The sequence below is a fragment of the Pseudomonas sp. GW821-FHT05H12 genome (assembly GCF_059419385.1).
Genome location: NZ_JBWKRS010000002.1, coordinates 142762 through 198840, shown reverse-complemented (window position 1 = coordinate 198840; position 56079 = coordinate 142762). Strand labels below are relative to the sequence as shown.

Genomic DNA, 56079 nt, shown 5'->3' with positions numbered 1-56079 from the left:
ACCGGAAAAACCCGGGTAACCAGGAACAGAAGTAGGCGCACGAAGCGTCGCATTTTTCGGCTTCGGCCAATGCCGCACTCGCGGCGGGGAGAGTTCATGAGCACCAATCACGGCGGCGGTTACAAGTGTCTATGCCCGGCCTGCGGCAGCCGGATGCGTATCCGCAATTCGGAAGAGCAGACGCCTATCTTCAAGACCATGTATGGCGAGTGCACCAACCTGGGATGCGGCGCCACCTATGGCGGCTCCCTGTCGTGGGAGTACGAGCTAACCACCTCGGGTCTGGACCGGCCCCGGGTCCGCCTCCCGTTGGCCCCCTCGGTAAAACGTAGGCAAGCCATCCGCGACAGCGCTGAGAAAACTAACCAACTCGACATGCTCGCGATCCTGGAGGCCTAAGCCATGGAACTCGCCCAGTCCACAGCCCCACAGCTAAACGACTACCGCACCGGCATGCAGCGCAACGCCGCTGCCTTCATCGAGCGCCACCAGCAGGAACACCTTCACGACGACAGCCTGTTCGACCGCACTGTCAACCACCTGGTCGACGTATGGGATGTGCCCGTGTTTATGGCCGACCGCCTCGTCCACCTGGCTATGACTGAGCGTTTTCCCAAGGGCAGCCGCTGGTTCGGCATAGACATGGCCAGCGGCCGAGACCTGTGCGTTTTCCACGACTGCCGCACCCACGAGATCGTGCCGGCACAGCGCTCGGAAAGGCTGCATAGCTTCCTGCAAGAACTGGCCAACCCGACCCCACGCTAACCCACAAAAGCCCAGCCCCACTCCCGTGGGTTTGGGGAAGTTGCACCCGCAATCCGAGGAGGCGCCATGCAAAACGCCGTTGCGATCCAGCTGGACCTGCCCAAGCCCTGGGCTGAAGCGCTGCTCAGCAGCCTGCGCGCCGAGCTGCGCCGGAGCATGACCGAGCACTGGTATGACGACCGCTACCGAACCGTCCCGGCTGGCCTGCGCAGCAACCGCATCCTCGACGACTACCCGGCCCTTGCCGGCCACAAACGCACCATCGGCGCGCTGCAAGCCGCCCTTGCCGCCAATCAGTAAGGCAACTCCATGACGATGCAAGAGAAACTCAGGGGCGAGGTGCTCCGCCGGATTGAGTCCGACTTTGGTCTCAAGCACATGACCGGCACCAACTACATGCGTAAGGGCAGATGCCCCGCGCATAAGTGCGGCAAGAACACCCTGTACACCTTCCACGACTCGCCCTGGATGCTGATCTGCGGCCGGCCGGAGGCGTGCAACCACCGCGTCCACGTCAAGGACCTCTACAGCGACCTGTTCAACGACTGGAGCGAGCAAGCGCCGGCCACTGCCGAAGAACCAACCGCCACCGCACGCGCCTACCTTCAGTTTGCCCGGGGATTCCGCCTCGAGCTCATTGACGGCTGGTTCACTCAGGAAAACTACTGGAGCCGCGATATCGGCGCCGGCAGCGCCACCGTGCGCTTCCCTCTGGACAAGGGCGGCTACTGGGAAAGACTGATCGACCGCCCCGAGCGCTTCGGCAAACAGAAGGCCCGCTTCAAACCGGGCGAGAGCTATAAAGGCGTCTGGTGGTGCCCGCCTTCCCTCACGATGGTGGACGTCGACGAGCTGTACATTGTCGAGGGCATCTTCGACGCCATAGCCCTGCTGCACCACGACACCCCTGCCGTCTCCATGATGAGCAGCGCCCCCTTCCCCGAGGAGTCGCTCCGCGCCCTCAAGAAGGCATGCCAGGAAGCGGACAAGCGCCTACCACGCCTGGTCTGGGCGCTGGATAACGAGCCAGTGGCCAAGACCAACATGCGCCGCTGGGCCAAGGAGGCCCGCGCACTGGGCTTCAAGTGCGACGCTGCTGTCATCCCGCAGCGCGGCGCCAAGAAGGTCGACTGGAATGACCTGCATCAGCGCTGGGCCTTCATCGAGGGCGACGACGAGCGCGCCAAGCGCATCGAGCAAGACCTCGACGAGGCCCGCCACCAGGGCGCCCTGCTGCTGGCCGACTCGGCCGAGGAAAAGGGCCTGCTCATGTACGAGTGGGACGAGCGCAAGGAATTCCACTTTACGTACCGCTCCCGCCTGTACTGGTTCAACCTGGACCTGGAGAAGTACGAGCGGGCCTCCCGCGAACTGGAAGGCTCCGAGCGCCAAGAAGATCAGTTGCTCAGCGACAAGCAGCGCCGGGATAAGGCCCTGCGTCAGAGCGCTTCAGTGGTGCGCATCGCCAACTGCTACTTCGACGCCCTGTATTACATGCGCAACGAGGTGACCGACGAGGCCTGGTACTACTTCCGCGTCGAGCGCCCCGAAGCGCCCACCATCAAGAGCACCTTCACCGCGGCGCAAATTGCGTCCGCCCCGGAGTTCAAAAAGCGCCTGCTCAACGTCTGTAACGGCGCCATGTTCACCGGCACTCCGCAGCAGCTGGAGCGCATGCTCGGCTTCCAGCTCGACAGCCTCAAGACCGTCAACACTATCGACTGGATCGGCTACACCCGCGAGCACGGCGTCTACGTGTTCAACGACCTAGCCATCGCCGGCGGAAAGGTACACAAGCTCAACGTGGAGGACTTCTTCGACGTAGGGTCACTGAGCATCAAATCGCAAAGCCTGTCCCCGATCCTGCACATCAATGCCGACCTGGCCGACTACGACGAAGAGTGGTTCGAGCTATTCTGGCGGTGCTTTGGAGTGCGCGGCGTGATCGTACTGACCTGGTGGTTGGGCGCCTTGTATGCCGAGCAAATCCGCCAGTTGCACAAGTCCTACCTGTTCCTGGAGCTGATCGGCGAAGCCGGCTCCGGCAAGACCACGCTGGTGGAGCTGCTCTGGAAGCTCACCGGCCGCATCGAATACGAGGGCTTCGACCCGTCCAAGGCCACCCCAGCGAGCCGCGCGCGGAACTTCGCCCAGGTCGGCAACCTGCCAGTCGTGCTCATTGAGTCCGAGCGCGAACAGAAGGAAGGCGCCCCGGTGAAGCACTTCGACTGGGACGAGCTCAAGACCGCCTACAACGGCCGCAGCGTGCGCTCCACCGGTGTGAAGAACAATGGTAACGACACCCGCGAACCACCGTTCCGGGGCGCTCTGCTGATCGCGCAGAACAACGCCGTCAACGCCTCCGAGCCGATCCTCCAGCGCCTGGGCCATGTGCATCTGACTCGCGAGCACCAGACCCCGGAAACCAAACTCTTCGCCGAGCGCTTGGAGCGCATGCCGGTTGAGCAGCTCAGCGGCTTCATCATCAAGGCGCTGCAGCCCGAGGCTAAGGTTCTCAAACTGCTGGACGAGCGCACCTCGGGGTACGAGCAACAGCTCCTAGCGCTGCCGGGCATCCGCACTGTGCGTATCGCCAAGAACCACGCCCAACTGCGCAGCCTGGTGGACGCCCTGCAGCTCGTCGTACCGCTGAGCGACGAGCGTGCCGCCCTGGTGCATGCCGAGGTAGAGCGTATGGCCCAGGAACGTCAGGAGGCCATCAACGCCGACCACCCACTAGTGCGTGAGTTCTGGGACATGGTCGAGTTCCTCAACGGCCCTCTGGGCGCCCCCGGCGGCAAGCTGAACCACTCCCGCAAGTCGGCCTTCTTCGCCGTCAACCTCAACGAGTTCATCGAGACAGCGGCCAACAAGCGCCAGCAGCTGCCGAACCTGAGCGAGCTTAAGCGCGTGCTCAAGACCAGCAAGTCGCCGAAGTTCCTGGAAACCAACAAGCCCATCAACTCAGCCATTGCCGTCGACACCCACGGTTCCGCAAGGACAGTGCGCTGCTGGCTGTTCCAGCTCGTTTAACCCAACCCCCGGCGCGGCAACGCCGGCATCAACCCCAAGGAGAAGCACCATGCACGACGACAACGACCACTTCTACCAGAGCAACCGCATCGACACGCTGGTCACCCTGACCGTCAGCGGCCTGACCCTGCTGGCAATCGCGCTGGCTGGCTACTACGCCCCGTCTCTTCTGGCCGTGGCACTGCACTAAACCCACCGCCCGGACGCGGCAACGTCCGGGCAACCAACTCAAGGAGAAGCACCATGCACCACTTAGAACACCACCACCGCTGGCCGTTACTGGCCATGGTCGCCGCACTGGCGAGCGTGACCGCCACGTCGGTGGCTCTGGCCATCGCCGCGCTGATCGACAACACCCTGCTCGCCGTTCTCTTCGCCTCGGCCGCGGTGGTCCTGGACCTGTTCAAGTATGTCGCCTGGCCGCTGGCCCTCGGCCTGCTGGTCGTGCGCCGAACCCTGTGCGCGCTGCTGATGATGGCCTGCGCGCTGACCCTGGGTTCCGTCTCCGGCTGGGCCACTTACGACCGGCTCATGTCCTCGATCATCAACAGCCGCGCCGAGCACCAGGCCCGCCAGGAACAACGCCAGATCGACCTGGTGGAGCAGCGCGACGCAGACGCCGCCCGCATCGGGCAACTCGACAGCGATGCGGCAGCCGTCCACCAGCAGGCCAACGCGCTGCGCGAGCGAGGCATGGTCACCCGTGCCCTGGAGCTGGAGACAGCCGCCATGGCACGCATCGACGCCGAACGGGAGCGCACCCATGTGCGTCGGGACCAGTCGTCGCAAGAGCTCACCGCCCTGCTGGCCCTGCCAGCCAAGGCCGCGGGCCTGCCACTTGAACTGGCCACCCTGCTCTGCCTCGGCTTCGCCGCTGCGCTGGAGATTGTGCCGGCCTTGATCCTTTCCGCCCTACGTCCAACACCCGCGCAGGAAAGCGCCCCGGTACCAGCAGCGGAACAGGAACGAGCCAAGGAACAGCAACAGGAACGCCAGGAAACGGAGCAGGCGCCAGCAGTCGGCGACGGCTTACCGGGCGATCTGCTGCAGCTCATAGCCAGCACGGAAAGAGGAACGAAGGTGGCAGTGCGTCAGGTCGCCAAGATTCTGCGGATAGGCAGTGACAGGGCCACCAAGCTGATGCAGAAGGCCGCCGAAGCCGGCCTGCTAAGCAAGACCGCCGCCGGTTACGTGGCGGCATAAAAGATGGCCCCGGAGGGCGGCAACCCTCCGAGACCGACCAACCCCAAGGAGAAGCACCATGCAAGTGAACCCCCAAGAAGTCAGCGCCGATAAGGCTACCACCGAACGCACCCGGCCGACGATGGCTAGCCACCGCCTGGACCTGCCCAGCATCTGCGATATCTGCGGGAAAGCACGTTCGACGCGCAAACATGAAAAATGCAGCCGTCAGCGCCAACAGCGCAAGTCCACCGAATGGGCTGCACTCCTAGCGGACAAAGCGGCGGCGAAGCAAGCAAGGGGGCGTCGTTGTGCTTAAGCGTATCCATACCAGAAGTACGCCCAGTGATTCCCGTGCATTCCGCAACGCCCTGGCCATGCTGGCCCGGGCCGACCGGGTGGAGGTGAGCCTTGTCTGACCAGGACGAACGCCAGCACATGCTGGAATGCGAGGCCAGGTACTGGCTCCGGCGAGGGAACACCACGCCGGAGAAAGTGGCCGAGCTGAAAGAAATCCACCTCAATAAGCGCGGCAAGCAGGCCGTCACCCGGCTGATCGAGGAAATGCGCAAGCAGTGGCGTCGCCGCCATGAATGGCTAGGGAGGGAGAATGGGTAACGACGTGCGGCGAGAAGGCCAGAGCTGCGATTCTCGGCGGTGGCCAAAGGCCGTCGGCAGTAAACTGGAGACCCAGCGATGAGCGAAGTCTCCCGCGTGCTGACATTCGACGACCTCAAGCGCATTACCGGATATGCCCGACGGGCAGACGTGGAGCGGACCCTGCACGAGCAGGGCATCCGCATTTTCCGGGGCCGCACCGGCCCCTGGACCACCGTGGAGCTAATCAACCAAGCCGGCGGACTGAAAGCCGGCACCCAGGAGCAGTACGGCGTCGAGATTCTATGAGGCGATCCAGGAAGAACAACCCCAACATCCCCCCGCACATCGACCAGGCCGCTATCCCAGCGGCCGTTTTCTTTGACCACAGAGGCAAGGGAACTTGGTACACCCTGCACCGCGATGAGGCCGGCCGGCAGCGACGGCAGAACATCGCCAGCTGTTCGGCCACGCTAGCCGAGCTTCACAAAATCATGGAAGTCCGCAACGGCATCGACCGCGAGAGCCTGAACCACCTTTGCGAGCAGTACCATGACAGCGCCAGGTTCAAGAGGCTCGCGCCGAAAACCCAGGACAGCTACACCTGGTCACGCGACGTGCTGGCTAAAATCCCCACCAAACTGGGCAAACCTCTCGGCGAACTAGCCGTGCGGAAGTTCACCCCTGCGCTGATCCAGCGGATCATTGACCGGATCGCCGACGAGGGCACGCCGTCGAAGGCTGCCCATGCGCTACGGTACCTACGCCTGGTGATGCAATGGGGCCGCAACCGCGGCTATCTGGACAGCAATCCGGCCATGGGCATCGAGGCGCCTGTAGAGCGCAAGCAGCGTCGGCTGCCGTCGCATGACGTAATGCAACGCCTGATCGACCGCGCCCGCGAGCTGGGCCAACTGAAACGCGGGCAGAAGGGCGCGGTACCTCCGCACCTGAGCTACGTCATGGAACTGGCCTACCTCTGCCGGCTGCGCGGCATTGAAGTCGTCACCCTGACCGACGCCAACGAGTTGGCAGACGGCGTGCTCACCAACCGTCGCAAGGGCAGCCGTGACAATGTGGTCACCTGGACGCCGCGCTTGCGAGCCGCCTGGGACGCTGCAAAGGCCCGCCGCTCCCAGGTATGGAAAGCCCGGGGCACGGCCGTGCCGGTCAATGCCGAGAAACGCTTCATCATCACCGCCGACCACGGCGGCCCGCTGGGCAAGTCCGGCCTGGACACCGCCTGGAACCGCTTCATGCGTAATGCCATCGTGGCGGGCGTCATCACCGCCGAGCAACGCTTCGGCCTGCACGACCTCAAGCGTCGCGGCATCACTGACACCCCTGGCACCAGGGCAGACAAGCAGGAAGCAAGCGGCCACCGCGACGAGTCCATGCTCGACATCTACGATCTGAGCGTCCCGAAGGTCGCCCCCTCAGCTCTCTGATCCCACCAAAACCTGCGTAACAAGCGCGCCGGACTCCGCATGGAATCCGGCCGCCAGCGTTTCCATTACGTAACAAGCCGCGACCTAAGTGACTGACCAGCATGCCGAAAATGGTTTTCTTGTAATCAGTAGGTCCCGGGTTCGACTCCTGGTGCCGGCACCATATAAGACGAAGCCCCTGCAGAAATGCAGGGGCTTTGTTGTTTCTGGGGTTTGGGTGAACGTCCACAAAACGTCCACGCGTAAGGGCGTAATTGATTATGGGGTGAAGGTATTGGAGTCGCCTGAAACGTCCATGTAATAGGTTGTTGATGCAGTGACTGAGCCGCCACCATCGCGGGCAAGCCCGGCTCCCACAAAAAAGCGCCCCAGCCTGTGAAGGCTGGGGCGCTTTTTGCTGTCAGGCAAACCGCCCACCTCGCCTACGCAGGTAAACCATCTGCGCAGCCACCCCAACCACCAGCGCCAACGCAATCCCCCCCTGCGCCCCAATCAACACCGGCGACTGCAAATCCGTCACAAACGGATGCCCATCCGGCACTCTGCGCAACGTCTCGGAGACCGTCGGCACCATCAGGAAAAACGCGGTCAGGCTCAGGAAGATCGTTTCCAGATACGCCCGCGCCCTACCCAACCAGCTGACATATCCCACGCCATACCCCGCCAGCAGCAGCGCAATCGTGATGACGCCAATCGCGTTGCTGACCGGTTGCTTCGCGACCAGGAACACGGTGAAACCACCGATCAGCATGGATGCCAGGTAGAGCACACCTGGCGTCGAGCGAGGGACGATGCGGCCGTGGCGGATGAACATATAGGCGGCCAGTGGAATGGCCGGCAGGCTGCCGAGGGTGTGCAGCCAGCCGAGGGCGGAGATTCCGAACATGGTGGGGTTCTCGTTTGATTGGACGATAGGCATAAACGGCTGATGTGTGGCGGTTGCGTTCTGCTTGGCCCAGCGCGCTATGATCTTGGGCTCAGCTTAGTGAAGACGTGGTCGGACCAACATGACGAATCCCCTCGAAAACTTGATCATTCATCCGGAAATGCAGTTGGAGGGGCTGGCCAAAGGGGATCTGCTGTCCCAAGTGCTGGCGCAGATCCGTCTGACGGGCGATCGGGTGTATTCCGCGGCACTGGTGGAAGCGCAATGCCTTGAACTGGATGAGAAGAGCGCGCACATCGGCGTGCTTCAGCAAGGTCGGTTGCTTCTGGAGGGCGCCGGTCAGCCCACCACGATGCTTGAGCAGGGCGATATCATTCTGCTGCCCCATGACCCCACGGGCATCACGATCACGGCGGTCGACGGGCCGGCGACGGTGGTGATCTGTCGGTTCTGGTTCGACGCGAGCAGTTTCCAGGCGATGCTGTTCGCCCTGCCCCGGCTGATCCTTCTTCGTCACGCCGACGCCGCGCCGTGGTCGGAAGGGATTTTGCATTTCATGTTGCTCGAAGCCCATGACACGCAGCCGGGCGGTGCGTTGATGATTTCGCGTCTGATCGACCTGGTGGTGATCCGCATCTTGCGCACCTGGGTGCATCAGGGTGCCGCGTCGGGATGGCTGGGTGGGTTGTCGGATGCGCGTATCGCCCGGGCGCTGAGGGCCATTCATGCGACACCGGGGCAGCAGTGGCGCATTGATGCGCTGGCTGATCTGGCAGGCATGTCGCGCTCCAATTTCTGTGAGCGCTTCAGTTCATTGATCGGGCGTTCGCCGTTGCGCTATCAGAATGAGTGGCGGCTGACCCTGGCGAAAACCCTGTTGTCGCAGCACGACAGTCGAATCGGTGAGGTGGGTTTCGCGGTGGGTTATGAATCGGAGGCGGCTTTCAGTCGTGCCTACAAGGCCTTCTTTGGCCGCTCGCCACGGGAGGACAACGCCCGGCCGGGTTAGGCCGGGCGTGTGGATCAATGACCGGCGCTTTGCCCGCCGTCCACGTGGAGAATCTCGCCGGTGACGAACGCGGCGGTCTCCAGGTAGATGATCGCCTGGGCGATATCACTCACCTCCCCCATATGCCCCACCGGGTGCAGTTGCCCCAGCGCGGCGTGGGTTTCCTCGCCATGCATGGGCGTCTTGATGATGCCCGGGCTTACGGCGTTCACGCGGATGCCGCGCTTGGCGTATTCAATCGCCAGTGATTTGGTTGCCGAGTTCAACCCGCCTTTGGTGAGGTTGGCGAGCACCGAGGGCACGCCGTCGATGGCGTGGTCGGCGAGGCTGGTGGTGACGTTGACCACATGGCCGGCGCGGTTCTTTTCCATCTCGGCGATGGCGAGCTGGGTGATATAGAAGAAGCCGTTGAGGTTCACCGCGAGGACGTTGGCGTAGTCCTCCGGGGTGTAGGCGGTGAACGGTTTGGCGATGAAGATGCCCGCGTTGTTGATCAGGCTGTCGATACGCCCGAAGGTGGCCAGGGCTTCACGGACCACGCGCTGGGCGGTGGCGGGGTCAGCGATGTCGCCGGCCACGGTAAGAATGTTCGGGTTGGTGGACGGCTGGATCGAACGCGAGGTGGCGACCACGCGGTAATCGAGGGCGCGATAGGCCTGGACCACAGCGGCGCCGATACCTTGGGAGGCGCCGGTAATGATGACGACTTTGCTCATGATGCTTCTCCAGAAGAGGCTTGGGATTTGCGGTATTCGGTGGTGGTGATGCCGGCGTAGCCCCAGTTATCGGTGTCGACTTCTTCGATGACGATGTGGGTCAGGTCCGGGCGTTTGTGCAGGACGCGTTCGAGGGTTTCGGTGAACTCGGCGATCACCTGGGCTTTTTGCTCCGGGGTGACGCCATCACGGGTAATGCGCAGGCTGACAAAGGGCATGGCAGAGGCTCCAGTGGCCGGGCATCGGGATGATGGGCCGGCAGTGGAGCCAATTTAGGCGTGCGCCATTGAGGGATAAAGGTGGCGCGGAGTACTTCATTAGTGATGCGGTGTAACAAGTGTTCACGCCAGTTCCACAAGATTTCACACCCGCCCGCGATACTGGCTAAGTAGCATCGCCTGGTGTTCCCCTCAAACCCTCAACGCGCATCCTGACGATGCAAGGAGCTCCAATGTCGTGCGTTCCTCCTTCCTGCGGCGGCGGCAGCAAGCCACCGGCCACCAGCGGGACCGGCAGCACCAACAATGCCGATTCGGCGATTGCCAAGATGGAAGCCACGTTCAACATGGCGATCGAGAAGTCGGCAAAGATCACCGAAATCAGCACGGCCAAAAAGGCCGAGCTGGACGCCACCAAACAGCGTCCGCAAAACTGATGTGAAGGGCCGGCAGCGCTTGGGCGCTGCTTGCTTCGCACACACATTCCCGCTTTTTTCGCGCCCTCGCCTGGCTGTTTTCCTGTGCAAAAGCCAGGCATAAAAAAACCCCGAACCAGTCGGGGTTTTTATCGCCTTGGATCAGGCGCTACATGCGATCAATCAGAACACGTTGATCGGGTAGTCAGCGAACAGACGCAGTTCGTTACCACCTACGTTGTAGTTGCTGGCGTTGTTGGAGACGCGCAACCACGAGGCTCGAGCACGCAGGCTCAGGTCTTTGGCCGGGCCGCTCTGAACGACGTATTTGAACTGGTTGAAGATTTCACGCTCGGTGCCACTGCCGCGGTTGGAACCGTCATCAATGTTGGTGCCACGCACGTAGGCGATGTTGTAGGTCAGGCCAGGCACGCCGAAGGCGCTGAAGTCCAGGCCGTAGCCGGCTTGCCAGGAGCGCTCGTCCTTGCCGTTGAAGTCAGACCAGTAGGAGTTGGCCAGCAGGATGGTGTTGCCACCGTCGCCGATGCCGCTGTCCTTGGTGTTGTTGCGGTAGCCGCCGTACAGGTAACCGGTGTCACCGGTGCTGCGCTGGTGGGCCACGGTGAAGCTGTGCGGGCCGACAGCCCAGGTAGCGCCCAGGCTCCAGATCTTGTTGTCGCGGGCGTCAGCGTCACCTTGGGTCAGCTGGGCGAAGCTCTTGTCCAGCTTGGTTTTGTAGCCGTTGAAATCAAAGGTCAGCGATTGCTTCTCTGGCAGGGCCAGCACGTAGTTGACGTTGACGTATTGCTTCTTCAGCACGTCTTCCATGTCGGAAGCGTACAGGGCAGCCGACAGGCTTTCGGTGAATTTGTAGCTACCACCGATGTAGTCGATGCTTTTCAGGCGGCCGCTGTCGGTGCCTTCAGCCGCTTTCTGGGCTTCCTTGGTGAAGTGACCGGCGTCCAGTTGCAGACCGGCGATCTCTTTGGAAACGATCGAAGTACCGGTGTAGGTCTCGGACAGCAGGCGGGAGTTGTCGTATTCCAGCACCGGTACGGCCGGGAACTGATCACCGTACTTGAGCACAGTGTTGGAGACGCGGAACTTCACGGCAGCGCCGCCTTTGGACAGGTCACGGGCTGCTTCGCCGCTGTCGCCCTGCTTGAAGAAGTTGATGCCGCCCGCGCCGCTGCGACCTTTACCACCGTCCAGGCGGATAGCGTATTGGCCGATGGCGTCCACACCCACACCGACGGTGCCTTGGGTGAAGCCGGACTCGAACTTGCCGATGAAACCCTGGCCCCATTCGGCTTTGTCTTGCTTGCCGTTTTTGTAGTCACGGCTGATGTAGGCATTGCGTGCTGCGATGTTCAGGTGGCTGTCTTCAACAAAACCCTTGGATTGCTCCTGGTCGTTGGCCATTGCCTGAGTGGCGCTCAAAATCCCCAGAGCGATCAGACCCATCCGTTGCTTCAACATTTTCTTGTATTCCTTATTACTGGTTGAGTACGCGCTGTGACACCAGGCTCCGTGTTGCTTTTCTGGTGTCGACTTTTTCCAGAAAAAAGAAGGCCCGCGGACGACTGAACTGCCGCGGGCCTTTTTTTATTGGATGAGTCATGGCGGTTAGCCACAGGCGTTGGGCGCAATCCTATGCGCGCGTTGAACTATGTGTCAATTTCGTGAATCGTCTGTATTTAGGCGAAATAATTCTAAGCAACGTCCTACGGCAGTTCGCGAAAAGTCCGTAATCCTTCCAAATACCCCCAAAAAACACATGCGGTAACACATTTCCAGGCGACATCTTTGGTAATGGATAACGCGCGCAAATGCAAAGCATTACCATTCGCGCGCATTTTTCCCTCCCAAACTTTCTGGATACATGCCTTCATGCCTGCCTATCGCCTGACGCCCATCACCCTTGGGTTTTCTGTTTTGCTGTCTGCCGGTTTTGCCTGTGCGGCCACGGTTTTGCCTGAAACCTCAGTCAGCGCAGAAGCTGACGAAGACGACCCACGCGTCAGGGAAACCAACACCGCCACCCGCACCGCCACCTCGGTGCGTTATGTGCCCCAGGCGATCGATTCGGTGAAAACCGAAACCCTGCGTTCCTACGGCACCAATGACCTGGGCCAGGCCTTGAGCGGCATCCCCAACGTGAGCAGCGGCGCCGACACGCGTTTCGACAGCCTGCGCATCCGCGGTTTTGACGCCAGCAATGACTTCTACCTCGACGGCATTCGAGACGACAGCCAATACGTGCGCGACCTGCACAACATCGAGCGCATCGAAGTGCTCAAGGGGCCAGCGGCAGTGCTTTACGGGCGAGGCGGCCAGGGAGGGATCGTCAACCGTGTGAGCAAGCTGCCCCAAGCCGGGCACAAATCGAGCATCGAAGCCCAGGGCGGCAGCGATGATTTGCGCAGCCTGTACGCCGACCTCAGCACCGACCCCACCGAAAACATCAGCCTGCGCCTGAACATGGGCAACCAGGACAACAACAGCTTCCGCGATGGCGTCAGTGGCAACCGCCAGTTGTTCGCGCCGTCCATGAGTTGGCAGCTCACGCCCGACCTGAACTGGCTGGTGCAATACGAATACAGCCGCTACAACCGCACGCCCGACCGAGGCATCCCTGGGGTCAACGGCCGGCCGGCGGATGTGAGCCGTAGCACCACCTACTTCGATAACCACGACTACATCGACGACAAATCCCAGTCCCTGCGTTCCAAACTCGCCTACGAGCTGAACAACAACTGGCAACTGCGCCATACCCTGGGCGTGTTCAAGCTCAACAGCGATTTCGATAACACCTACCAGACCGGCTACTCCGCCGCGACCAACCAGGTCACGCGCCAACACTGGCAGCAGGACCTGAACACCCGCAACGTGTTCAACAACCTTGAACTGGAAGGCGGCTTCGACACTTACGGCCTGGAGCATCGCCTGCTCACCGGCCTTGAGCTGGGCAGCCAGCGCCGTGACCCAAAACTCTACACCGCGGCTACCAGCGGCCCCGGTCGGCAGGCCGTGCCGAGCCTGGACCTCAACCACCCCAACCGCAACCTGCGCCATACCGGACGCATGAGCGTCTCCAGCAACAACCACACCGAAGTCGAAAGCCGCGCGCTGTATGTGCAGGACCAGCTGCGCCTCAATGACCAGTGGCAATTGCTGGGTGGCTTGCGTTACGACCACTTCGAAGTGGACACCACCAACAAGATTCTCAACACCCAGCAAGCCGTCGAGAGCCACAGCACCAGCCCGCGTGTCGGCGTGGTATGGACGCCGGTGGAGCATCACTCGTTCTATGCCTCGTGGAGCAAGACCTTCTCGCCAGCAGGCGGCGGCTTGATCGGTATCACTCCAAACGCGGCGGGCAGCGTCAACGACCTGAGCCCCGAGCTGACCAAACAAAAGGAAATCGGGGTCAAGAGCGACTGGCTCGACGATCGCCTGAGTACCACCCTGGCCGTGTACGAATTGGAACTCTACAACCGACGCACCGCCGACCCGCTGAACCGCACCATCACCCTGCTCACCGGCCTGCAGCGCTCACGCGGCGTGGAGCTGACGGCCACAGGCAAGATCGTCGGCAACTGGTATGTGCGCGGCGGCATCGGCCTGCAAGATGCCAAGGTCGAGAAGGACAACAACGGCTTTGAAGGCAAGCGCGTCAGCGATGTGGCCAAGCGCAATGGCAGCCTGTTCCTCACCTGGAAACCGGAAATGGGCTGGTACGCCGAAACCGGCCTGACCCTGGTGGGCGATCGTTATGCCGACAACCTCAACACCGTGGTGTTGCCGGGTTATGGCCGATGGGATGCGTTGGTCGGCTTGCGCCAGAAGGAATGGGATGTGCGCGCGGCGCTGAACAACATCGCCGACAAAAACTACTACGCCTCGGCGACCAGCGTGGCGCAGATCCAACCGGGTGAACCGCGCAGCCTCGTCGTAACGGGCACCTACAGCTTCTAAACCACACCACTCCCTCGTAGGAGCCGGCTTGCCGGCGATGGCGGCCTGAAGCCTTGCAGTGATTTAACTGCCAACATCGCCAGCAAGCCGGCTCCTACAAAGGCGCCATCAATTCGCACAAGGCGTGCACTTCATCTTCGCTGAACAACCCCACCGGGTAACGTTCGCTCATCACACTGCGCAGGTCAGGCTGTTGCCTGATCTGCCGCGAGCCATTTGCCTTCAACCAGAGCGCCAGCGCGTGGATTGCGTCACCGTTGACCCGCAGGGGGTGGAACGTGCGCGTGTACATCAGGTTGATATCGGCATTCATTTCAGCGCTCTCTCCTACTGCGTGAGCGGCTAACTTACTCAAGGTTTGTGACAGAACTGCGCAGTCATCACCTTGGGTCACTGTCGCAACACCGATACAAGAGCTATGCCAATGTCCCGTGTTTATGGGCATTCGGACACAAAAAAGCCCGCGACCTTGCTAGGCCGCGGGCTTGCTGTGGGCGCTGAAACCGAGTAGCACCCGATCGCCGGTCAGGCGTTGTTACAACTGCACTCAGTTTTTGTGCGGGGCTGGCTGTTGTTGGGTCAGGCAATGGATATTGCCGCCACCCAGTAACAGTTCACGGCCCGGCACCATCACCACCTCGTGCTGCGGGAACAGGTTCTGCAGGATTTCCTTGGCCTGGCTGTCCAGCGGGTCGTCGAAGCTCGGGGCGATGATGCCGCCGTTGACGATCAGGAAGTTGACGTAGGAACCGGCCAGGCGCACGGTCGGGTTACGCTCCTGGCTGCCGTCCACCGGGTCCACGCCCGCGCATTCTTCTTCGGTGGCATACAGCGGCCCCGGAATCGGCATCTTGTGCACTGTGAACGAGCGGCCCTTGGCGTCAGTGCTGCTTTGCAGCACGTCCATCGCGGCGTGGCACCGAGCGTAGTTCGGGTCCAGTGGGTCATCGGTCCAGGCCAGCAGCACTTCGCCGGGGCGCACGTAGCAGCAGAAGTTATCCACATGGCCGTCGGTTTCGTCGTTGAACAGGCCATCCGGCAGCCAGATGACCTTATCCACCGCCAGGTTGGCGCTGAGCACCGCCTCGATTTCCCCACGGTTCAGGTGCGGGTTGCGGTTATGGTTCAGCAGGCACTCTTCGGTGGTGATCACCGTGCCTTCGCCGTCGACGTGGATCGAGCCGCCTTCCAGCACGAAGCCTTCGGTGCGGTAACGCGGTGCGCGCTCGATCTCGAGAATCTTGCCGCCTACCTGGGAGTCACGGTTCCACGGTGCATACAAGCCACCCTCAAAACCGCCCCAGGCGTTGAAATCCCAGTTCACGCCACGCACTTCGCCACTGTTGTTGATGACGAATGTGGGGCCGGTATCGCGCACCCAAGCGTCATCATTGGACATTTCCACCACACGGATATTGGGCACATCCAGGCGTGCGCGAGCGTTTTCGTACTGGCCAGCAGAGACCGCCACGGTCACCGGCTCAAAACGCGCAATCGCCTTGGCCACCGCGACATGCGCCGCCTGCGCCGGCTTGCCGCCCAGGCGCCAGTTGTCCGGGCGCTCGGGCCAGATCATCCAGGTTTGGGTCTGTGGCGCCCACTCGGCAGGCATATGAAAGCCATCGGCGCGGGGCGTGCTGTGCAGGGTGGTCATGGCGTTCAGGACTCCAAATGGGGTAAATGCCGACTTTATAACGGATATAAATCGGCTTTAGAAGCGACAAAAAATAATAAAGGCGAAATATGACATTAAATAGCCGATAACAATCGACTATCTACAACTGCTCATCCAGCACCTTCGACAGCATGTCGACAAAGAAATCCACGCTGCGTTGGGTCGTGACCATCGGCGGCTTGATCTTGAGGATGTTCAGGTAGTCACCCGTCGGCTGCATGAAGATCCCCAGCTCGCGCAGGCGATCGCACAACTGCGCGGTTTCTTCAGTCGCCGGTTCCAGGGTTTGTCGATTACGCACCAGTTCCAGGCCCAAGTAGAAGCCGGAACCGTGAACAGCGCCCACCAAGGGGTGACGATCGATCAGTGCTTCCAGGCGCGCCTTGAAATGCCCACCGACCACTTGGGCGTTTTCCCACAGTTTTTCTTCTTCCATGACATCCAGCACCGCCATGCCAATCCGGCAACTGACTGGACTACCGCCTGACGACGAGAAGAAATACCCTTCGGCCTCCAGCGCCTCGGCGATTTCGCGCCGGGTAATCACCGCGCCCAACGGCTGGCCGTTGCCCATGCCTTTGGCCATGGTGATGATGTCGGGCACCACGCCCTGCTCCTCGAAGCCCCAGAAAAAGTGCCCCATGCGGCCGTAACCCACCTGCACCTCATCGGCAATGCACACACCGCCCTTAGCGCGCACCAACCCGTACACCTGCTGCAAGTAACCGGGTGGCAAGGAGATGCCACCGGCATTGCCATACACCGGCTCACAGATGAAACCGGCCAATTGGCGTTTGCTCGCGGCGATTTTCGCCAGGTTGTGTTCCACGCTTCGCACGTAATCCGGGGCGCTGTCCTGCCCACGGAACTCACCACGATAGGTATTCGGCGCCGTCACAGGGTGCACCCACTCCGGGCGGCTGCTCAGGGCCTGGGGGTTGTCGGCAATCGAGGTGGACACCGCATCCGCCGCCACCGACCAGCCGTGATACGCCTCCAGCACGCTGAGCATGTCGCGACCGCCGCTGTAGGCCCAGGCCAGGCGGATCGCCAGATCGTTGGCCTCGGTGCCGCTGTTGACCAGGAACACTCGGTCCATGCCCTCCGGCGCCAGCGCCAGCAAGCGTTCGGAAAACTCGGCAATCGCCGCATAGTGAAAACGCGAGTTGGTATTGAGCAGCGACCATTGCCGCGCCGCCACTGCCGCCATGCGCGGATGGCCATGCCCCAGCACCGCCACGTTGTTGAGCATGTCCAGATAGGACCGGCCCTGCATGTCGATCAAGTGATTGCGCCAACCGCGCTCGATACGCGGCGGGTCGACGTAATAGTGTTTCTGCGAACGGGCGAAGCTGGCGTCACGACGTGCCAACAGGGCCTCGGGGTCGAGTTCGGGCTCGGCATCACAGGCCAACCCCAGCAGCTCGGCCGGCGAGGGGCACAGAGCCTGCCAGGCCGCGGCCCGGGACGGTGTGCAGAACAAGGGCGGCTCAAGGTCGCCAAGGCACAACTGGACGATCAGCGGAGCCTGGACCTCACCCAGTACCTGCCCCTTCACCAATGTCGAGCCTTGAGCCAGCGTGGTTTTTCCTCCCCACAGGCGCAGGCTCGCCTGGGCGCCGTGCAAGCACAGCAAACCTTCAGCCCCCAGGTGGAGCGTCCCGGCGAACGGGGCTTCCAACACGGTGCCGTGGGGAAGATGCAGTTCCACGTGCAAAGGCAATGTCTGCGGCTCAACGGCACTGTCCGGGCAAGTGCGCGACAAGCGGTATTGCCCATAACGGCTGGCCGCAAGCCCGTGCACCCTCGCGGCTTCATCCAATAAATGCCGGTCGATGCCCGGTTGTTCCCAATTACCCGCCTCAAAATGCGGGCTGAGCACGCCCAGGTCGATCAACGCAAACTCACGCCCGACCAGGCCTGGCAGCAACGGTGCGAAATCCTGGTTGGCTATCGTTGGCAACGTCTCGCCAACGCAACGCAGGATTGCCGCCTCCATCAGTTCAAACGGCACCGACGTCGCAACGTGGAAGATTTCCCACTCGTGCTCGGCGTTTTTCAGTAGATACGTGTTGTCCGGGTCCAGCCGTTGCTGTTGCTCGCTGCTCAACACCAGCACCGCCGCGCGGGCGACAATCAACGGCCACAGCGCTTGCAACTCTTCGCGCAGCAACGGCGTGACCGCGTGACAGGCCTGGATCGCCGGCAAAATGGCAAACGGATCGCCCTCGGCATGGTGCAGCAGCGCCGCGCAGGTCACCGACAGGTCGGCAATACGCCAGGTGTGCACCAGGTCGCCAAAATCAATCACGCCCTGGACCTGCCAACGCCGCTGGGCGTCGCGCTGCCACACCACATTGTCGTCGGTGATATCCATGTGCACCGCTTGCCAGGGCAGGCGCGGGGCCAACGGCCGGATGGCGGCGTCCACGTGTTCGGCCACCTGTTCCAGCGCGGCACGATGGGGCAAGTCTTGCAGGGTCGCCAGCAGGTGGGTGATCAGTTCCAGGGCGTGGCGCGGGTCCCATTGCAGGGTACGTTCCAGGCCGGGGTGCGTGAAATCGGCCAACGCCAGGCTCATCCGCCCGCACAGTTCGCCAAAGCCTGCGATCACATCGCGGCCCAGGTGCGGGAGGTGGGTCAATGGCTCGCCATCGATATAGTCGAGCAGCCGCAAGTGAACGGTTTGGCCGCCAATGCTCTCGGTCAGTAACGCTTCACCTGTCTTAGCCGCAATCACCTTTGGGACACGCAATTGGCCCTGCAGGTATTCAAGGGCCGCATGCTGGGCCTCAAGCTCCACGGCGGCATAGTCGCCCCGGCAGATTTTCAGAACAAATCGACCACGGGTGCTGTCGATCTTGTAATTGAGGTCCTGCTGGCTGCCCAAGGACTGCAACGTGCCAGCGAGGTCGTAATGCTGCAACAGCAGCTGGGCTGCCTGATCAGGGCCCACTTGCGGGCAAGGCAAACTGGCGCGATGGATCAACGTGGCGAGCAGCATTGTGACGACCTCTGTTTTTTTAGGCGTCTATATCGCCACTGTTATGGGGGGTTAAGCAACCCCTCCCCGTATATCGCGCTTGCACCGGCCCGATTCACAACTCAAGCTATGCTTCATTCGCCAAGTGTCCGTCTAAGGAAAAGGCCCTCGACATGCGCATTCTCATCACCGGTGGCGCCGGCTTCATCGGCTCCGCCCTGATCCGTCACCTGATCCAACACACCGAGCACGAAGTGCTCAACCTGGACAAGCTCACCTACGCTGGCAACCTCGAGTCGCTGACCAGCATCGCGTCCAACAGCCGCTACGAATTTGTGCAGGCCGACATCATCGACCAGGCCACCGTCAGCGCCGTACTGGCGCGCTTTGAGCCCCACGCGATCATGCACCTGGCGGCCGAGTCCCATGTGGACCGTTCCATTGACGGCCCATCGGACTTCATCCAGACCAACATCGTCGGTACCTACAGCCTGCTGGAAGCCACCCGTGCCTATTGGCAGAAACTCGACGAGCCCGCCAGACGTGCGTTCCGCTTCCACCATGTTTCCACCGACGAAGTGTATGGCGACCTGCATGGCGTGGACGACCTGTTCACCGAAACCACGCCCTACGCCCCAAGCTCGCCATACTCAGCCAGCAAGGCAGCGTCCGACCACCTGGTCCGCGCCTGGCAGCGCACTTACGGCTTGCCGGTGCTGTTGACCAATTGCTCGAACAACTACGGGCCGTTCCATTTCCCCGAGAAGCTGATCCCGCTGGTGATCCTCAACGCCCTCGCGGGTAAGCCGCTGCCGGTGTACGGCGACGGTCTGCAGGTGCGCGACTGGCTGTTCGTCGAAGACCACGCCCGCGCGCTGCTCAAGGTCGTCACCGACGGTGTGGTAGGCGAGACCTACAACATCGGCGGGCATAACGAGCAAAAGAACATCGACGTGGTACGCGGCATCTGTGGCTTGCTCGAAGAACTGGCGCCCCAGCGCCCGGCCGGCGTGGAAAAATTCACCGACCTGATCACCTTCGTCAAGGACCGCCCGGGCCACGACCAGCGTTATGCGATCGACGCCAGCAAGATCGAGCGCGAGCTGGGCTGGGTCCCGCAAGAAACCTTCGACACCGGGCTGCGCAAGACCGTGCAGTGGTACCTCGATAACCTGGAATGGTGTCGCAGGGTCCAGGACGGCAGTTATCAAGGCGAACGATTGGGCAACACCGACATGAAGGATCTGATTGCATGATGAAAGGAATCGTATTGGCGGGTGGCTCCGGCACCCGCTTGCACCCCATTACCCTGGGCGTGTCCAAGCAACTGTTGCCGGTGTACGACAAACCGATGATCTATTACCCGATCTCGGTCCTGATGCTGGCCGGCATCAAGGACATTCTGGTGATTTCCACCCCGCTGGACTTGCCCCAGTACCGCAACCTGCTGGGCGATGGCAGCCAGTTCGGCGTGCGCTTCACCTACGCCGAGCAGCCGACGCCGGATGGCTTGGCCCAGGCCTTCCTGATCGGCGAGGAATTCATTGGCGATGACCCGGTATGCCTGATCCTCGGTGACAACATCTTCCACGGCCAGCACTTCGGCGACCAGTTGCGTACCGCCGCCGAACGCCCGTCCGGCGCTACCGTGTTCGGCTACTGGGTCAAGGACCCGGAACGCTTCGGCGTGATCGACTTCGACAAGGAAGGCCGCGCCCTGTCCATCGAAGAGAAACCGGCCAAGCCCAAGTCGCCGTATGCCGTGACCGGCCTGTACTTCTACGACAACGATGTGATCAAGATCGCCAAGGCAGTCAAGCCTTCGCCCCGTGGCGAGTTGGAGATCACCGACGTCAACAACGCCTACCTCAAGCGTGGCGATCTGCACGTAGAACGCTTCGGCCGTGGCTTTGCCTGGCTCGACACCGGCACCCACGACAGCCTGCTCGAAGCATCGACCTATGTGCAGACCATCGAGCATCGCCAGGGCCTGAAAGTCGCCTGTCTCGAAGAAATCGCCTACGAAAATGGCTGGATCGACCGTGACCACCTGCTGGAGCGTGCCAAGTACTTTGGCAAAACCGGCTATGGTCAATACCTGTTCACACTCGCAGGGGAAACCATATGAATGTGACCGCCACTGAGTTGCCCGGTGTATTGATCATCGAGCCGAAGGTTTTTGGCGATGAACGCGGCTTTTTCTACGAGAGTTTTAACGCCCGGGCGTTCGCCCAAGCCACAGGGCTGCAGCAGCAATTCGTGCAGGACAACCATTCACGCTCACAAAAGGGTGTGCTGCGTGGCCTGCACTACCAGGTTGAACACGCCCAGGGGAAACTGGTGCGTGTAACAGCGGGTGAAGTTTTGGACGTAGCAGTGGATATTCGCCGCAGTTCACCTCACTTTGGCCAATGGGCCAGCGTGCGGTTGTCTGCCGAGAACAATCGGCAACTGTGGATTCCACCGGGGTTTGCCCATGGCTTTGTGGTGCTTAGCGACTACGCTGAATTCCTCTACAAAACCACCGACTACTACACCCCGACGGCCGAACGCTGCATTCGTTGGGACGACCCCGACCTCAATATCGATTGGCAACTGAACGGCACACCGACCTTGTCCGCCAAGGACCAGAACGGTAAAAGCCTGAAAGACGCCGACCTGTTCCCATGAGAATTCTCATCACCGGCCAGCACGGCCAAGTTTCCCGCGAGCTGCAACAGCGGCTCCAGGGCCTCGGTGAACTCATCGTGCTGGGGCGCGACCAGTTGGACCTGGCAGACGCCGAGCAGATCCGCCAGCACGTACGCGCCCAACGCCCTGGCCTGATCATCAACGCGGCAGCACACACCGCCGTGGACCTGGCCGAGAGCGAACCAGATGCCGCGTTCGCCATCAACGCCATCGCGCCGTGTGTTTTGGCCGAAGAGGCCAAGGCCCTGGGCATTCCGTTGATCCACTACTCCACCGACTACGTGTTCGACGGCAGCAAACCGGCGCCCTACACCGAAGCCGACACGCCCAACCCCTTGGGTGTCTACGGCCAGAGCAAGCTGGCGGGCGAGCAGGCGATTGCTGCGGTGGGCGGCGAATACCTGATCCTGCGCACCAGCTGGGTGTACTCCAGCCACGGCAAGAACTTCCTGCTGACCATGCAACGTCTGCTGCAAGAGAAACCGCAGATGCGCATCGTGGCTGACCAGATCGGTGCGCCGACCTGGGCCGGGAGTATCGCCGACAGCACCCGCGCGTTGATCGAGCGCTGGCAGGCCGGCCAACCCGGCGACTGGGGCATCTACCATTTGACGGCCCAGGGTGAGACCTCCTGGTTTGGCTTTGCCCAAGCCATCGGCGAGCATCTGAAAGCCCAAGGCAAAGCCTGCGCCGAACTGGAAGCCATTCCGTCCAGCGCCTACCCGACGCCGGCCAAGCGCCCGCTAAACTCACGCCTCGATTGCAGCCGCCTGCAACAGCAGTGGCAGGTCAGCCAACCGCAGTGGCAAGACGCATTACGCGAGTGTCTTGCACAGCAGCACTAGGCATAATGCGCCTGTACCCACAGGCGCATGACTCATGACTCCATCCCTTCCACGTAGACCCCGCTGGCGCAGCCTCGCCCTGTTGGCGCTGTGCCTGGCGCCGCTGCTGTGGCCGCTGGAGCACCTGGCCGAGCGGTATTACCGCAACGAACTGGCCGGGCAAAATCGTCAAACACTCGACCTGTACGTCGCCAACCTGCTCGGCACCTTGCACCGCTATGAAGTGCTGCCCCAGATCCTCGGCGACCTGCCCGCCCTGCGCACCGCGCTGGACGCGCCCCAGGTGAGCACCAACCTGGTCAACGCCAACCTGCTGCTCAAGAACGTCGCCGCCCAGGCCGGCGTGGAAGTGATGTACCTGATGGACACCACCGGCAAGACCCTTGCCGCCTCCAACTGGGACAAACAGGACAGCTTTGTCGGGCGCAACTTCTCGTTCCGGCCCTACTTCAGCGAAGCCATGGCCGGCCGCCTGGGGCGGTTTTTCGGCCTGGGTACCACCTCGGCCAAGCGCGGTTACTTCTTCGCCGCCGCCGTGCGCGACGGCGACACGATCATCGGCGTGCTGGTGGTCAAGGTTGACCTGGATCACACCGAAAGCCTGTGGGGCAATACGCCGGAACAACTGCTGGTGACCGACCACAACGGCGTGGTGATCCTCACGTCGCGCCCTCAATGGCGATTCCGCGCCACCCGGCCGCTGACCACCGAAGAGCGCCAGGCCATCATCGCGATCCAGCCCTACCCTACCCGTGATCCGCAACCACTGGCCCTGAGCAACACCGCCTGGTTGCGCCAGTCCACGGCCATCGCGGAAACCGGCTGGAACGTCGAAATCCTCGCCCCTCGTTCGCTGATCAGCCGGCCGGTGCGCACGGTGGTTGCCGTCGGCGGCGCCACCCTGCTGGTGCTGATGTTGCTGCTGGGCTTGATGATGCAGCGCCGTCGGCACTACCTGGAACGCATCGCCTTTGAAGCCAAGGCGCGCCGCGAGCTGGAAATGCGTGTGGTCGAGCGTACCAGCGACTTGGAGGGCCTCAACCGGCGCCTCAAACAGGAAGTGCTGGAGCGCGAACACGCCCAGCAGGAACTGGTGCGCGCCCAGGACGACCTGGTGCAGGCCGGCAAGCTGTCGGCGCTGGGCACCATGTCGGCGAGTATCAGCCATGAGCTCAACCAGCCCCTGGCGGCGATCCGCAGCTATGCGGAAAACGCCGAAATCCTGCTCGACCACGAACGCACCAGCGATGCCCGAGGCAATCTCAAACTGATCAGCGAACTGACCGGGCGTATGGCCTCGATCATCGCCCACCTGCGCGCCTTCGCCCGCCGTGACCGCCATGCGCCCGAGAGTGTGGCGCTGCAACCGGCGCTGGACGACGCGCTGGCACTGCTGGCCAAGCGGCGGCGGTCGATGGAAGTCGAGCTGATCCGTGACCTGCCGGAAGCAACCCTGTGGGTACAGGCCGGTGAAACCCGTTTGCGCCAGGTACTGGGTAACCTGCTGGCCAACGCCCTCGACGCCCTCACCGAAAAAGGCCCGCCGCGTAAACTCTGGTTGAGTGCCCAAACCACCGAACAGGGCGTCAACCTGTACATTCGCGACAATGGCCCGGGCTTTTGCATGGAAGCCTTGGGGCGTGCCAGCGAGCCGTTCTACACCACCAAGACCCGCACCCAGGGCCTGGGGTTGGGCCTGGCGATCTGTGACACGCTGATGCGCGCCTTCGGCGGCGAGCTGTTGTTCGCCAACCACAAGGAAGGCGGCGCGCTGTTAACCTTGAAATTGCGTGCCGGTTCGCCGGGCGTCAGTCTGCAACCGTCCGAGGACCGCAGTGTATGAGTATCGATAACGGGATCCAGGTGGTGTTGATCGACGACGATCCACACCTGCGTCAGGCCCTGTGCCAGACCCTGGACCTGGCTGGGCTGAAAGTCCTGACCCTGGGCGAAGCCAGCGGCCTCACCGCGCGCCTGTCCCGCGATTGGCCGGGCGTGGTGGTCAGCGACATCCGTATGCCCGGCATGGACGGCCTGGAGCTGCTGGCCGAACTGCACGGCCAGGACCCGGAGCTGCCGGTGCTGCTGATTACCGGCCACGGTGATGTGCCGCTGGCGGTACAGGCCATGCGCGCCGGCGCGTATGACTTCCTGGAAAAACCGTTTGCCAGCGATGCCTTGCTCGACAGCGTGCGCCGCGCCCTCGCCCTGCGCCGCCTAGTGCTGGACAACCGCAGCCTGCGCCTGGCCCTTAGCGATCGCCAGCAACTAAGCACGCGCCTGGTGGGGCATTCTCCGCAGATGCTGCGCCTGCGCGAGCAGATCGGCGCGCTGGCGGCGACCAAGGCCGATGTACTGATCCTTGGCGAAACCGGCGCAGGCAAAGAGGTAGTGGCGCGTGCACTGCACGACCTGTCGAGCCGGCGCAGCGGGCCGTTTGTGGCGATCAACGCCGGTGCCCTGGCCGAGTCCGTGGTGGAAAGCGAGCTGTTCGGTCACGAGCCTGGCGCCTTTACCGGTGCGCAAAAGCGCCGTATCGGCAAGTTCGAGTTTGCCAACGGCGGCACGTTGTTTCTCGATGAAATCGAAAGCATGAGCCTGGATGTGCAGGTCAAGTTGCTGCGCCTGTTGCAGGAACGCGTAGTGGAGCGCCTGGGCGGCAACCAGCTGATCCCGCTGGATATCCGCATCATCGCCGCCACCAAGGAAGACCTGCGCCAGTCTGCCGACCAGGGGCGCTTTCGGGCCGACTTGTATTACCGTCTCAACGTTGCGCCGCTGCGCATTCCGCCGCTGCGCGAGCGGGGCGAAGATGCGTTGATGCTGTTCCAGCACTTTGCCGACGAAGCCAGCAGCCGCCACGGCCTGCCGCTGCACGAGTTGCAGCCGGGCCAGCGTGCACTGCTGCTGCGCCACAGCTGGCCGGGTAATGTGCGGGAACTGCAAAACGCCGCCGAACGGTTTGCCCTCGGCCTGGAGCTGGCCTTGGATGCGACACCGGACAACCCGTCTGCCGGCGTGTTGACCTCCACCAAGGGTGGCCTGAGCGAGCAAGTCGAGCAGTTCGAAAAAAGCCTGATCGCTGCCGAATTGACCCGCCCCCACAGCTCCATGCGCAGCCTTGCCGAGGCGTTGGGCATGCCGCGCAAGACCCTGCACGACAAACTGCGCAAGCACGGCCTTAATTTCGCCGACAGTGCCAACCATGGCGCCGACGACGAATGACCCACCCCACTCGCCACGAGGCCCCCATGAGCCGCGACAGCCGTTACCTGGAATCCATCCTTCACCACGACATTCCCCTTACCCGGGAAATGGGCCTCAAGGTGCTCGACTGGCAACACGGCCAATTGCAGCTGCACCTGCCCTTGCAAGCCAACATCAACCACAAGAGCACCATGTTTGGCGGCAGCCTCTATTGCGGTGCCGTGCTGGCGGGGTGGGGTTGGTTGCACCTGCAATTGCGGGAGGAAGGGGTTGAAGACGGGCATATCGTGATTCAGGAAGGGCAGATCAGCTATCCGCTGCCCGTGACCCGGGACGCGACGGTGGTGTGCCAGGCGCCAGAGGAGAAGGTGTGGAAACGCTTTGTGGCGACCTACAAGCGCTATGGCCGTGCACGGCTGACGCTGGAGACGTGGATTGTGAATGAGGGCAGCGAGGAGCATGCCGTAGCGTTTACCGGCCAGTACGTCCTGCACCGCTAAGCGCCACAACACAATCCATTGTAGGAGCCGGCTTGCCGGCGATGAGGCATTCAAGTCATGCAGCGATCTTGCCGGCGCCATCGCCGGCAAGCCGGGCTCCTACAGGGGTCTACGAACGGGCCAGGGTCAGCAACCGCTCCCGCCAAGCCGCCTTCGCCGGCAATGCCAAAAAGAACGGGTTCAACAACGACTCCCGCGCCGGGTAGCTGAATGGCTCGCCACTCAACTCCAGCACTTCGCCGCCCGCCCCTTCCAGCACGCCCTGGGCTGCTGCGGTGTCCCACTGCGACGTTGGCGCCAACCGTGGGTAGCAATCGGCACTGCCTTCGGCCAGCAAGCAGAATTTCAGCGAGCTGCCGATATTCGCCAGTTTCAGCTCACCCAGGCCTTCGCTCAAACCATCCAGCAAACGCTCCTGCTCAGGGCTGGTGTGCCGACGACTGGCAACCACGGTAAATGCCTCTCCGGCGGCTGGCGTCTGGCGCACCTGAATCTGCTTGGGCGCCTCATTTACATCGGAACGCCATGCCCCAAGGCCCGCACCGCCAAAGTAGCAGCGGCCGCTGGTGGGCATCGACACCACGCCAAATACCACGCGGCCTTGCTCGATCAGGGCGACGTTGACGGTGAACTCTTCGCTGCCGGAAATGAATTCCTTGGTGCCATCCAGCGGGTCCACCAACCACCAGCGCTGCCAACCGGCGCGCACGCTTTGGTCGATATCGGCGTCTTCTTCAGACAGTACGGGAATGCTCGGGTCCAGCGCGGTGAGCCCAGCGAGGATCAAGTGGTGAGCGGCCAGGTCTGCTGCCGTCACCGGCGAGTCATCAGACTTGGACGTGACGGCCACGTCGGCCCGCCAATAGGGCAGGATCGCTTCACCCGCCTGACGCGCCAGCTCGATCACAGGGGCAATAAAAGGGTGGCCTAAAAACAGTTCGCTCATGCGATAAACGCTCCACGCTGGGTCAACAGGTCTCGTACCAGGTACAGCGCGGCCAGGGCGCGGCCTTCGCTGAATTGCTCGTTTTGCGCCAGTTGCGACAGCTCCCGCAGGTTGACGCGGTCGACCCGCATCGGCTCGGGCTCGTCACCTTCAAGGCGTTCTTCATAGAGGTCGGTGGCCAGCACCACCTGGATTTTCTGGCTCATGTAGCCAGGTGACAGCGAAAGCTCGGTGAGGTGTTCCAGCTGACGTGCGCCGTAGCCTGCCTCTTCCTTGAGCTCACGGTTCGCCGCCGCCAGCACATCCTCGCCGGGCTCAATCAGGCCCTTGGGCAGGGACAACTCATATTCATCCGTACCGCCGCAGTATTCTTCCACCAGCAACGCGTGATCGGCGTCGATCATTGCCACGATCATCACTGCGCCATAACCGGCACCGCGGCCCACCAGGCGTTCGTAGGTTCGTTCAACGCCATTGGAAAAGCGCAATTGCACTTCCTCCACGCGGAACAAACGGCTACTGGCGACTATTTCGCGGGCGAGGACGGTGGGTTTCTGGCGCATAAGCGGCTCCTTGGCGTGATCGGGTTACTATACCGTGGCTTTTCCGATTGTCTGTGTCGGATATCTTTACTTACATGAGAACCGCCCATGCCCTCTCTGCCCTGGCACGCCATCGACACCGTCCTGCTGGACATGGACGGCACCCTGCTCGACCTGCACTTCGACAACCACTTCTGGATGGAACACCTGCCACAACGGTACGCCGAGTTGCATGGCGTGAGCCGCGCCATGGCCGAGCTGGAGTTGCAACCTCTGTTCGAGCATAACGCGGGACAGTTGCAATGGTATTGCCTGGATTTCTGGACCACCGAACTGAAGATCCCGGTGCGCGAACTCAAGCTGGAAACCGCCCACCTGATCGCCCTGCGCCCAGACGCCGACACCTTTCTGGCGGCGATCAAACAGGCCGGCAAGCGGGTGATCCTGATCACCAACGCTCATCGCGATTCGCTGTCATTGAAGTTGGAACGCATCGAATTGGCGCCGTATTTCGAAAGGTTGATCAGCTCCCACGATTACGGTTTCGCCAAGGAAAACCCGCAGTTCTGGGATGCTCTGCAAGCCGACATCGGCTTCGACCCGGCGCGCAGCCTGTTTATTGATGACACCTTGCCGATCCTGCGCAGTGCCCAGGTGTTTGGCGTGGGGCATCTGCTGGCGGTGAAAGAGCCGGACAGCAAGAAAGGGCCAAAGGACACGGCGGAGTTTGCAGCCGTCGAGGACTACCGAGACCTCATTGCCGGCCTCTGAATCAAATGTGGGAGAAGACCTCTGTGGGAGCCGGGCTTGCCCGCGATGCAGACGCCTCGGTGTATCAGTGACACCGCAGCGATGCTATCGCGGGCAAGCCCGGCTCCCACAGAAAGCAACTCCCACATTTCGTAGCGTGTATTACTCAGGAATACGCAACGTCTGCCCTGGGTAAATCTTGTCCGGATGCGACAACAACGGCTTGTTAGCCTCGAAGATCTTGTTGTACTGGTTGGCGTTGCCATACACCGCCAGCGAAATTGCGCTCAGGGTGTCGCCCTTTTTCACCACGACGAAACGGGCGGCGGCAACCGCCGGGCCGGATACGGTGATCTGGTCCTCGACACTGGCCACCCCGGCAATATTGCCTGCCGCCAGGATGATTTTTTCTTTCTCTTCCTGGCTGGCCACTACACCGCTGATCGTCACCTTGTCACCGTCGACGGTGGCATGCACGTTCGGGTTGCCCAGCCCCACATCCTCAATGTGCTTTTTAAGGTCTTCGCTTGCATCGGCGTTGCCTGGCGTCAACAGCTTGACCAGCTTTTCGCCAGCCTCTTTCACAAAGCTGAAAATACTCATGTTTGCTCTCCTTGGGGTTTAGGTTCCAGATGCCAAAGACTAGACCAGTCCTACAGAACCTGGTTCCAGCCCGACCAATGACCAGACGACTCCTACACGCGTTAGAATCCCCTCGCTATTGGAGCAAGCCCACGGAGCGAAGATGGACATCAAACAGCTGAAATTCCTCATCGCCCTCGACGAAACCCGTCACTTCGGCCAGGCGGCAGCGCGTTGCCATATCACCCAGCCGACGCTGTCGATGCGCTTGCGCAACCTGGAAGAGGAACTGGACCTTCCTCTGGTCAACCGGGGCCAGCGCTTCGAAGGGTTTACCGCGCCGGGCGAGCGGGTGCTGGCGTGGGCCCGCACGGTGCTGGCGGCCTATGACGGTTTGCAGGCCGAAGCCGCAGCCTGCCGTGGCAACCTGGTGGGCACATTGCGATTAGGGGTGGTGCCGCTGTCGAGCTTCGACCCCCTGGCCTTGATGCAGCAGTTGCACAAGGAACACCCCAGCCTGCGTTTCGAGCTGTCGGCACTGAGCTCCGAGCAAATCCTTGAACAACTGGCCAGCAATCGACTGGACCTGGGCGTGTCCTACCTGGAACGCTTGGACAATGAACGTTTCGACTCGCTGGCGTTGGGCGAAACCCGCATGGGCCTGCTGTATGACCAGCGCTTCTTCAGCTTCGGTGACACGCCGTTGAGCTGGGAGGCGCTGATCGAGCTGCCGCTGGGCATGCTCACCAGCGGCATGCACTTTCGCCAGTCCATCGACCACAACTTCCACAGCCGGGGGCTCAACCCACAACCGCTGCTGCAAACCGATGCCGTCCATCAGTTGTTACAGGCTGTGCACGGCGGGCTGTGTTGCGCAGTGATGCCACTGGAGGGAGGCCTGGATGCACTCACCGAACACTTGCGCCTGCAACCGATTGAAGACGCCCACACCCTGGCCCGCCTGGGATTGATCATGCGCCGCAGCGCCCCTCGATCAGCACTGGCCGAAGCCTGTTTTGCGCTGTTTCAGAAATCGCAAAACGAGTCTTGATCGACGTCATCTATCGACAGATCAGTACTGGCAATTGGACGCGACGCTTTGTCGCGCCTAGTCTAAACACTGATCAATCCGTCGGTGGTACTGCCCCATGAACGCCAAGCGCCCCGTCTGCGCGGCGCCTGCCTCTGAAACGCCCGCGCCTGCTGCCAGCCAGAGCTATCAGTATTGCAATCTCGAGCACACAGAAGTCGCCAGCACTGCATTGGCGGAAGAAGTGGCCTTGGCGATTGCCTACAACGACATCAGCCAGGCCGTGATGCTGGTCACCCCGACCGACCTTGAAGACTTCATCGTCGGCTTCAGCATTGGCAGCGGCATTATCGCCGACGTTAACGACATTTATGACCTTAAACTCAGCGGCTCCGGCTCTGCCCAACACGCTCAGGTACAGATTTCCAGCCGTGCCTTCTGGAACCTCAAGCAACAGCGCCGACAACTGGCAGGCACCAGCGGCTGTGGTCTGTGCGGCGTGGAAGCAGTTGAACAGGCCCTACCGGACCTTCAGGTGCTACCTGGCGCGCCCTTGCCGCCCGCCGAATGGCTCGACGGCCTGCGCCAGCGCATCAGCGCCTTTCAACCCTTGGGCCAATACAGCGGCGCGGTACACGCAGCGGTGTTCATGAACGGCCACGGCGAATTGCTGCTGGGCCGTGAAGACATCGGCCGGCACAACGCCCTGGATAAATTGATCGGCGCACTGATCCGCCAGAAGATTCCGACCGAAGGTGGCCTGGCAATCGTCACCAGCCGTTGCAGCCTGGAGTTGATCCAGAAAGTCCTGCGCGCGGGCATCCAGACCCTGGTCAGCCTGTCATCGCCTACCGGCCTGGCCCTGCAATGGGCCCGCCGGCACAACCTCAACCTCATCCACCTGCCGCAGAAAAGCGCGCCGCGGGTCTATAGCCCAGCGATGGAGTACCAACCATGAGCATGCATCACCAAGCCGACCAAACCCCAACCCCGCGCTACAAGCCCTATAAAGGCCCAGCCGGTGGCTGGGGCGCACTGATCAGCGTGGCGCAGGCCTGGTTGACCAGCGACAACGCGCTGAAAAACCTGCGCATGATGCTCAAGACCAACCAGAACGGCGGTTTCGACTGCCCGGGCTGTGCGTGGGGCGACTCGCCGGAAAGCGGCATGGTCAAGTTCTGCGAGAACGGCGCCAAGGCCGTGAACTGGGAAGCCACCAAACGTCGCGTCGACGCGGCATTCTTCGCCAAGCACAGCGTCACCGCGCTGCTGGAGCAAAGCGACTACTGGCTGGAATACCAGGGCCGCCTGACCGAGCCGATGCGCTACGACGCCGAAACCGACCGCTACCAGCCCATCAGCTGGGAAGCCGCGTTCGACCTGGTAGGCAAGCACCTCAACGCCCTGCCCAGCCCGGACATGGCCGAGTTCTACACCTCGGGCCGCGCCAGCAACGAGGCGGCGTACCTGTATCAGCTGTTCGTGCGCGCGTATGGCACCAACAACTTCCCGGATTGCTCGAACATGTGCCACGAAGCCAGCGGTGTGGCCCTGGCGCAAAGCGTGGGCGTCGGCAAAGGCACCGTGACCTTTGATGACTTCGAACATGCCGATGCGATCTTCGTGTGGGGCCAGAACCCCGGCACCAACCACCCGCGCATGCTCGAACCGCTGCGCGAAGCAGTGAAGCGTGGCGCCCAGGTAGTGTGCATCAACCCGCTGAAAGAACGCGGCCTGGAACGCTTCCAGCACCCGCAGCACCCGCTGGAAATGCTCACCAACGGCGACAAGCCGACCAACACCGCCTACTTCCGCCCGGCACTCGGCGGCGACATGGCCATCCTGCGCGGCATGGCCAAGTTCCTGCTGCTGTGGGAGCGCCAGGCCCAGGCCGAAGGCAAGGAAGCCGTGTTCGACCACGACTTCCTCAACGAACACACCGCCAACGTGCTGGATTACCTGGGCAAGATCGACGACACCTCCTGGGATGAAATCGTCGAGCAGTCCGGCCTGACGCTGGTGGAGATCGAGCAAGCGGCGCGCATGTACGCCAAAGGCAAGAACGTGATCATGTGCTGGGCCATGGGCATCACTCAGCATCGCCACTCGGTGCCGACCATCCAGGAAATCGCCAACCTGATGCTGCTGCGCGGCAACATCGGCCGCCCCGGCGCGGGCCTGTGCCCGGTGCGTGGCCACAGCAACGTGCAGGGCGACCGCACCATGGGCATCAACGAGCGCCCGCCGGTGGCGTTCCTCGATTCTCTGGAGCGTCGCTTCCAGTTCCAGGTACCCCGTGAAAATGGGCACAACGTGGTCGAAGCGATCCACGCCATGCTCGAAGGCCGCTCCAAAGTGTTCATCGGCCTGGGCGGCAACTTCGCCCAAGCCACGCCCGACAGCCCGCGCACCTTCCAGGCCCTGCGCAATTGCGACCTGACCGTGCAGATCAGCACCAAGCTCAACCGCAGCCACCTGATGCACGGCAAAGACGCGCTGATTCTGCCATGCCTGGGCCGTACCGACATCGACATCCAGGCCGACGGCCCGCAAGCGGTGACGGTAGAGGACTCGTTCAGCATGGTTCACGGCTCCAACGGCCAACTGCAGCCGCTGTCGAAATTCATGAAGTCGGAGCCTGCCATCCTGGCTGGCATCGCGGCGGCGACCTTGGGCAGCAAGCCCGTGGATTGGAATTGGCTGGTGGCCGACTACGGGCGTATTCGCGACCTGATAGCCGACACCATCCCAGGCTTCAAGGACTTCAACGAGAAGATCAAAAACCCGGGCGGCTTCTACCTGGGCAACGCAGCTGGCGCCCGCCGCTGGAACACGCCGTCGGGCCGCGCCAACTTCCGCCCGAATATCCTGCCCAAGGACTTGATCCACGAGCGCACTCACGCCACTGGCCGTGTGCCGGACCTGATCATGCAGTCGATGCGCTCCCACGATCAGTACAACACCACCATCTATGGCTTGGACGACCGCTACCGTGGCGTGAAAGGCCAGCGTGACGTGCTGTTCGTCAACGAAGCCGACATCATCCGCCTGGGCTTCAAGCCGGGGCAGAAGGCCGACATCGTCTCGTTGTGGGAGGACGGCCGCGAGCGTCGTGTGAAGGGCTTTACCTTGCTTGCGTTTGATATTCCTGCGGGGCAGGCGGCGGCTTATTACCCGGAAGTGAACCCTCTGGTGCCCCTGGAAAGCACGGGCGATGGCAGCCACACGCCAACATCGAAGTTCGTGGCGATTCGCCTGGAAGCGGCAAGCGATAACGGCTTGATCATGGCCCGCTCGGCCTGACAACCCCGCCCTCTGTAGGAGCCGGCTTGCCGGCGATGCGGCCCTTAAGCCTTGCGCTGATTGTGCCGACGCCATCGCCGGCAAGCCGGCTCCTACAGTGAGTGTTCCCATGCAGGCAGCGGGGACGATGCCGGGCCAAATTCCGGGCACAAAAAAGGCCGCTTTTGCATAAAAGCGGCCGTTCCGAAGTAGTTAAAGACCTGTAAAAATCACTTAAGTTCCCCATACAAAACAGCAACTTAGCAAATTGTATACAACTGCTGCCACCGGTCGGATTTCGATTGTCAGCGTCTCGATACAACCTCAGGATCGCGCCGTCATCCTCTTGAGGTCTCTCTATGAAGTTCTCCTCGATTCTCTTGTTGTCCCTTGGCCTGGTCAGTGGCGCAGCCATGGCCGGTGGCATCACCGAAGCCGGTGTGGGCGGCGCATTGGGCGGGGTTTTAGGTTCCGTTGTCGGCCAGCAGATCGGCGGCAATACAGGTTCGGCCATCGGCGCAGCCCTGGGTGGCGCGGGCGGCAGTGCGGTCGGCGCTGACAAGCGCAGCCGTGGTGAAGCGGCCATTGGTGGTGCGCTGGGCGCAGCCGGTGGCAACGTGGTTGGCCGCAGCATGGGCGGCAACACTGGCAGCCTGATCGGCGCAGCCGCTGGCGGCGGTGCAGGTGGCGCGCTGGGTAACTACATGGGCAACAAGAGCGATGACGACGACCGTCGCTACCGTGGGCGCGACAACCGCCGCTATGACCGCGACGATCACCGTGGCCGCGGGCATGCCTATGGCCATCGCAAGAACAAGCATCACTACCGTCACCGGTAAGAGCTGAAGAACACGATCAATCCCTTGTAGGAGCCGGCTTGCCGGCGATGGCAGAGTGTCAGGCAATACTTATTGACCTGACCCATCGCGATCGCTGGCAAGCCAGCTCCTACAGTGGGTATTTGTGTTCAAAGAATCACCAAGCGCTGCAACGCCTCGCGCAACATTCCCGGAATCGTCACCGGCTGGTTCGTCCCCCGATCCACGAACACGTGCACAAAGCGCCCCGCCGCACAGGCCTCGTCCTCACCTTGTTTGAACACCGCCAATTCGTACTGCACTGAGCTGTTGCCCAACTTGCTCACCCGCAGGCCGATTTCGATGCGCTCGGGAAAGGCAATCGACGCGAAGTAATCGCACGCTGAACTCACCACAAACCCCACCACTTCACCGTCATGAATATCCAACCCACCCTGTTCGATCAGGTAGGTGTTCACCGCCGTGTCGAAGAAGCTGTAGTAGGTCACGTTATTCACATGGCCATACACATCGTTGTCGTGCCAGCGCGTGATGATCGGCTGGAAGTGAGGGTAATCGGCACGTTGGGGTACGGAGTCAGGCATGGGCGCATCTCGTGAAGGTGGGTTCAAAGGTCATTCAAATGGGCTTCGGCCCACTCGCGCACCTCGGCGTAGGGGTAGTCCTCAAGTGCGGCAAAACCCGGAATGCCCCGCGCTTTCAGCTTGGTGAAAAGCGGCACGCTGATACCGCCAAGGAACCGCGTCAAACGTTCCGCACCCGGCAATTGCCCCGTGTGCTCATGATGCCTGTGGATAAAATCACCGCACAGCCCCATGAAGTTTTTATCCACAAGCGGCGGCAAACCGGGCGGTGGCGGCAGGTGTGCAACATGGCCGTGGCACACAGAGCAATGCCCACAACGCTGGGGCGCATTTTCATCGCCAAAATACTGAGCCAGGCGTTTCCCCAGGCAATGTTCGGTGGCGAACAGATCGAGCATGGCGTGAATCCGCGCCACCTCGCCCACCTCATGTTGCTTGAAGCCTGTGTATAACTCGGCGCTCAACACCTCTGGATCAAAATCGGTATCCAGCAGGCTGTAGACCTCGGTCATCTGCTTGCTTTCCAGCTCGATCAGGCCCTGCTCCTGGAAGTAATCCAGGGCTTTCACCACCCGGCCACGCTCGGCGTTGTGCTGTTGGTACAGCGCGTCGAAATCCACTGTAGCCCAGGTTTTCGCCCGCTTGCACACCTGGATAATCGCTGCGACAAACTGCTGTCGCTCGCCGGAAAACCGCGCCAGCAGGGCGTCGGGCTCGATCAGGTACTTGAAGCGGTATTCGGCGTAGAACGCGTAGCGTGGTGCGATCACCCCCTTGAGCTCCAACTGCACCAGCAGTGTCTTCAACGGCAGCTCGCGGATGTTGCTGTGATCCGACAAGGACCTGAGCAGAAATTCCCATTGCCCCTCGCTCCGTGCAGCCTGAAGCTCATCCAATACCCGCCGGATCCCCTCCTGCTCTGGCGTGTCGCCGTACACGAAGTTTTCCAGCACGTTGAGGCTGTCGCGGTTGGCCAGCACCAGGCAGTCGGACGGCTGCCCATCACGCCCGGCACGGCCGATCTCCTGGCTGTAGTTCTCGATGGATTTAGGCAGGTCGAAGTGCACCACATTGCGGATGTCACTTTTGTCGATGCCCATGCCAAACGCGATGGTGGCGACAATGCAATTGGAACGTCCGCCCATGAAGCGCTGCTGGATACCCTCGCGTTTATCGTGGGGCAAGCCGGCGTGATACGCCTCGGCCTGGATGCCGTTGCGGTTCAGGTGCTCGGCAATCTGCTCGGCGGTTTTTTGCAAGGTGACATAGACGATGCTTGGCTGGTCAGCGCGCTCACTCATCCACTGCACCAAGCGACGACGCTTGTCCGCGCCGCTGACCGGCTCCACCAACAGGTTGAGGTTGGGCCGGTAGAAGCCCGTAGTGACCACATCGCCCGGTGCAATGGCGAACTTCGCCTGCATGTCGGCAATCACCTTAGGCGTGGCCGTAGCCGTCAGCAGCAGGGCTTGTGGGATATTGAACTGGCGCTGGTAGTCCGGCAGCTTCAAATAGTCCGGCCGGAAGTTGTGGCCCCACTCGGAAATACAGTGCGCCTCGTCCACCACCAGTAACGAGATCTGCACGCTTTGCAGGAAGTTACGGAAGCGCTCGTTCTTCAAGCGTTCTACGGAAATCATCAGGATTTTCAGCTCGCCTGAACGCGCACGGGCCATCACGTCATTGGCCTCATCGCGGCTCTGGGCCGAATCAATACTGCCCGCCGAAATGCCGTGGCGCTGCAAGAAACCAAGCTGGTCCTGCATCAACGCCAACAGGGGTGAAACCACCAATGTCAGGTGTGGCAGCAACACCGCCGACAGCTGGTAACACAAAGATTTACCTGACCCGGTTGGGAAAATCGCAGCTGCCGAACGACCGGCCAGTACCGCGCTGACGGTTTCTTCCTGGCCCAAACGAAACTGTGGATAACCAAAGACCTGCTGGAGGGTGTCGTGCATAGGCTGTCACTCCATTGACCGCTGAGTTGGCTCAAAAACATAGCCCGGGAATCTCAGCGAATCGAGAAAGGTCGCATGGAAAAAAGAGACAGGATGATACACAGGGTGAGGGGTGGCCTAGGGCCGAAGTGGGAATAATCCGAGGTAGGAGCAGAAAAGATACAAATCCAAATGTGGGAGGGGGCTTGCCCCCGATTGCAGTGTGTCAGCCAATAAATCTTGGCCTGACAGATCGCTATCGGGGGCAAGCCCCCTCCCACATTTTTATTTTTGTATCAGGGCTGAATCATCGGTTTTTCACGCGCTCAATCGCCGTGTCATACACCGGGTTGGCCTTCTGCTCTTTAGCCAGCTGGTAGTGACGCAACGCATCCTGGAACTGCCCCGCAGCCTCATAGATCCGCGCAATGTTGTAGTAAGACCCTGCACGCACGGTCGCGGCATTCGCACCGGTCGCCAGGGCAATGGCCTTGCGGTTGGCCCAGATCGACTCGGCAGTGTTGCCAGCCTTCTGGTACGCCAGGCCCAGATTGCCGTAGGCCTTGCCGAAGCCATTGTCCAGGTCGATGGCCTGGCGGAACAAGTCGATGGCCTGGTCGAGGTTACCCGCTTGGTAGGCCGCTTCACCTTGTACGTTCAGACGTTTCGCATCGGTTTGTGCAGAAGAGCTGACGGCTACGGCCGTGACCGCGACGCTGTCATCCAGCAACGGTTTCACTTCGTTGAGTACGTCCTTGGCATCCACTGTCACACCGCTGAAGGTGTTGATGTCTTGGAAGTCACCGCTGCCGGTCATGCGGAACACGGTCCACAGGTTGCCGCTACGGTTCTGCGGTACATAGTAGGTACGCACCAGCGACTGGCCCATGTACACGAACACTTTGGCTTCACTATTGGAGAGCTGACGCGAGCTTGGATTACCACCGTTGGTGTAGTCATGCACGGCGTACACGTAGCTTTCGCCATAGTGTTTTTTCTGCAGGGTGATGGTTTCCGGGCCGTAGCTGTCGGTGTCATCCACATCCAGTTCGGCATCGGTGCCGTTTTTGTTTTCGAAGTAGATGTTGTTGCCCGGGAAGATCATGTGGGAGTCGAGGTCTTCCGGGGTCTTGCCCCAGGTCAGTACCACGCGCAGGCCGTCGAGGTTCTCCATCACCGGGCTGATGGCGTAAGTCATGCCCTTGCAGGGGCATTTCACCACCAGGTTGGAGTAGCCGGGCTTCTTGATGATCAGCAGGTTGGTGGAGTCGTCAGCGGCTTCGCTGGTCAATGTGACCTGGCCCTGGGCGTTGGTGCGCCCCACCACGTTCTGCGCACCGTTGCGTTGCAGCAGCACTTCGGCATCGGCGATTTTCTGGTCCTTGACCACCGCACTCAGGACCTCAATCGGCAACTGTTCGGCCTGGATGGAAAACGCCACTGCGCACAATGACATCGCCGAGGCGACACGAAGCAAACCCATGCTTAACTCCCTTTAAGTAGTGGGCGGAATCGCCCTACAAGATTTTGCGGTGAAACATACGCTGAAATCAGGCCTCTGGCGGATTTTTTGTACAAAGTGTGACGTAGTTTTTATCACCTCCAACAGCAACTTCTGGCTCCTCAGGTTCTGAGTAAAAACGACCACTCGCCCCCAAAGAACCTCCGTCATAACCAAAAATCGGAAGCATCCGTAAGAAACCACTCAGTACTGCGCCGTACGTTTCCCAAACTGCTTAAAACGCCCTGCACGCCCTCTACAAAACTCACCTTCGCCTGACCGAAACTAGCGGCCTTTCAACAACGCCGACAAGAATCTGTGAACATCGAAAGGACGCAACCTATCAGCCACAACGGCGTCACCTTCACAGAGCGGCGCCTGATCATCTTGCTTAGCAATCCACATGCATTGGCAAATCTTGGGTGGCTGATGCGATGACCGAATCCATCTACTGGATCGGCCTGATACTGCTCTTGGCCGTTGCCGCGTCGATCGAAAAAACAATCAAACGGCCTCCACTCAGAAAATGGTTTGGGCTGGTCCTTGTGGTAACCGGTCCGACACTCTTATTCTGCGACACCCTATGGTTAAAGGGATCGGCGATGGACAGCTTGCCTGCCATTGCTCTTGTAACGGGTATCGTGTTGCTAGCCAGCCAAAACAAATATCGCCGCCACCGCAACCATCCCCCTCACCCACTCCTGCGTGCCCCCACCATGAACCTCGCGCCTAACTTCCCCGAAGACGCCGCCATGCAGCAACTCCTGCAACTGCTGCACGAAGAAATCGGCCTGCCAAAACACAAGACCATCAGCCTGCAAACCTCGATCAACGTCGACCTGGGTTGTGATGGCAGTGAGGCCAAGCAATTGATGGATACGCTGGAGCAGGAATTTGTACTCGACCTGGGCGACTTCGACACTTATCGTTACTTCAACCCGCCGGTGTTTGATGTGTTTCTCAAACGTCGGGCCAAAGGGCGCGGCGAAAAAGTGCCGCTGACCATCGGCATGCTCTACCTGGCCATCAAGACCCACAGCTGGGACACGCAAACTCTCGAAAACCTGAGTTAACGGTGGGAGCCGGCTTGCCGGCGATGGCGGTCCCGAGGGCCTCATCGCCGGCAAGCCGGGCTCCTACAGGACATTGCGCCTTCGGAAAGGACCTTACATGGACGTAACAATGGGCCTGCTGGCCGCCCTGCTCTGGGGCGGTACGGATTTTCTCGTGGGCCTCAATGCCCGCGCTGTCGGCGTAAAACGCGCGGTGTATTTCGGCCAAGCCTTGGGCTTTCTGATCATGACCCTGCTGCTGGCCATTCTCCCGACCTTCCTGCTCAAATCCCTCGACGCGCCGCTGAGCGTCTGGCTTCTGGGCATCGCCGCCGCCCTGCTCACCGTTTCCGGCGCCCTCGCGTTATCCAAAGCTTTTGCACTCGGCAAAGCCGCCATCGTCGCACCGCTAGTGACCTCCTACGGCGTGGTCACCACCCTGCTGTCCTGGGCCAGCGGCGAGCACATCAGCCTGACGCAGCTGGGTTGCATCGCCGTGTGCGTGATCGGCGTGTTCCTCTCCAGCATCCACAAGGACAACGGCGTTCCCCACAACAACCCCCGCCTGTCCATCGCTTACGCCATGCTTGCCGCTGTGCTGTATGGCACCAGTTTCTGGCTGCAAGGCCGCTACACACTGCCGGCGCTGGGGCCGATTACCATGCTGTGGCTCGGGTATTTGGTGGGGTTATGCGTATTGGTGTTGATGGTACTGAAGATCAAGGACGGGTTGAAAATCCCGCCGCTGAAAAACTGCGCAACACTGACCGGGGCGAGCGTGATGAACCTCGGCGGCTTCTCGGCGTTTTCCTGGGGGGCGATGGCAGGGTCGGTGTCGGTGGTGACGGTGATCAGTACGTTGTCGGGCGGGATTGCGGCGATTCTGGGGTTCGTGTTTTTCAAGGAGCGGTTGTCGGCTGTACAGGTGCTAGGCGTTGCACTGGTACTGGTCGGTGCCGTTGTTTTGCACAGGGTCGACTGACCTATCGCGCACAAAAAAGCCGCCCCTGAGGGCGGCTTTTTCACAACGCTCGAATCTTACAACTTAGGACCCGCAGCCTTGATCGCATCGCTTACTTCAAACTTCTTGAAGTTCTCGATGAACAAGCCAGCCAGTGCCTTCGCCGCTTCGTCGTAGGCAGCCTTGTCAGCCCAGGTGTTACGTGGGTTCAACAGGCCAGTCTCAACGCCCGGTACGGCCAATGGCACGTCGAGGTTGATGGTGTCGAGGTGTTCGGTTTCAGCACCCACCAACGCGCCGCTCTGGATCGCTGCGATCACGCCGCGAGTGGTCGGGATGTTGAAGCGCTTGCCGACGCCGTAGCCGCCGCCGGTCCAGCCGGTGTTGACCAGGTAGACTTTGGAGCCGAAGCCACGGATGCGCTTGATCAGCAGCTCAGCGTATTCGCCAGCCGGGCGCGGGAAAAACGGTGCGCCGAAGCAGGTGGAGAAGGTCGACTTGATGCCGCCGCCGGAACCCATTTCGGTCGAGCCCACCAGCGCGGTGTAGCCGGACAGGAAGTGGTAGGCCGCTTGTTCTTCGCTGAGGATGGACACCGGTGGCAGTACGCCAGTCAGGTCGCAAGTCAGGAAGATCACCGCGTTTGGCTCGCCGCCCAGGTTCTTCTCGGAACGCTTGGCCACGTGCTCCAGCGGGTAGGCGGCGCGGCTGTTCTGGGTCAGGCTGACGTTGGTGTAGTCGGCGTGCTTGGCATCGTCGATCACCACGTTTTCCAGCACGGCGCCGTGCTTGATGGCTTTCCAGATCACCGGCTCGTTCTTCTCGGACAGGTCGATGCACTTGGCATAGCAACCGCCTTCGATGTTGAACACTACGCCTTCGCCCCAGCCGTGTTCGTCGTCACCGATCAGGTAACGGCTTTCGTCGGCCGACAGGGTGGTTTTACCGGTGCCCGACAGACCGAAGAACAGGGTCACGTCGCCTGCTTCGCCGATGTTGGCGGCGCAGTGCATTGGCAGCACGTCGGAAGCCGGCAGCAGGAAGTTCTGCACCGAGAACATGGCTTTTTTCATCTCACCGGCGTAACGCATGCCGGCGATCAGCACTTTCTTCTGTGCGAAGTTGAGGATCACGCAACCGTCGGAGTTGGTGCCGTCACGCTCTGGCACGCACTCGAAGTTGGCCACGTTGAGCACTTGCCACTCTTCACGACCGGCCGGGTTGTACTGGGCCGGGTTGATGAACAGGCAACGACCGAACAGGTTCTGCCAGGCAGTCTGGGTGGTCATTTTCACGGCCAGGTAGTGGTCGTGCGCAGCACCAACGTGAACGTGGGAAACGAAATGCTCTTGCGCGTTGTTGAAGGCCTCGACGCGAGCCCACAGGGCATCGAACTTGTCGGCCGGGAACTTGCGGTTGATCGGGCCCCAGGCGATAGCGTCCTGGGTAGTAGGCTCTTCAACGATGAAACGGTCGACTGGCGAACGACCGGTACGGTGACCGGTTTCTACGACCAGCGCGCCAGTATCGGCAAGCACGCCTTCACCGCGCTGCAGGGCTTCTTTGACCAGATCGTCAACACTCAGATCGGTGTATACGGCGTTATTGGCTTGCGTCATGAGGTTCCCCGTCGGCCTATGGCCGAGTGCTCCAAACGTTTTGTAGTAGAAAGTTGCGCACTACTACCGCGAAAAAAGTGGGCCGGATTATGCCAGAAAAGCCCAAAAAGAGTAGGGCCCTCCCGTCAGAACTGCGCTAATCCGGCGTTTGTCAGGTGATTTACCTGTGCTTAAACGTTTTAGTGGCGGGTGTCGGAAGGGGTGTCGATGCCGGCTCCGGCGAACAATTGGGCTACATCAGCCGCATCGAACAGGTAGCGCTGGTTGCAGAACTGGCAGTCGATCTCGATATTGCCACCGTGTTCCACCACCAGATTCTGCGCATCTTCCAGGCCCAGGCTCACCAGGGCATTGGCCGAACGCTCGCGGGAGCAGCTGCAATGGAAGCGCAAGCTCTGTGCGTCAAACAGTCGCACAGCCTCTTCGTGGTACAGGCGATGCAGGATGGTTTCGTTGTCCAGGCCCAACAGCTCTTCAGCGGTCAGGGTGCCGGCCAGGGCAGTCAGCTTGCGCCAGCTGTCGGTGCGCTCGTCGTCATCCTTGATGCGGTCTGCAGGCAATTGCTGCAACAGCAGGCCACGCGCACGCTTGCCGTCGGCGTTGAGCCAGAACTTGGTGCCGACCTGCTGGGACATCACGAAATAGTTGGTGAAGCAGTCTGACAGGGTTTCACCGTCCAGGTCGACGATGCCCTGGTAGCGCTGGCCTTCGGTCGGGTCGACGGTGATCGCCAGCACGCCGTTGGCCATCAGGTCCGACAGGGTGGCGTCCGGGGCAATCTGATCAGCTTCGTAACGGGCGAGGCCGCGGATTTCGCGCTCGCTGGAGCACTCGATCATCAGCATCGGCACCGGGCCTTCGGAGCGTGCCTGCAGGATCAGCAAACCATCGAATTTCATGGTGCCCACCAGCAGCGCCGCTGCCGCCATCAGCTCACCGAGCAGTTGCGCGACCGGCTCCGGATAGGGGTGCTTGGCGAGGACTTCGGCATAGCTGCGCTCCAGCGACACCAGCTCGCCACGGGCGTCGGTCTCGTCGAAGATGAAGCGTTGGGTGAAGTCGGTATCCGGTAGATCAGTCATAGGTCTGGGTATCTGAGTTGAATAATAGTGACGCGAAGATGACGCAGTTTATGAACAATCCGGGTTTGTTCCAAGCCAAGTGACGCGCCAGGCGATTGCCGGCGCCCTCAATCGTCGTTGCCGCTGCCACGGAACTTGAACAGATCGCGGCGTTGTTTCTTGCTCGGCTTGCCGTCGGTGCTCAAGCCCATGGCGCCGGCCTTGCGCATAGCCGCCGCATTCTCGCGCTTGGCAATGCTGGCTTCGGTCTCGGCATACAAGGCCTGCGCTTCAGGCGCGCCACGCCGGACGATGGAAAGCGCTTGAACCACGATGGTCTTTTCATCAAAACCGGTACGAATCTGGAACTCGTCGCCGACGCGCGGCTCCTTGCCCGGCTTGCAGCGCTCGCCACGATGGTGCACCTTGCCGCTCTCGATGGCGGCCTTGGCGAGGGCACGGGTCTTATAGAAGCGCGCTGCCCACAACCACTTGTCCAGCCGGACCTTTTCTTCCTCTTCCTGCTTTTGAGCCACTTGAATTCCTCGCTCTGAAAAATGTCGCAACTTTACCGTTGGAACCCTTCGACGCATAAACCTCAAGGCTCACCTAAGATACGCCAAGGAACGCGATTTTTGCGTGCCTTTCCCTAACAGCTACTGATTACTGCAGCCTGAGAGATATCTGTCGCCATTTGCCGAATATTCTGCGTGAATACCGCGAAATCGGCGCCAAACCCTCGATAAGGTTTGGGGATTGTCACAATCCATGCGCAGTTGGACGTTACTGTCCTCGACGACTACGAAACATTTCTGAATTGCCGGTTACCCATATTGAAGACATTTGACCATTTGACCGTTGTGGGTCTGCGTGAGTGGGTGGCACTCCCCGATTTGGGAGTGGCGGGCCTGCGCGCGAAGATCGACACAGGCGCCAGCACTTCCAGCCTGCATGCCACCGACATCGAGCCGTTTGAGCGCGACGGTGAAAAGTGGGTGCGCTTTACCGCGCACCTGGGCAGCGTGGTGCAACTGCGTCACCGCCGCTGCGAAGCGCCGCTGGTGACGATGAAAACCATCAAGAGCTCCAACGGTCACGCGCAGGTGCGCTACGTGATCAGCACCACCCTGGCGTTGGGCGATCGGGTCTGGCGGGTGGAGTTCACCCTGGCCTGCCGCAAGGCCATGCGTTACCGCCTGTTGCTGGGCTCCAAGGCGTTGATTGACGGCCAGTTGGTGGTCAACCCCGGCGTCAAGTACGTTCAAGACAAGCCGGTGTTCCCGGTCTCTACACTTTCTGCCCCAGGTGCTGCATGAAGATTGCTGTGCTGTCGCGAAACCCGCGTCTGTATTCCACCCGCCGCCTGGTTGAGGCCGGCACCGAACGTGGCCACGAAATGGTGGTGATCGACACGTTGCGTGCCTATATGAACATTGCCAGCCACAAGCCGCAGATCCACTACCGGGGCAAACCGCTGGAAGGCTTCGATGCGGTGATCCCGCGCATCGGCGCATCGGTGACGTTCTACGGCTGCGCGGTGCTGCGCCAGTTTGAAATGATGGGGGTGTTCCCCCTCAATGAATCGGTGGCCATTGCGCGCTCGCGGGACAAGCTGCGTTCGCTGCAACTGCTGTCACGCCGGGGTATCGGCCTGCCGGTCACCGGCTTTGCCCACTCCCCGGACGATATTCCCGACCTGATCGAAATGGTCAACGGCGCGCCGCTGGTTATCAAGGTGCTGGAAGGCACCCAGGGTATCGGCGTGGTGCTCTGCGAAACCGCCACCGCCGCAGAGTCGGTGATCGAGGCCTTCATGGGCCTCAAGCAGAACATCATGGTGCAGGAATACATAAAAGAGGCCGGTGGTGCCGACATTCGCTGCTTCGTGGTGGGTGACAAGGTCATTGCTGCGATGAAGCGCCAGGCCAAACCCGGTGAGTTCCGCTCCAACCTGCATCGAGGCGGCAGCGCCAGCCTGATCAAGATCACCCCGGAAGAGCGCATGACCGCATTGCGTGCGGCCAAGGTGATGGGGCTGAGCGTGGCGGGTGTGGATATCTTGCGTTCCAACCATGGGCCGCTGGTGATGGAAGTGAACTCATCACCAGGCCTGGAAGGGATCGAGACCACCACCGGCAAGGATGTGGCGGGGATCATCATTCAGCATCTTGAGAAGAATGGTGGGCCGAACATGACCCGGACCAAAGGCAAGGGCTGATAAAACACAGCGTTTGAAACACTGCAAAACCAATGTGGGAGCCGGCTTGTGTGGGAGCCGGGCTTGCCCGCGATGCAGACACCTCGGTGTGTCAGGCACACCTCGGTGATGCCATCGCAGGCAAGCCAGCTCCCATACAAGCTCGTTCCCACATTCGGATTATGTTGTTGCCTAGACCGCGTCGCGGGGCAACATCAGCCCTAGCGGCAAGCGCACCCGCGCCTCCAGGCCGCCCTCTTCACGGTTGCGCAGCTCAACGTTGCCACCGTGCATCGAAGCAATTCGCCGCACAATCGCCAACCCCAAGCCGGTGCCCTTGCCACCCCGGGCACGATCACCACGGGTGAACGGGTTGAAGATGCCCTCCAGCTCAGCCGGGTCGATACCCGCGCCACGGTCCATCACGCTGAGCACCACGTAAGGTGCCGTACTGTCGCCGGACACGTAGGCCGCCACCTCCACGTCCGAACCGGCATGATGCAGGGCGTTACCGATCAGGTTGTTCAGCAGACGCTTCATCGATACACGGCGCAAGGCGAACGGCTGGATAGGCTCCAGGCGCATACGCACCTGCTCGCCATTCTGGTTGTAAGGCGCGACCACCTCGCGCACCAGGTCCGTCAGGTCGACTTCCTCGACTACCTCGTCACGGCCATCACGGATAAACGCCAGGAATTGGTCGAGAATCGCGTCCATGTCCTCGATATCACGCACCATGTCATCCGTCAGGTCGTTGTGGTTGCCCATCAGCTCAAGTGAAAGCCGCAGACGCGTCAGCGGCGTGCGCAGGTCATGGGACACCCCCGCAAGCATCAGCTCGCGCTCACGCCCGGCCTGTTCGACGTCCTCCGCCATCTGGTTGAAGGCGCTGTACACCTCGGTCATCTCGCTGGGCGTATCGCTGACCGGCAATCGCACGCTTCGCCCCTGCCCCAACTGGCGGGCGGCAAACACCAGGCGCTTGAGTGGCTGGTTGAGCTGACGCACGAAAATCCACGCGGATGCGGTTGAAAGCAACCCGATCGCCAGGAACCAGCCCAACACGTTCCAGATCTTCTGCCCCCGCAGCGGATGCGGGTACAACGGTACTTTCAACCAATCCTGGCCCAGGCTCGGCGCCCGAACCCACAGGGCCGGGGACACGTGCATGCGCAGCCGCACCTCGGTGTCCTCACCCAGTTCGGCCTGCATCTGACGCTGGTAGATCTCACTGTAGGGCCAGTGCTGCTCGCCCTCCGGCACGCCAGCGCCCGCCACGCGCACGAGCGTGGCGGCCTTGGCGATCTTCTCGCGGTTCTCGGGGTCGGCGGCCCAGTAGGCGCGCAGGGTCAGGGCCACACCGTGGCTGTATTGTCGGTCCACCAGCACGTCTTCGTTCATCAACAGATAAACCAGCGTCAGTGCCTTGGAAAACAGAACGACGATCAGCACCAGCCAAAGGGTGCGCGAGAAGAAACTTTGTGGGAACCACAACGGGGTTTTCATAGGAGACAGCTAGACACCTTGCAGGAACGAGCGGCGCTCGCAGAATTGCGGAGGCCGGGCACCCTGTCGATATTCAAGAAACTGAACACCGGGATGCCTGCCGCCGCAAATCATGGGTCACTTGGTCGCAGTGCCATCCGGCACAAACACATAACCCACGCCCCACACCGTCTGGATATACCGCGGTTTGGACGGGTCCGGCTCGATCATCCGGCGCAGACGGGAGATCTGCACGTCGATGGAGCGTTCCAGCGCGTCCCACTCACGGCCACGGGCCAGGTTCATCAGCTTGTCACGGGTCAGCGGCTGGCGAGCGTTCATCACCAGTGCCTTGAGCACCGCGAATTCGCCGGTGGTCAGCATGTGCACTTCATCGCCACGCTTGAGCTCACGGGTGGCCAGCGACAGTTCGTAGTCGCCAAAGGTGACGCTCTCGTCTTCGCTGCCCGGTGCGCCTGGTACAGGCGGAGCCTGGCGACGCAATACCGCCTTGACCCGTGCCATCAACTCGTCAGGGTTGAACGGCTTGGCCAGGTAGTCATCGGCGCCCAGTTCGAGGCCCTTGATGCGGCTCAGCTCATCGCCCTTGGCGGTGAGCATGATGATCGGAATCTGGTTGTTCGCGCCACGTAAGCGTTTGCAGGCGGTAAGGCCGTCTTCGCCGGGCAGCATCAGGTCGAGCACGACCAGGTTGAACACCTCACGGCCCAACAGGCGGTCCATCTGCTCGGTGTTCGGCACCGCGCGGGCACGGTAGCCCTTGGAGTTGAAGAAACGCTCCAGCAGGCTGCTCAGCCCCGGATCGTCATCAACGATGAGAATTTTTTCGCCTTCAGCAGTTTGTGCAGTGCTGCTCATTAGATGCTCCTCTTATCTCGGCGCGCATTATGGCGTAGCTGCCGTTATACGCACCGTGTGCATTGTTAGCAGATTTTTCCTCCACCGCCAGCGAACCCGCGCCCTACAACCTCTGGCGCAGTACCCCCCAAGAGCAGAACGCTGGTTATAATGCGGCGCCTTCGTGCAGGGCAACGTCAGATCGTTACCGTTTACTGCCGGGCTTTTTTTCACCCGCTTGTCGTGATTTTTTCGATTTCGAGGGTCAATAGGCTGCCTCTTGACCCAGGCAGCGGCGCCAGTCGGGCCGCTCAACCAGCCTCCCAAGGCCTTGTTTTCCGGGCCTGCGAGCTGCTTTTCAGAATTTCAGGTGGTTTTATGGACAGCATCAACAGCCGCATCGCCGAGGAACTCGGTGTACGCCCACAACAGGTCGAAGCGGCCGTCGCTCTACTGGATGAAGGCTCCACGGTGCCTTTCATCGCCCGTTACCGTAAAGAAGTGACCGGCAGCCTCGACGACACCCAACTGCGTCACCTGGAAGAGCGCCTGCGCTACCTGCGAGAACTCGACGAACGGCGCATCAGCATCCTCGCCAGCATCGAGGAACAGGGCAAGTTGACCCCACAACTTGAGCGCGACATCAAGCTCGCCGACACCAAGACCCGCCTCGAAGACCTTTACCTGCCCTACAAACAGAAGCGCCGCACCAAGGGCCAGATCGCCCTGGAAGCCGGCCTGGGCGAGCTGGCCGACGGCCTGTTCAACGACCCATCGCTAAGCCCGGACACCGAAGCCGCTCGCTTCATCGATGCCGAAAAAGGCGTCGCCGACGTCAAGGCCGCCCTCGAGGGCGCCAAGTACATCCTCATGGAGCGCTTCGCCGAAGACGCCAGCCTGCTGGAAAAACTGCGCACCTACCTCAAGCAGGAGGCCACCCTCAGCGCCCGCGTCATCGCCGGCAAAGAGGAAGAAGGCGCCAAGTTCCGCGACTACTTCGAACACGACGAACCGCTGAAAAGCATGCCATCCCACCGCGCACTCGCCATTTTCCGTGGCCGCAACGAAGGCATTCTCAGCTCCGCACTCAAAGTCGGCGACGAGCTGCCGGGCACCATGCACCCGTGCGAAGGCATGATCGGTCAACAATTCGGCATCCAGAATCAGAATCGTCCTGCGGACAAGTGGCTCGGCGAAGTCGTGCGCTGGACCTGGAAGGTCAAGCTCTACACCCACCTGGAAACCGACCTGCTGGGCGAGCTGCGCGACGGCGCCGAAACCGAGGCGATCAACGTGTTCGCCCACAACCTGCACGACTTGCTGCTGGCCGCACCGGCCGGCCCGCGCGCCACCCTGGGCCTCGACCCGGGCCTGCGTACCGGCTGCAAGGTCGCGGTGGTCGACTCCACCGGCAAGCTGCTGGACCACGCCACCGTGTACCCGCACGTGCCGCACAACAAATGGGACCAGACCCTCGCCATCCTGGCCGCCCTGTGCGCCAAGCACGCCGTGGACCTGATCGCCATCGGCAACGGCACCGCCAGCCGCGAGACCGACAAGCTGGCCGCCGAACTGATCAAAAAATACCCTGCCATGAAGATGACCAAAGTCATGGTCTCCGAGGCCGGCGCATCGGTGTACTCAGCGTCGGAACTGGCCTCCAAGGAATTCCCGGACCTGGACGTGTCGATCCGTGGCGCAGTGTCCATCGCCCGCCGCCTGCAGGACCCGCTGGCCGAGCTGGTGAAAATCGACCCGAAATCCATCGGTGTCGGCCAGTACCAGCACGACGTGTCGCAGCTGAAACTGGCGCGCGGCCTGGACGCCGTGGTGGAAGACTGTGTGAACAAAGTCGGCGTGGACGTAAACACCGCCTCCGTGGCGCTGCTGGCACGCATTTCCGGCCTCAACACCACCCTGGCGCAGAACATCGTCACCCACCGCGATGAAAACGGTGCGTTCAAAACCCGCGCCGCGCTGAAAAAGGTCGCACGCCTGGGCGAAAAAACCTTCGAGCAAGCTGCCGGTTTCCTGCGCGTGATGAACGGCGACAACCCGCTGGACGCCTCGGCAGTCCACCCGGAAGCCTACCCGCTGGTGCAACGCATCGCTGCCGAGACCGACCGCGATATCCGCTCGCTGATCGGCGACGCCGCGTTCCTCAAGCGCCTGGACCCAAAGAAGTACACCGACGAAACCTTCGGCGTACCGACCATCACCGACATCCTGCAAGAGCTGGAAAAACCTGGCCGCGACCCGCGTCCCGAGTTCAAGACCGCCGAGTTCCAGGACGGCGTCGAAGACCTCAAGGACCTGCAACTGGGCATGATCCTCGAAGGCGTGGTGACCAACGTGACCAACTTCGGCGCCTTTGTGGACATCGGCGTGCATCAGGACGGTTTGGTGCATATCTCTGCGCTTTCGGAGAAATTCATCAAAGACCCGCGCGAAGCGGTGAAGGCCGGTGACGTGGTCAAGGTCAAGGTCATGGAAGTCGACATCCCGCGCAAACGTGTCGGCCTGTCGATGCGCATGAGCGACACCCCGGGCGAGAAAATCGACGGTGCCCGTGGCGCACGCCCAGGCTCCACACCGCGTCAGTCGCAGAACACTGCGCCGCGCAAGGAAACCACCGCCGCAGCGCCCAGCAACAATGCCATGGCCTCGCTGTTCGCCAACGCCAAACAGTTGAAGAAACGCTGATGGAAATCCCTGCCGGTTTGACCCAGAGCGCGTTCAGCGAACTGATCGGCTGCCGCCTGCAACGCCTCGAACAAGGCGTTGCCGAAGTGGCCCTGACCCTGGAGCCGCACCTGCGCAACCGCGCAGGCAAGCTCCACGGCGGGGCGATTTTCAGCCTGGTGGACATCACGATGGGGCTGGCCTGTTCCAGCTCCCATGGCTTTGACCAGCAGAGCGCGACAATCGAATGCAAAATCAACTACATCCGCGCCGTCGAAGACGGTGACGTGCTGTGCACCAGCCGCGTGATTCATGCCGGCCGCCGCACGTTGGTGGTGGAAGCGGATGTGTACCAGGACGAAAAACTGGTCGCAAAAGCACAAGGCACCTTCGCTGTCCTATAGCTCCCTGCCCTCGATTTGAGTTAATTTCGGCGCTGCGAAAGCGGCGTCGGAAGTTTCTTCCTGCGCTATAGCCAGATTCAGGGACTGAAGTCGGCACTTTCAGGGCCAGTTAAATCGGCTCGAAAACCAGGCGATAACGCCAGTTTCAACTTCACCCTTGTAGACCGTCCTGCCCACCCCCATATTGGGGCGACTGACGCGTGAAGGAATCCAACTTGAGCGAACTTCTCAACCGCCGCCTGGCTCTGCTCGGCAAGCGCGAACACCTCTCCCTGCTAGAGCAGTGCTTGCACGGCATCGAGCGCGAATGCCTACGCGTTACCGGTGAAGGCCGCCTGGCGCAAACACCGCACCCTGAAGCCCTGGGCGCCGCGTTGACCCACGAACAGATCACCACCGACTACTCGGAATCGCTGCTGGAGTTCATCACTCCCGCCCTGCCGAACCCGGCCGATACCCTGAGCAGCCTGGACAAGATCCACCGCTTTGCCTACACCAAGCTGGGCAGCGAATACCTGTGGAGCCCCTCGATGCCGTGCCCGTTGCCGGCCGAGGAAGACATTCCGATTGCCTACTACGGTACGTCCAATATCGGACAGCTCAAGTACGTGTATCGCAAAGGCCTGGCCCTGCGTTACGGCAAGACCATGCAGTGCATCGCCGGGATCCATTACAACTTTTCGTTACCTGAAGAGCTGTGGCCACTGCTCAAGGAAACCGAAGGGTTTGTCGGCACCGACCGCGACTACCAGTCCACCGCCTATATCGCGCTGATCCGTAATTTCCGCCGCTACAGCTGGCTGCTGATGTACCTGTTCGGTGCCTCGCCGGCCCTCGACGCCGGTTTCCTACGGGGTCGCTCGCACCAGCTTGAAGTACTGGACGCCGACACCCTGTACCTGCCGTACGCCACCAGCCTGCGCATGAGCGACCTGGGCTACCAGAGCAACGCCCAGGCCGGCCTCACGCCGTGCTACAACGATTTGAACAGCTATACCGACAGCCTGCGTGAAGCGGTGGCAACGCCCTACGCGCCGTACGTCGAAGTCGGCACCCACAAGGACGGTGAGTGGGTACAGCTCAACACCAACATCCTGCAGATCGAAAACGAGTACTACTCCAACATTCGCCCCAAGCGTGTGACCTACACCGGCGAGCGCCCGATCCAGGCGCTGATGGCTCGCGGCATCCAGTACATCGAAGTGCGCTGCCTGGACATCAACCCGTTCCTGCCGATGGGCATCGACCTGCCGGAGTCGCGTTTCCTCGACGCCTTCCTGTTGTACTGCGCGTTGAACGACAGCCCGCTGTTCGCCAACAACGAGTGCGGCAATGCCACCTCCAACTTCCTCAGCGTGGTCAAGGAAGGTCGCCGCCCAGGCCTGCAACTGCAGCGCGATGGCCAGCCAGTGGACATGAAGGAATGGGCCGCCGAACTGTTGGAAAAAATCGCACCGCTGGCTGCCCTGCTCGATGAAAGCCACGGCATCACCGAACACAGCCAGGCGCTGGACGCCCAGCTGGCGAAGGTCAAGGACCCGTCCCTGACCCCGTCGGCCCAGGTGTTGGCGGCGATGGCTGAGCGTAAAGAGAGTTTTGCGCAGTTCTCCCTGCACCAGAGCCAACTGCACGCCGAGCACTTCCGCAAGGAACCGCTGCCGGCCGAAGAGCTGGCACGCTTCGAAGAGCTGGCACGCACGTCGCTGGCGCAACAGGCAGAGCTGGAACAGAACGAAGTGGGCGATTTCGATGTGTTTGTCGGCTCGTACCAGGCGAGCATCCTCGCCATCAGCAACTAGCATTTCCATGGCTTCACCACCCTTGTAGGAGCCCGGCTGGCCGGCGATGGGGATTTTGAATACGCCATCGCCGGCAAGCCGGGCTCCTACGGGGTTATTCGTTTTAATCCGACAGCGTTTCCTCTCATAAGCTAATTCGAAAATGTTATTTATTTTCGGATTCTTAGATCATTTAGTCTCCTCACACGCCGATCCTCGGCCGCCTGATTGAGGAGCTTCCCCTTGAAACTGTTAACCCCTCTGCGCCTTTTGGCCGCATTGTCCCTGGCCGGTGCCAGCCTGTTTGCCCAGGCGGCGGATGTGACCATCGCTTACCAGACCACCGTGGACCCGGCCAAAGTCGCCCAGGCCGATGGCGCCTATGAAAAAGCCACCAATGCCAAGATCAACTGGCGCAAATTCGATAATGGCGCCGACATCATCGCCGCCATCGCTTCCGGCGACGTGCAGATCGGCTACCTCGGTTCCAGCCCGCTGACCGCCGCCGTCACTCGCAAAGTGCCGGTAGAAACCTTCCTTGTTGCCACCCAGATCGGCGGAGCCGAAGCCCTGGTGGCGCGTAACGGTTCGGGTATCAATAGCCCACAGGACCTGGTTGGCAAGAAAGTCGCCGTGCCGTTCGTGTCCACCGGCCACTACAGCCTGCTAGCCGCACTGAAGCACTGGAACATCGACCCGTCGAAAGTCACCATCCTCAACCTCGCACCACCGGCCATCATCGCCGCCTGGAAGCGCGGTGACATCGACGCGACCTACGTGTGGGATCCGGCCCTGGGCGTGGCCAAGGAAAACGGCAAAGTGCTGATCACCTCCGGCGAGCTGGCCAAGTTCGGTGCGCCGACCTTCGACGCGTGGATCGTGCGTAAGGACTTTGCCGAGAAGCACCCGGAAATCGTCACGGCCTTCGCCAAAGTCACCCTGGATGCCTACGCCGCCTACCGCAAAGACCCACAAGCCTGGCTCGCTGACAAAGGCAACGTCGACAAGCTGGTGAAGCTGTCCGGCGCCAAGGCCAGCGACATCCCATTGCTGCTGCAAGGCAACGTCTACCCGCTGGCTGCCGACCAAGTGACCCTGCTGGGCGCGCCGACCACCAAGGCCGTGACCGACACCGCCGCGTTCCTCAAGGAACAAGGCAAGGTCGACGCGGTACTGCCGGACTACGCCCCGTACGTCAGCGCCAAGTTCATTACCAACTGATCAGGAGTTCATCGCGATGGCCTTGCTACAACTGGAGCGCATCAGCGCACAGTACCCAGGCGCCACAGAACCGGTACTGTCTGACATCTCAATCGACCTGGGGCCCCAGCAATTGCTGGTGGCCCTCGGCCCGTCCGGCAGTGGCAAGACTTCGCTGTTGAACCTGATTGCCGGCTTTGTCGAACCGTCCGCCGGGCGCATTACCCTCGACGGCGTACCGGTCAAGGGCCCCAGCGCCGAACGCGGCGTGGTGTTCCAGGACGACGCCCTGCTGCCCTGGCAGGACGTGCTGGCCAACGTCGCCTTCGGCCTCGAACTGGCCGGCGTACCCAAGGCGCAACGTGAAGTGCGTGCCCGGGAAATGTTGGCCCTGGTCGACCTGGCCGGTTTCGACAACCGCCGCATCTGGCAACTCTCCGGCGGCCAGAAGCAGCGCGTCGGCCTGGCCCGTGCCTTGGCTGCCGACCCTCGCGTATTGCTGATGGACGAACCCTTCGGCGCCCTCGACGCCTTCACCCGCGAGCAGATGCAAGAGTTGCTGCTGCAGGTATGGCGACGCACGGCCAAGCCGGTGTTCCTGATTACCCACGACATCGAAGAAGCGGTGTTCCTCGCCACTGATTTGATCCTGCTGGCGCCCAACCCGGGCCAGATCGTCGAACGCCTGAGCCTGGACTTCGGCCAGCGCTACGCGGCGGGCGAATCGGCACGGGCGATCAAGTCCGACCCGCGCTTTATCGAAACCCGCGAACACGTGCTGGGCAAAGTGTTCTCCCAACGGCAGGTGTCCGCATGAGCAGCTACGAACTCCCCGCCGCCGTCGCCAAGCCGGTGGTACACGCGGTGATTCCGGTGCGTCGCAGCCTGAGCACGCGCTGGATCAGCTTACTGACCCTGGTCGCGCTGCTGGCCCTCTGGTGGGCCGTGACCGCCACCGGGTTGATTGAACCGCTGTTCCTGCCGCCACCGTCGGCCGTGCTGCAAAAAGGCTGGCTACTGGCAACTACCGGCTACATGGACTCCACCTTGTGGCAGCATTTGGGCGCCAGCCTCAGCCGTATCGGCCTGGGCCTGGGCTTTGCCGTGCTGACCGCCGTGCCGGTAGGGATCGCCATCGGTTCCAACCGTATTGCCCGGGGCATTCTCGACCCGCTGATCGAGTTTTACCGTCCGATTCCGCCCTTGGCCTATCTGCCGCTGATCGTGATCTGGTGCGGCATTGGCGAACTGTCCAAGGTGCTGCTGATTTACCTGGCGATCTTTGCGCCCATCGCCATCGCCACCGCGACCGGCGTGCGCACCGTCGACCCGGCCAAGCTGCGCGCGGCGCAGTCGTTAGGCGCCACCCGTGCCCAGTTGATCCGCCACGTGATCTTGCCGAGCGCCCTGCCCGACATCCTGACTGGCGTGCGCATCGGCCTGGGTGTGGGTTGGTCGACACTGGTCGCCGCCGAATTGATCGCCGCCACCAGTGGCCTGGGCTTCATGGTGCAGTCGGCGGCGCAGTTCCTGGTCACCGACGTGGTGGTGTTGGGCATCCTCGTCATCGCCCTGATCGCCTTCGCCATGGAAATGGGCCTGCGTGCCCTGCAGCGTAAATTAGTGCCGTGGCATGGCCAGGCACATTGAGTGAGAACAGCATGAGCAGCCTGACCGTTACCCCCATCAGCACCGCTTTGGGCGCCCTGATCAGCGGCGTCGACATCACCCAGCCACTGAATATCGAACAACGCGACGCCATCGAACAGGCGTTGCTCACCCACTCGGTGCTGTTCTTCCGTGGCCAGGCAATCACCCCGCAACAGCAGGCGCGGTTCGCGGCGAACTTTGGTGACCTGCACATTCACCCGATCTACCCCAACGTGCCGGAACAGCCCGAAGTGCTGATCCTCGACACCGCCGTCACCGACGTGCGTGACAACGCCGTGTGGCACACCGACGTGACCTTCCTGCCAACGCCCGCACTCGGTGCAGTGCTGAGCGCCAAGCTGCTGCCCGCGTTTGGTGGCGACACGTTGTGGGCCAGTGGCATTGCGGCGTATGAGGCGTTGTCGGAGCCGTTGAAGCGTTTGCTCGACGGGCTGACCGCTACCCATGACTTCACCAAGTCCTTCCCGCTGGAGCGCTTTGGCAACACCGCCGAAGACCTGGCGCGCTGGGAAGAAACCCGCAAGAAGAACCCGCCGCTGTCGCACCCGGTGGTGCGCACGCATCCGGTGAGTGGGCGCAAGTCGCTGTTTGTCAGTGATGGGTTCACCACCAAGATCAACGAACTGGAACCGGCCGAAAGCGAGGCAATCCTGAAACTGTTGTTCGCCCACGCGACCCGTCCGGAATTCACCATTCGCTGGCGCTGGCAGGAAAATGACGTGGCGTTCTGGGACAACCGCGTGACCCAGCACTACGCGGTGGATGACTACCGGCCACAGCGGCGGGTGATGCACCGGGCGACCATCCTGGGCGACGTACCCTTCTAACCCCCGCATTGAAGATCACCTGTGGAACCTGGCTTGTGTGGGAGCTGGCTTGCCTGCGATAGCATCACCACGGTCTAACTGCCACACCGAGGCGCCCGCATCGCGGGCAAGCCCGGCTCCCACATTGACCGAGTACTACCGGGTGAATTCGCCACACTGG

Annotated in this window: 55 protein-coding genes (1 of these 55 only partly in view); 37 read left to right on the top strand and 18 right to left on the bottom strand. The window is 61.5% G+C overall.

Annotation, left to right across the window (positions count from 1 at the left end; genetic code table 11):
* The 11 genes from AC07SU_RS02550 to AC07SU_RS02500 all read left to right on the top strand — a co-directional run.
* Positions 1-35, top strand: partial view of a YmfL family putative regulatory protein gene (locus tag AC07SU_RS02550; protein ID WP_494996116.1) — the final stretch only. It extends 451 nt beyond the left edge of the window; the window shows 35 of its 486 coding nt (coding positions 452-486); its start codon lies off the left edge, out of view; its stop codon occupies positions 33-35.
* Positions 36-96: 61 nt separating this feature from the next.
* Positions 97-399, top strand: coding sequence for an ogr/Delta-like zinc finger family protein (locus tag AC07SU_RS02545; protein ID WP_494996115.1), 303 nt, complete (start codon positions 97-99; stop codon positions 397-399).
* 3 nt (positions 400-402) lie between these two features.
* Positions 403-765, top strand: a complete 363-nt coding sequence (locus AC07SU_RS02540; RefSeq protein WP_494996114.1) for a hypothetical protein — start codon at positions 403-405, stop codon at positions 763-765.
* A 66-nt stretch (positions 766-831) separates the two neighbouring features.
* Positions 832-1065, top strand: coding sequence for a hypothetical protein (locus tag AC07SU_RS02535; protein ID WP_098480574.1), 234 nt, complete (start codon positions 832-834; stop codon positions 1063-1065).
* Between the two features lie 15 nt (positions 1066-1080).
* On the top strand, positions 1081-3798 hold the full coding sequence (locus tag AC07SU_RS02530) for a toprim domain-containing protein (RefSeq protein WP_494996190.1): 2718 nt from the start codon (positions 1081-1083) through the stop codon (positions 3796-3798).
* Positions 3799-3847: 49 nt separating this feature from the next.
* Positions 3848-3988 (top strand): hypothetical protein, encoded by a 141-nt coding sequence (locus tag AC07SU_RS02525; protein WP_262051768.1) that lies wholly within the window; start codon positions 3848-3850, stop codon positions 3986-3988.
* Between the two features lie 53 nt (positions 3989-4041).
* Positions 4042-5001, top strand: a complete 960-nt coding sequence (locus tag AC07SU_RS02520; RefSeq protein WP_494996113.1) for a hypothetical protein — start codon at positions 4042-4044, stop codon at positions 4999-5001.
* A 58-nt stretch (positions 5002-5059) separates the two neighbouring features.
* Entirely contained in the window at positions 5060-5299 is a 240-nt protein-coding gene (locus AC07SU_RS02515; protein ID WP_494996112.1) for a hypothetical protein, read from the top strand.
* Between the two features lie 92 nt (positions 5300-5391).
* Positions 5392-5598, top strand: coding sequence for a DUF7696 family protein (locus AC07SU_RS02510; protein ID WP_494996111.1), 207 nt, complete (start codon positions 5392-5394; stop codon positions 5596-5598).
* Positions 5599-5676: 78 nt separating this feature from the next.
* A complete protein-coding gene (locus AC07SU_RS02505; protein WP_010213998.1) occupies positions 5677-5886 on the top strand; it encodes a DUF4224 domain-containing protein in 210 nt (69 codons plus the stop codon).
* Positions 5883-7025 carry a site-specific integrase gene (locus AC07SU_RS02500; protein ID WP_494996110.1) on the top strand — a complete coding sequence of 381 codons (1143 nt, stop codon included), beginning with the start codon at positions 5883-5885 and terminating at the stop codon, positions 7023-7025. Before AC07SU_RS02505 ends, AC07SU_RS02500 begins: the two co-directional genes overlap by 4 nt.
* A 400-nt stretch (positions 7026-7425) precedes the next feature.
* On the opposite strand, the gene AC07SU_RS02495 is transcribed toward AC07SU_RS02500, so the two are convergent.
* Positions 7426-7911, bottom strand: a complete 486-nt coding sequence (locus AC07SU_RS02495; RefSeq protein WP_494996109.1) for a hypothetical protein — start codon at positions 7909-7911, stop codon at positions 7426-7428.
* Between the two features lie 121 nt (positions 7912-8032).
* Here AC07SU_RS02495 and AC07SU_RS02490 point away from each other — a divergent pair, with 121 nt between their 5' ends.
* Complete coding sequence (locus AC07SU_RS02490) at positions 8033-8920, top strand: AraC family transcriptional regulator (RefSeq protein WP_494996108.1); 888 nt, start codon at positions 8033-8035, stop codon at positions 8918-8920.
* Positions 8921-8934: 14 nt separating this feature from the next.
* Here AC07SU_RS02490 and AC07SU_RS02485 read toward each other — a convergent pair whose 3' ends face one another.
* Both AC07SU_RS02485 and AC07SU_RS02480 read right to left on the bottom strand, forming a co-directional pair.
* The gene (locus AC07SU_RS02485) at positions 8935-9636 is read right to left on the bottom strand and encodes an SDR family NAD(P)-dependent oxidoreductase (protein WP_494996107.1); all 702 of its coding nucleotides are present in this window, start codon (positions 9634-9636) and stop codon (positions 8935-8937) included.
* On the bottom strand, positions 9633-9854 hold the full coding sequence (locus tag AC07SU_RS02480; protein WP_176997326.1) for a tautomerase family protein: 222 nt from the start codon (positions 9852-9854) through the stop codon (positions 9633-9635). The genes AC07SU_RS02485 and AC07SU_RS02480 overlap by 4 nt, the downstream gene beginning before the upstream one ends.
* 233 nt (positions 9855-10087) lie before the next feature.
* On the opposite strand from AC07SU_RS02480, the gene AC07SU_RS02475 reads away from it, so the two are divergent.
* Complete coding sequence (locus tag AC07SU_RS02475) at positions 10088-10291, top strand: hypothetical protein (protein ID WP_176997040.1); 204 nt, start codon at positions 10088-10090, stop codon at positions 10289-10291.
* 162 nt (positions 10292-10453) lie between these two features.
* Here the strand turns inward: AC07SU_RS02475 and AC07SU_RS02470 are convergent, their stop codons facing one another.
* Positions 10454-11749, bottom strand: coding sequence for an OprD family porin (locus tag AC07SU_RS02470; RefSeq protein ID WP_176997327.1), 1296 nt, complete (start codon positions 11747-11749; stop codon positions 10454-10456).
* A 411-nt stretch (positions 11750-12160) separates the two neighbouring features.
* On the opposite strand from AC07SU_RS02470, the gene AC07SU_RS02465 reads away from it, so the two are divergent.
* A complete protein-coding gene (locus AC07SU_RS02465; protein ID WP_494996106.1) occupies positions 12161-14248 on the top strand; it encodes a TonB-dependent receptor in 2088 nt (695 codons plus the stop codon).
* A gap of 94 nt (positions 14249-14342) precedes the next feature.
* On the opposite strand, the gene AC07SU_RS02460 is transcribed toward AC07SU_RS02465, so the two are convergent.
* The 3 genes from AC07SU_RS02460 to AC07SU_RS02450 form a co-directional block, all read right to left on the bottom strand.
* Complete coding sequence (locus tag AC07SU_RS02460) at positions 14343-14561, bottom strand: hypothetical protein (RefSeq protein WP_494996105.1); 219 nt, start codon at positions 14559-14561, stop codon at positions 14343-14345.
* Between the two features lie 234 nt (positions 14562-14795).
* Entirely contained in the window at positions 14796-15902 is a 1107-nt protein-coding gene (aguA, locus tag AC07SU_RS02455) for an agmatine deiminase (protein ID WP_494996104.1), read from the bottom strand.
* 121 nt (positions 15903-16023) lie between these two features.
* A complete protein-coding gene (locus AC07SU_RS02450; protein WP_494996103.1) occupies positions 16024-18927 on the bottom strand; it encodes an aminotransferase in 2904 nt (967 codons plus the stop codon).
* 152 nt (positions 18928-19079) lie between these two features.
* On the opposite strand from AC07SU_RS02450, the gene rfbB reads away from it, so the two are divergent.
* From rfbB to AC07SU_RS02415, 7 genes are read left to right on the top strand one after another with little or no spacing between them, the layout of a single operon-like run.
* Complete coding sequence (rfbB, locus tag AC07SU_RS02445; protein WP_494996102.1) at positions 19080-20162, top strand: dTDP-glucose 4,6-dehydratase; 1083 nt, start codon at positions 19080-19082, stop codon at positions 20160-20162.
* Positions 20159-21034, top strand: coding sequence for a glucose-1-phosphate thymidylyltransferase RfbA (gene rfbA / locus AC07SU_RS02440; RefSeq protein WP_259172798.1), 876 nt, complete (start codon positions 20159-20161; stop codon positions 21032-21034). The genes rfbB and rfbA overlap by 4 nt, the downstream gene beginning before the upstream one ends.
* A complete protein-coding gene (gene rfbC, locus AC07SU_RS02435) occupies positions 21031-21576 on the top strand; it encodes a dTDP-4-dehydrorhamnose 3,5-epimerase (protein WP_176997334.1) in 546 nt (181 codons plus the stop codon). Before rfbA ends, rfbC begins: the two co-directional genes overlap by 4 nt.
* Positions 21573-22442, top strand: coding sequence for a dTDP-4-dehydrorhamnose reductase (gene rfbD / locus AC07SU_RS02430; RefSeq protein WP_494996101.1), 870 nt, complete (start codon positions 21573-21575; stop codon positions 22440-22442). Before rfbC ends, rfbD begins: the two co-directional genes overlap by 4 nt.
* 34 nt (positions 22443-22476) lie before the next feature.
* Complete coding sequence (locus tag AC07SU_RS02425; protein WP_494996100.1) at positions 22477-24285, top strand: sensor histidine kinase; 1809 nt, start codon at positions 22477-22479, stop codon at positions 24283-24285.
* Positions 24282-25667, top strand: coding sequence for a sigma-54-dependent transcriptional regulator (locus AC07SU_RS02420; RefSeq protein WP_176997337.1), 1386 nt, complete (start codon positions 24282-24284; stop codon positions 25665-25667). Before AC07SU_RS02425 ends, AC07SU_RS02420 begins: the two co-directional genes overlap by 4 nt.
* A gap of 26 nt (positions 25668-25693) precedes the next feature.
* A complete protein-coding gene (locus AC07SU_RS02415) occupies positions 25694-26149 on the top strand; it encodes a YiiD C-terminal domain-containing protein (protein WP_176997338.1) in 456 nt (151 codons plus the stop codon).
* 109 nt (positions 26150-26258) lie between these two features.
* Here the strand turns inward: AC07SU_RS02415 and cysQ are convergent, their stop codons facing one another.
* Entirely contained in the window at positions 26259-27095 is an 837-nt protein-coding gene (cysQ, locus tag AC07SU_RS02410) for a 3'(2'),5'-bisphosphate nucleotidase CysQ (RefSeq protein ID WP_494996099.1), read from the bottom strand.
* The gene (gene nudE, locus AC07SU_RS02405; RefSeq protein ID WP_176997340.1) at positions 27092-27658 is read right to left on the bottom strand and encodes an ADP compounds hydrolase NudE; all 567 of its coding nucleotides are present in this window, start codon (positions 27656-27658) and stop codon (positions 27092-27094) included. Before nudE ends, cysQ begins: the two co-directional genes overlap by 4 nt.
* Positions 27659-27745: 87 nt before the next feature.
* Here nudE and yrfG point away from each other — a divergent pair, with 87 nt between their 5' ends.
* Entirely contained in the window at positions 27746-28408 is a 663-nt protein-coding gene (gene yrfG, locus AC07SU_RS02400) for a GMP/IMP nucleotidase (RefSeq protein WP_494996098.1), read from the top strand.
* Positions 28409-28549: 141 nt separating this feature from the next.
* Here the strand turns inward: yrfG and lysM are convergent, their stop codons facing one another.
* Positions 28550-28990, bottom strand: coding sequence for a peptidoglycan-binding protein LysM (gene lysM, locus AC07SU_RS02395; protein ID WP_494996097.1), 441 nt, complete (start codon positions 28988-28990; stop codon positions 28550-28552).
* Between the two features lie 142 nt (positions 28991-29132).
* On the opposite strand from lysM, the gene AC07SU_RS02390 reads away from it, so the two are divergent.
* The 4 genes from AC07SU_RS02390 to AC07SU_RS02375 all read left to right on the top strand — a co-directional run bounded on the left by AC07SU_RS02390 (position 29133) and on the right by AC07SU_RS02375 (position 34120).
* Positions 29133-30020 carry a LysR family transcriptional regulator gene (locus AC07SU_RS02390; protein ID WP_178918502.1) on the top strand — a complete coding sequence of 296 codons (888 nt, stop codon included), beginning with the start codon at positions 29133-29135 and terminating at the stop codon, positions 30018-30020.
* Between the two features lie 97 nt (positions 30021-30117).
* Positions 30118-30957, top strand: a complete 840-nt coding sequence (fdhD, locus tag AC07SU_RS02385) for a formate dehydrogenase accessory sulfurtransferase FdhD (RefSeq protein ID WP_494996096.1) — start codon at positions 30118-30120, stop codon at positions 30955-30957.
* Complete coding sequence (locus AC07SU_RS02380; RefSeq protein WP_494996095.1) at positions 30954-33302, top strand: FdhF/YdeP family oxidoreductase; 2349 nt, start codon at positions 30954-30956, stop codon at positions 33300-33302. The genes fdhD and AC07SU_RS02380 overlap by 4 nt, the downstream gene beginning before the upstream one ends.
* A 338-nt stretch (positions 33303-33640) precedes the next feature.
* The gene (locus tag AC07SU_RS02375; RefSeq protein WP_494996094.1) at positions 33641-34120 is read left to right on the top strand and encodes a glycine zipper domain-containing protein; all 480 of its coding nucleotides are present in this window, start codon (positions 33641-33643) and stop codon (positions 34118-34120) included.
* A gap of 128 nt (positions 34121-34248) precedes the next feature.
* Here AC07SU_RS02375 and AC07SU_RS02370 read toward each other — a convergent pair whose 3' ends face one another.
* The 3 genes from AC07SU_RS02370 to AC07SU_RS02360 form a co-directional block, all read right to left on the bottom strand.
* Positions 34249-34683 (bottom strand): acyl-CoA thioesterase, encoded by a 435-nt coding sequence (locus AC07SU_RS02370; RefSeq protein ID WP_494996093.1) that lies wholly within the window; start codon positions 34681-34683, stop codon positions 34249-34251.
* 23 nt (positions 34684-34706) lie between these two features.
* A complete protein-coding gene (locus tag AC07SU_RS02365; RefSeq protein ID WP_494996092.1) occupies positions 34707-36644 on the bottom strand; it encodes a RecQ family ATP-dependent DNA helicase in 1938 nt (645 codons plus the stop codon).
* A gap of 286 nt (positions 36645-36930) precedes the next feature.
* Positions 36931-38106 (bottom strand): tetratricopeptide repeat protein, encoded by a 1176-nt coding sequence (locus AC07SU_RS02360; protein WP_494996091.1) that lies wholly within the window; start codon positions 38104-38106, stop codon positions 36931-36933.
* Between the two features lie 734 nt (positions 38107-38840).
* Between AC07SU_RS02360 and AC07SU_RS02355 the strand changes: the two genes are divergently transcribed.
* Both AC07SU_RS02355 and AC07SU_RS02350 read left to right on the top strand, forming a co-directional pair.
* Entirely contained in the window at positions 38841-39197 is a 357-nt protein-coding gene (locus AC07SU_RS02355) for a DUF1493 family protein (RefSeq protein ID WP_494996090.1), read from the top strand.
* 97 nt (positions 39198-39294) lie between these two features.
* Entirely contained in the window at positions 39295-40158 is an 864-nt protein-coding gene (locus tag AC07SU_RS02350) for an EamA family transporter (RefSeq protein WP_494996089.1), read from the top strand.
* A gap of 56 nt (positions 40159-40214) precedes the next feature.
* Here AC07SU_RS02350 and AC07SU_RS02345 read toward each other — a convergent pair whose 3' ends face one another.
* From AC07SU_RS02345 to AC07SU_RS02335, 3 genes are all read right to left on the bottom strand, one after another.
* Positions 40215-41756, bottom strand: coding sequence for a phosphoenolpyruvate carboxykinase (locus tag AC07SU_RS02345; RefSeq protein WP_178918909.1), 1542 nt, complete (start codon positions 41754-41756; stop codon positions 40215-40217).
* A 179-nt stretch (positions 41757-41935) separates the two neighbouring features.
* Positions 41936-42838 (bottom strand): Hsp33 family molecular chaperone HslO, encoded by a 903-nt coding sequence (gene hslO / locus AC07SU_RS02340; RefSeq protein ID WP_176997351.1) that lies wholly within the window; start codon positions 42836-42838, stop codon positions 41936-41938.
* 107 nt (positions 42839-42945) lie between these two features.
* The gene (locus AC07SU_RS02335) at positions 42946-43353 is read right to left on the bottom strand and encodes an RNA-binding S4 domain-containing protein (RefSeq protein ID WP_176997352.1); all 408 of its coding nucleotides are present in this window, start codon (positions 43351-43353) and stop codon (positions 42946-42948) included.
* Between the two features lie 297 nt (positions 43354-43650).
* On the opposite strand from AC07SU_RS02335, the gene rimB reads away from it, so the two are divergent.
* Both rimB and rimK read left to right on the top strand, forming a co-directional pair.
* The gene (gene rimB, locus AC07SU_RS02330) at positions 43651-44133 is read left to right on the top strand and encodes a retropepsin-like aspartic endopeptidase RimB (RefSeq protein ID WP_256732803.1); all 483 of its coding nucleotides are present in this window, start codon (positions 43651-43653) and stop codon (positions 44131-44133) included.
* Positions 44130-45035 (top strand): 30S ribosomal protein S6--L-glutamate ligase, encoded by a 906-nt coding sequence (rimK, locus tag AC07SU_RS02325; protein WP_003187674.1) that lies wholly within the window; start codon positions 44130-44132, stop codon positions 45033-45035. Before rimB ends, rimK begins: the two co-directional genes overlap by 4 nt.
* Positions 45036-45206: 171 nt before the next feature.
* Here the strand turns inward: rimK and AC07SU_RS02320 are convergent, their stop codons facing one another.
* On the bottom strand, positions 45207-46520 hold the full coding sequence (locus AC07SU_RS02320; RefSeq protein WP_176997353.1) for an ATP-binding protein: 1314 nt from the start codon (positions 46518-46520) through the stop codon (positions 45207-45209).
* Positions 46521-46637: 117 nt separating this feature from the next.
* Entirely contained in the window at positions 46638-47378 is a 741-nt protein-coding gene (gene ompR / locus AC07SU_RS02315) for an osmolarity response regulator transcription factor OmpR (protein WP_015373500.1), read from the bottom strand.
* Between the two features lie 357 nt (positions 47379-47735).
* Between ompR and AC07SU_RS02310 the strand changes: the two genes are divergently transcribed.
* The 7 genes from AC07SU_RS02310 to tauD all read left to right on the top strand — a co-directional run bounded on the left by AC07SU_RS02310 (position 47736) and on the right by tauD (position 55919).
* Positions 47736-50060 (top strand): Tex family protein, encoded by a 2325-nt coding sequence (locus AC07SU_RS02310; RefSeq protein ID WP_176997354.1) that lies wholly within the window; start codon positions 47736-47738, stop codon positions 50058-50060.
* Complete coding sequence (locus AC07SU_RS02305; RefSeq protein WP_176997355.1) at positions 50060-50443, top strand: PaaI family thioesterase; 384 nt, start codon at positions 50060-50062, stop codon at positions 50441-50443. Before AC07SU_RS02310 ends, AC07SU_RS02305 begins: the two co-directional genes overlap by 1 nt.
* 215 nt (positions 50444-50658) lie before the next feature.
* Positions 50659-52242 carry a glutamate--cysteine ligase gene (gene gshA / locus AC07SU_RS02300; protein WP_494996088.1) on the top strand — a complete coding sequence of 528 codons (1584 nt, stop codon included), beginning with the start codon at positions 50659-50661 and terminating at the stop codon, positions 52240-52242.
* 222 nt (positions 52243-52464) lie between these two features.
* Entirely contained in the window at positions 52465-53442 is a 978-nt protein-coding gene (gene tauA, locus AC07SU_RS02295) for a taurine ABC transporter substrate-binding protein (protein ID WP_176997357.1), read from the top strand.
* Positions 53443-53458: 16 nt separating this feature from the next.
* Positions 53459-54238, top strand: coding sequence for a taurine ABC transporter ATP-binding subunit (gene tauB, locus AC07SU_RS02290; RefSeq protein ID WP_176997358.1), 780 nt, complete (start codon positions 53459-53461; stop codon positions 54236-54238).
* Positions 54235-55071: a taurine ABC transporter permease TauC gene (gene tauC / locus AC07SU_RS02285; protein WP_176997359.1), complete on the top strand. Its 837-nt coding sequence runs from the start codon at positions 54235-54237 to the stop codon at positions 55069-55071. Before tauB ends, tauC begins: the two co-directional genes overlap by 4 nt.
* An 11-nt stretch (positions 55072-55082) precedes the next feature.
* Positions 55083-55919 (top strand): taurine dioxygenase, encoded by an 837-nt coding sequence (gene tauD, locus AC07SU_RS02280; protein ID WP_176997360.1) that lies wholly within the window; start codon positions 55083-55085, stop codon positions 55917-55919.
* The last annotated feature ends 160 nt before the right edge of the window (positions 55920-56079 follow it).

Bases quoted from the DNA above. Each gene is read 5' to 3' on its own strand.
- AC07SU_RS02545 (WP_494996115.1), top strand. From the start codon at position 97: ATGAGCACCAATCACGGCGGCGGTTACAAGTGTCTATGCCCGGCCTGC.
- AC07SU_RS02540 (WP_494996114.1), top strand. From the start codon at position 403: ATGGAACTCGCCCAGTCCACAGCCCCACAGCTAAACGACTACCGCACC.
- AC07SU_RS02535 (WP_098480574.1), top strand. From the start codon at position 832: ATGCAAAACGCCGTTGCGATCCAGCTGGACCTGCCCAAGCCCTGGGCT.
- AC07SU_RS02530 (WP_494996190.1), top strand. From the start codon at position 1,081: ATGCAAGAGAAACTCAGGGGCGAGGTGCTCCGCCGGATTGAGTCCGAC.
- AC07SU_RS02525 (WP_262051768.1), top strand. From the start codon at position 3,848: ATGCACGACGACAACGACCACTTCTACCAGAGCAACCGCATCGACACG.
- AC07SU_RS02520 (WP_494996113.1), top strand. From the start codon at position 4,042: ATGCACCACTTAGAACACCACCACCGCTGGCCGTTACTGGCCATGGTC.
- AC07SU_RS02515 (WP_494996112.1), top strand. From the start codon at position 5,060: ATGCAAGTGAACCCCCAAGAAGTCAGCGCCGATAAGGCTACCACCGAA.
- AC07SU_RS02505 (WP_010213998.1), top strand. From the start codon at position 5,677: ATGAGCGAAGTCTCCCGCGTGCTGACATTCGACGACCTCAAGCGCATT.
- AC07SU_RS02500 (WP_494996110.1), top strand. From the start codon at position 5,883: ATGAGGCGATCCAGGAAGAACAACCCCAACATCCCCCCGCACATCGAC.
- AC07SU_RS02495 (WP_494996109.1), bottom strand. From the start codon at position 7,911: ATGTTCGGAATCTCCGCCCTCGGCTGGCTGCACACCCTCGGCAGCCTG.
- AC07SU_RS02490 (WP_494996108.1), top strand. From the start codon at position 8,033: ATGACGAATCCCCTCGAAAACTTGATCATTCATCCGGAAATGCAGTTG.
- AC07SU_RS02485 (WP_494996107.1), bottom strand. From the start codon at position 9,636: ATGAGCAAAGTCGTCATCATTACCGGCGCCTCCCAAGGTATCGGCGCC.
- AC07SU_RS02480 (WP_176997326.1), bottom strand. From the start codon at position 9,854: ATGCCCTTTGTCAGCCTGCGCATTACCCGTGATGGCGTCACCCCGGAG.
- AC07SU_RS02475 (WP_176997040.1), top strand. From the start codon at position 10,088: ATGTCGTGCGTTCCTCCTTCCTGCGGCGGCGGCAGCAAGCCACCGGCC.
- AC07SU_RS02470 (WP_176997327.1), bottom strand. From the start codon at position 11,749: ATGTTGAAGCAACGGATGGGTCTGATCGCTCTGGGGATTTTGAGCGCC.
- AC07SU_RS02465 (WP_494996106.1), top strand. From the start codon at position 12,161: ATGCCTGCCTATCGCCTGACGCCCATCACCCTTGGGTTTTCTGTTTTG.
- AC07SU_RS02460 (WP_494996105.1), bottom strand. From the start codon at position 14,561: ATGAATGCCGATATCAACCTGATGTACACGCGCACGTTCCACCCCCTG.
- aguA (WP_494996104.1), bottom strand. From the start codon at position 15,902: ATGACCACCCTGCACAGCACGCCCCGCGCCGATGGCTTTCATATGCCT.
- AC07SU_RS02450 (WP_494996103.1), bottom strand. From the start codon at position 18,927: ATGCTGCTCGCCACGTTGATCCATCGCGCCAGTTTGCCTTGCCCGCAA.
- rfbB (WP_494996102.1), top strand. From the start codon at position 19,080: ATGCGCATTCTCATCACCGGTGGCGCCGGCTTCATCGGCTCCGCCCTG.
- rfbA (WP_259172798.1), top strand. From the start codon at position 20,159: ATGATGAAAGGAATCGTATTGGCGGGTGGCTCCGGCACCCGCTTGCAC.
- rfbC (WP_176997334.1), top strand. From the start codon at position 21,031: ATGAATGTGACCGCCACTGAGTTGCCCGGTGTATTGATCATCGAGCCG.
- rfbD (WP_494996101.1), top strand. From the start codon at position 21,573: ATGAGAATTCTCATCACCGGCCAGCACGGCCAAGTTTCCCGCGAGCTG.
- AC07SU_RS02425 (WP_494996100.1), top strand. From the start codon at position 22,477: ATGACTCCATCCCTTCCACGTAGACCCCGCTGGCGCAGCCTCGCCCTG.
- AC07SU_RS02420 (WP_176997337.1), top strand. From the start codon at position 24,282: ATGAGTATCGATAACGGGATCCAGGTGGTGTTGATCGACGACGATCCA.
- AC07SU_RS02415 (WP_176997338.1), top strand. From the start codon at position 25,694: ATGAGCCGCGACAGCCGTTACCTGGAATCCATCCTTCACCACGACATT.
- cysQ (WP_494996099.1), bottom strand. From the start codon at position 27,095: ATGAGCGAACTGTTTTTAGGCCACCCTTTTATTGCCCCTGTGATCGAG.
- nudE (WP_176997340.1), bottom strand. From the start codon at position 27,658: ATGCGCCAGAAACCCACCGTCCTCGCCCGCGAAATAGTCGCCAGTAGC.
- yrfG (WP_494996098.1), top strand. From the start codon at position 27,746: ATGCCCTCTCTGCCCTGGCACGCCATCGACACCGTCCTGCTGGACATG.
- lysM (WP_494996097.1), bottom strand. From the start codon at position 28,990: ATGAGTATTTTCAGCTTTGTGAAAGAGGCTGGCGAAAAGCTGGTCAAG.
- AC07SU_RS02390 (WP_178918502.1), top strand. From the start codon at position 29,133: ATGGACATCAAACAGCTGAAATTCCTCATCGCCCTCGACGAAACCCGT.
- fdhD (WP_494996096.1), top strand. From the start codon at position 30,118: ATGAACGCCAAGCGCCCCGTCTGCGCGGCGCCTGCCTCTGAAACGCCC.
- AC07SU_RS02380 (WP_494996095.1), top strand. From the start codon at position 30,954: ATGAGCATGCATCACCAAGCCGACCAAACCCCAACCCCGCGCTACAAG.
- AC07SU_RS02375 (WP_494996094.1), top strand. From the start codon at position 33,641: ATGAAGTTCTCCTCGATTCTCTTGTTGTCCCTTGGCCTGGTCAGTGGC.
- AC07SU_RS02370 (WP_494996093.1), bottom strand. From the start codon at position 34,683: ATGCCTGACTCCGTACCCCAACGTGCCGATTACCCTCACTTCCAGCCG.
- AC07SU_RS02365 (WP_494996092.1), bottom strand. From the start codon at position 36,644: ATGCACGACACCCTCCAGCAGGTCTTTGGTTATCCACAGTTTCGTTTG.
- AC07SU_RS02360 (WP_494996091.1), bottom strand. From the start codon at position 38,106: ATGGGTTTGCTTCGTGTCGCCTCGGCGATGTCATTGTGCGCAGTGGCG.
- AC07SU_RS02355 (WP_494996090.1), top strand. From the start codon at position 38,841: ATGAACCTCGCGCCTAACTTCCCCGAAGACGCCGCCATGCAGCAACTC.
- AC07SU_RS02350 (WP_494996089.1), top strand. From the start codon at position 39,295: ATGGACGTAACAATGGGCCTGCTGGCCGCCCTGCTCTGGGGCGGTACG.
- AC07SU_RS02345 (WP_178918909.1), bottom strand. From the start codon at position 41,756: ATGACGCAAGCCAATAACGCCGTATACACCGATCTGAGTGTTGACGAT.
- hslO (WP_176997351.1), bottom strand. From the start codon at position 42,838: ATGACTGATCTACCGGATACCGACTTCACCCAACGCTTCATCTTCGAC.
- rimK (WP_003187674.1), top strand. From the start codon at position 44,130: ATGAAGATTGCTGTGCTGTCGCGAAACCCGCGTCTGTATTCCACCCGC.
- AC07SU_RS02320 (WP_176997353.1), bottom strand. From the start codon at position 46,520: ATGAAAACCCCGTTGTGGTTCCCACAAAGTTTCTTCTCGCGCACCCTT.
- ompR (WP_015373500.1), bottom strand. From the start codon at position 47,378: ATGAGCAGCACTGCACAAACTGCTGAAGGCGAAAAAATTCTCATCGTT.
- AC07SU_RS02310 (WP_176997354.1), top strand. From the start codon at position 47,736: ATGGACAGCATCAACAGCCGCATCGCCGAGGAACTCGGTGTACGCCCA.
- AC07SU_RS02305 (WP_176997355.1), top strand. From the start codon at position 50,060: ATGGAAATCCCTGCCGGTTTGACCCAGAGCGCGTTCAGCGAACTGATC.
- tauB (WP_176997358.1), top strand. From the start codon at position 53,459: ATGGCCTTGCTACAACTGGAGCGCATCAGCGCACAGTACCCAGGCGCC.
- tauC (WP_176997359.1), top strand. From the start codon at position 54,235: ATGAGCAGCTACGAACTCCCCGCCGCCGTCGCCAAGCCGGTGGTACAC.
- tauD (WP_176997360.1), top strand. From the start codon at position 55,083: ATGAGCAGCCTGACCGTTACCCCCATCAGCACCGCTTTGGGCGCCCTG.